The organism is Vibrio sp. sp1, assembly GCF_016920955.1.
Taxonomy (GTDB): domain Bacteria; phylum Pseudomonadota; class Gammaproteobacteria; order Enterobacterales; family Vibrionaceae; genus Vibrio; species Vibrio alginolyticus.
Map to the genome: position 1 here is coordinate 1153429 of NZ_CP060589.1, position 57671 is coordinate 1211099.

A 57671-nucleotide genomic window follows, 5' to 3' on the forward strand; every position below is an offset into this window, starting at 1 on the left:
CGCCGTAATCGCCCAGTCATGAAAACGCCCATCAAGCAACTTATCGACAATCAACGCCGTGCACATGTTGGCATCGAGATCGATGTGCGCATCCAAATTACCATGCTGAGGAATGTCGCCCGCTTTGTGATGATCGGCGTAAAAGACGTGCGCGCCTTGAGCCAAAGCTTGCTCTAGACCTGCCATGTTCTTTTCCATCGAAATGTCTAACACAGTCAGCTCATCACCCGCTTGCACGTCTACTTTTTCCACCAGCTTGATGTCGCGCTTTACACCGGTTATTAACTGGGCATCGACAGGATCAGCCAAACGCAATTGTAGAAGAGCAATGATGCCATCAGCATCACCATTAAAAATGTCGTAATTCATGGGGCGATAGTTCCTTTATCGAGAATCTTATCCCTGCAAGGGTTTTTAGCGTATGGGACTATTGTGCGTGGCATATTTGACAAGTCAACTCGAGCCACGACTCGAAAATGAGAGTGACTCTCGAAATATTAAGCAGTTTGACGTTTAACTGTGTAGATTGCTAACCGCATCTTCTAATACCAGTAGCTGCTCTAAGCCCTGCTCAGTTGCTAATGGCTTAACGACATTAAGCATCTGCAACATCCCTTGCTTCACCATTTGCTCGGTAATGTTGGTTTTTGAAGCCATCGCGGATTGATACGCCAACCAACTACACGCAATCAAATGCAATGTACATACCAATGACTTCAACTGTTGTTGATCGACATTCAACAGCTTCATCGTTACGAACTCTTGCATAATAGCAATGAGGTTCGCTTGCAGCTTCTCTTGCACATCGATGTACTGTTCGTGTAGCTGTTCATCTCGTGACAAGATTTCTGGTAAGTTTGCGTAGAAAAAGCGGTATTTCCACATCAAGGTAAAAATAGAGTCTAGGTAGCTCTTCAGCATAGTCAGGCTCTCTTGCGAACCTTGAATAGGGGTAAATCTTTCTAAAAGTTCTGCTGAATAAAGCGCAAAGATCTCACGAACGATTTCTTGCTTATTGCGGAAGTGGTAATACAGATTACCAGGGCTAATTTCGATGTGATCGGCAATGTGATTGGTGGTGATGTTGCGCTCACCATGTTGGTTGAACAACTCCAGTGCCGCGTAGACGATTTTGTCGCGCGTTTTCATTGTTATCGTGTTCCCTCTTCATTAACGAATCGAGTATAGCGACTTCACCAACCTAGGTCGATAGAGGCTCCAAATCCGGTAACATAACAGACCAGTTAAGATGCCAGTTGAGTTGGCGACAAGGTCTAACCAAGAAGTTTGTCGCCCTACATACCCTTGCAACCACTCAATAACGGCGCTGAATAGCAAAATACTAATCGCCACCGCCCAACGTTGACGCCAACGCCACACACAAAAACAACCTAAAAACGCAAAGCCGCTGTACGCCATAGCGTGCTGCATTTTGTCGAGATACGCTATATTGCCCCAGTCTTGCAGTTCACCTGAACTCAGAGATAAAAAAGCGATCAATATGGCGTAGCTAAAGATGACGAAACGTGCAGCCGTCAGGTTCATTGGACGTCCTTATGCAATTGGAAATGGAAAGGCCGTCACTTGATCAATGTGGTCACAGCCTAGCGCCAGCATGATCAAACGATCAATACCCAACGCGACCCCTGCACAATCTGGCAACCCTGCTTCCAGTGCAGAGATCAGATGATAATCGATCGGCTGTGGTTTTAAACCCATTTCGATACGCTTTGCGTTATCTTGTTCAAAGCGCGCTAATTGCTCTTTCGGGTTATCCAGTTCATGAAATCCGTTCGCCAGCTCTATCCCCTTAAAGTACACTTCAAAACGATCCGCGACGTGATGATCTTGAGGATTGATTTTCGCAAGCGCCGCCTGTGATGCAGGGAAGTCGTACACAAAAGCTGGCACGTCCTGACCAATTTTGTTTTCTACTCCCACGCTAAATAGTAGTTGCAGCAGCGTATCGCGATCTTCTTCAGGCTCAGCAATGTCACTCAAACCCAGCTTGCTTGCCGCCGCTTTCAGCTCAGTCATCGAGCCTTCCAGTGGACACACACCCAACACATCAATGAAGGCTTGCTGATACGTCATGCGCTGCGCTGCGCCACACTTCAATACCAGCTGCAACAGGTCATCCATTTCATCCATCAATTTATGATGGTCAAAGCCAACGCGATACCACTCCAACATCGTGAATTCAGGGTTGTGGTAGCGACCATTCTCTTCATTACGAAATGCTTTGTTGATTTGATAAATACAACCGCTGCCCGCAGCCAAAAGGCGCTTCATATGGAACTCTGGGCTGGTCATAAAAAACAGCTTACTGCCATCGGCATAGCCTGGGCCAACAAACTCGGTTTGGAAAGTATGCAAATGAATGTCAGTCACGGTTGCGTGACTCATGGCTGGCGTATCGACTTCCATCACCTGTCGGTCAGCGAAGAATTGTCGAATCGACGCGATTAACGTCGCACGTTGACGAAGTTGGTCAATGGAAGCAGTAGGTTGCCAGTTGGTTTGCATAACAAGTCTCTCAAACTTTAATTCAGCGAGGAAAGCCTCATTCTACATGCTTTTTACTCTTCAAGAAGAGAGGAATATCCCTTCTTCTTTTTACTAATGTGCTCGCCAATTTGAGGCAAGCATTACTCGTGCCGCAGCACAAAAAACACTCAGTTAAAAACCTATTATCCATGCGGTTAATGTCACGCAACACAGGTTTAACATCCCTAATGTGAATGCTTGAGGGCCAAAACCTCGATGCCGTGATAGCAGTCACATAACCTATAAATTCTATGCCCTTAAGTGCATTACCGAAGCAAAAACCCAATTACATCAATTTTTCTGCCATGTGGCTCATCTACACTAACCCTACTACTTTTGGGGAGTTCTTTTTAAAGAGCGCCTCGTAATGACAATAACAAGCGGATTTCCGCAATCACACACTGGAGGATAACTGTGCAAATTATCACCACAGATATCGCAGTCATCGGCGCAGGCGGCGCTGGTCTTCGTACTGCTATTGCAGCGGCTGAAGCAAACCCAGACTTAGAAGTCGCTCTGATTTCTAAAGTTTATCCAATGCGCTCCCACACGGTCGCTGCAGAGGGTGGCTCAGCAGCAGTTATCAAGGATGAAGATAGCTTAGACAACCACTTCAACGACACTGTTGGCGGTGGTGACTGGCTATGTGAACAGGATGTTGTTGAATACTTTGTAGAGAACGCGACTCGCGAAATGATCCAAATGGAGCAATGGGGTTGCCCATGGAGTCGTAAAGAGAACGGTGAAGTCAACGTACGCCGCTTTGGTGGTATGAAGGTTGAACGTACTTGGTTCGCTGCAGACAAAACTGGCTTCCACATGCTTCATACGCTATTCCAGACATCAATGAAGTACAGCAACATCAAACGTTTTGATGAGTACTTTGTGGTGGATCTGCTTGTTGATGAAGGCGAAGTTCAAGGTCTGATTGCTATTCACATGTCTGAAGGCGAGCTTGTTACTATCAAAGCAAAATCGGTTGTTCTAGCAACAGGTGGCGCGGGCCGTGTTTACCACTGTAACACCAACGGTGGTATCGTAACGGGCGATGGTATGGCAATGGCTTACCGTCACGGCGTTCCTCTACGTGATATGGAATTCGTTCAATACCACCCAACCGGTCTTCCAGGCACAGGTATCCTGATGACGGAAGGTTGTCGTGGTGAAGGCGGTATCATCGTTAACAAGAACGGCTATCGTTACCTACAAGATTACGGCATGGGCCCTGAAACTCCAGTTGGCCAACCGAAGAACAAATACATGGAACTGGGTCCTCGTGACAAAGTTTCTCAAGCTTTCTGGCACGAACAACAGAAAGGCAACACCATCAAACACCCACTGGGTGACGTGGTGCACCTAGACCTTCGCCATCTTGGTGAAGAGTACCTACAAGAGCGTCTACCGTTCATCTGTGAGCTAGCAAAAGCTTACGTAAACGTGGACCCTGCAAAAGAGCCAATTCCAATTCGTCCAACCGTTCACTACACCATGGGTGGTATTGAAACGGACGGCGGTTGTGAAACTCGCATTAAAGGCCTATTCGCGGTGGGTGAATGTGCGTCTGTTGGTCTTCACGGTGCAAACCGTCTAGGTTCTAACTCACTGGCTGAGTTCGTGGTATTTGGCCGCGTAGCGGGTGAAAATGCAGTGAAACGCGCAGCAGAATTCAAAGGCTGGAACGACGCGGCAATTGACGCGCAAGTCAAAGCCGTTGAAGAGCGCATCGCGAAACTGATGAACCAAGAAGGCGACGAAAACTGGGCAGAAATACGCACAGAAATGGGCCACACCATGGAAGCGGGCTGTGGTATATACCGCCAAGAAGATTTGATGCAAGCGACTATCGACAAAATCACTGAGTTGAAAGAACGCTACAAACGCATCAGCATCAAAGACAAAGGTAAAGTGTTCAACACAGACCTTCTATACGCAATCGAAGTGGGTTACGGCCTAGAAGTCGCAGAAGCGATGGTTCACTCTGCGATTCTACGTAAAGAGTCGCGCGGCGCGCACCAACGTCTAGACGACGGTTGTACAGAACGTGATGACGTGAATTTCCTAAAACACTCACTTGCTTTCTACAAGCCAGAGTCAGCACCAAGTATCGATTACAGCAATGTGACCATCACTAAGTCACAGCCAAAAGCTCGTCTATACGGTGAAGCAGCAGAAAAAGCAGCGGCTGAAGAGAAGAACGCAGAGGAGCAAGCATAATGTCAGCAAATCGCATTCAAAAAGTAGACATCCTGCGTTACGACCCAGAGAAAGATGCAGAACCATACAAGCAAACATTCGAAGTCCCATTCGATGAAACCATGTCTGTACTTGACGCACTTGGTTACATCAAAGACCACCTAGACAAAGATCTGTCTTACCGTTGGTCTTGCCGTATGGCGATCTGTGGTTCTTGCGGCATCATGGTGAACAACGTACCGAAACTTGCTTGTAAGAGCTTCCTACGTGACTACCCAGACGGTGTGACTATCGAGCCTCTAGCGAACTTCCCAATCGAGAAAGACTTGATTGTTGATATGACGCCATTCATCGAGCGCCTAGAAGCAATCAAACCATACATCATTGGTAACGATCGTAAACCAGAAGACGGTACGAACTTGCAAACGCCAGAACAGATGGCGAAATACAAGCAATTCGCTGGCTGTATCAACTGTGGTCTGTGCTATGCAGCATGTCCTCAGTTTGGTCTTAACCCAGAGTTCATCGGTCCTGCTGCACTAACGCTAGCCCACCGCTACAACCTAGACAGCCGTGACAACGGTAAAGATGAGCGCATGAAGCTTATCAACGGTGAAAACGGTGCTTGGGGTTGTACGTTTGTTGGTTACTGTTCTGAAGTTTGTCCGAAGAACGTTGACCCAGCAGCGGCAGTAAACCAAGGCAAAGTGGAGTCTTCTATGGACTTCGTGATTGCTATGTTGAAACCTGATGGTTCACCAAAGAAAGTGGAGGCATAAGGATGAGCAATCGTAAACCTTACGTTCGTGAAGTAAAACGCACTTGGTGGAAGAACCATCCTTTCTACCGCTTCTACATGCTACGTGAAGCTACGGTGCTTCCGTTAATCCTATTCACTCTGTTCCTAACTTTCGGTTTAGGTTGCTTGGTGAAAGGTCCTGAAGCATGGCAAGGTTGGTTAGCATTCATGGCGAACCCAATCGTAGTCGCAATCAACATCGTTGCACTACTCGGTAGCCTATTCCACGCTCAAACTTTCTTCAGCATGATGCCACAAGTAATGCCAATTCGTTTGAAAGGCAAACCAGTGGACAAGAAGATCATCGTATTGACTCAGTGGGCCGCTGTTGCGTTTATCTCACTGATCGTTCTCATCGTGGTGTAAGGAGCTGAGCAATGAAACCGAATTATAGTGTAAACACATCACCAAAACGTTCTGATGAGCCAATCTGGTGGGGTCTGTTTGGCGCAGGTGGTACTTGGTTCGCGATGATCACGCCAATCACGGTATTGGTGCTGGGCATCTTGGTCCCACTAGGCGTGATTGATGCAGAAGCGATGAGCTACGAGCGTGTCTCTGCATTCGCAACCAGCATCATCGGTGCGCTATTCATCATTGGCACGCTAGCATTGCCAATGTGGCATGCAATGCACCGTGTACACCACGGCATGCACGACCTTAAATTCCACACTGGTGTGATTGGTAAAATTGCATGCTATGCATTTGCAGGCCTCATCACTGCACTAGCAGTTATCTTTATCTTCATGATTTAAGAGACTGACCAAAAAAGAAAAAGCTGGCTAAATGCCAGCTTTTTTATTGCTTTGGGTTACCCATGATCTTTTTGCTTTTTAAGCTTTTGACCACCCATGATCTTATTGCTGTGCGACCTTCTTTGTCTGGTCCATAAGACCCAGAGCACCAAAGCCAGTAATCACATCTAGGTTTGTTTTCAAGCCCGTTTCGTCACTTCCACCAATGTAATTTTGTGGCATCTGAACTTGGAAGTTTTGCAAATTGTTGTACAGCGAGTTCGCTACGTCTCGATTCAATTCTGCCAAGTAAACTTCACGGTTTGCTCCTAACGCTGCATACTTACCTTTTAGGACTTCAGATTCTGCGCGACCTTTCGCTAATATCGCTTTCGCTTCAAACTCAGCAGAAAGTGCGTTCGCTTTTTGAATCGCTAAGTTAGCCTCTGCGATAGCTAGCTCTTTCTCCTTCTCTACTTCAGCAAGTCGTTTGGTTTTTTCCACTTCAACGATTTCACGCTCTGCAATCTGACGTGCAACTTCCACTTCTTTTTGCTGAGCAATAATTGCGAGTTCTTTACCACGCTGGGCGTCTTGCACCTCACGTGTTCGTTGAATCTCTTTGCGTAACTGCTCGGTCTCTGCCTGTGCTTTCGACGTTTCTTGTTCCTGAATCGCGCGAATACGATCCGCCACTAAACGCTTTTTATCTGCCAATAGCTGATCTAATTGCTTTTCGGGCTGTGGGTCACCAATGGTCACCTGCGTCACTTGAATACCGTATTGTTGTAACGGATTGTCTTGACGAATCGGTTGCCCGGTTTTGTCTACGACAGGTACGGTTTTCCAAACCAGTTGATTGGTGCGCTGTAATTGGTTCGGATTGGCTTGATTCGCCCCAACAGGCGCAAGATCCAACTCTTCCACTTCAACCTGACGTCGCTCTGTTAGATAAATCCCCTCTCGTAACTGATCGCCAAGTTTCGATTTGAATTGGTTCAAACCACCTTGGAAAAACTCTTCACCCGTGTATTGGGTTGCGGTAATCACCGTTACGTTACGTGCGTTCTTTACAAGCAGCGCATCGATCAAGTTACTGTTGTTGCGGAACTCTTTGTGCATCTTCTTCACCGCTTCAGGGTCATTACTGAGCTTAAAGCGGAATGTTACGGGGATCTGACCAATATAGGTGTCGGCAAATCGAACCTGAATCGCATCAAGGCGTTGATAAAAATCTTCGCCCTTGCTGTTACCGAATGACACGGTGATCACTTGGTCATACTTGGTGATTTTGGACAGAAATGGCATGCGAAAATGAATGCCAGGTTCAGTAAACACATCCAACTCACCAGTAATATTATTCTGATGCACGTAGCTGTAACCCGCATCGGTCATCAGCACCGAGCTATTAATCGTTAAGCCTATTGCCAACAGCGGTACGCCAAATACGGCTGCTTTTAATCCTTTATGTAGTAACTGACGTCTTTCTTCCACCTTTAAACCCCTTCCTAAACCTCTGCTTTCCATTTTGTTCTCCTTTTTGGATTGTTACTGAGTTAAATCGATAAAAATCAGATTGCTATGCAACTCAGCGACAAGTACTAATGTATCAAAATGTTACATTAAGGAATAATCGACAGATTCATGGAATAAATAAGATTTTTACGAATAATACAAAATCATCAAAAATTTGCGGAGGATATCGATGTTTTACGCAGAGGGATTAAAAGAGAAGAATCACAGGCAATAAAAAAGGCCGCCGAAGCGACCTTTCTAACAATCATATAAAGTGCTTACTTCACACGACCTACGTATTCAGCAGTACGAGTATCTACGCGAATCACTTCACCAATTGAGATGAACAGAGGAACACGAACAACAGCGCCAGTTGATAGCGTCGCTGGTTTACCGCCAGTACCTTGAGTATCACCTTTCAGGCCTGGGTCTGTGTCTACAACTTCTAGCTCAACGAAGTTTGGTGGAGTAACAGTAATTGGGTTACCGTTCCAAAGAGTGATCATACAAGTGTTGTTTTCTACCAACCACTTAGCGTTTTCACCTACCGCTTTTGCATCCGCTGCGATCTGTTCAAACGTTTCACTGTTCATAAAGTGGTAGAATTCGCCGTCTGAATATAGATAATCTAGGTCGATATCCATTACGTCTGCCACTTCACAAGTGTCACCAGACTTGAATGTTTTCTCTAGCACTTTACCAGAAAGAAGTTTACGAATTTTAACACGGTTGAACGCTTGGCCTTTACCTGGTTTAACGTATTCGTTTTCCAGAATTACACAAGGCTCGTTATCAAGCATTAACTTAAGACCGCCTTTAAATTCATTGGTGCTAACTGTAGCCATTTTTTCCTCTTACATTCTTAGAGCTAAATTCAATGCCGCACATAATAACCCGAAAAGTCGAATCTGTTGAGCAAAACTGGCTCAAACAGTTGGCGAATGGGATCTCTGATCCTGCAAAATTGCTCGAAATACTGGAAATTGATCCTTCACCGTGGCAAGACGGGTTTGCCGCGCGCAAGCTGTTTGCACAGCGTGTACCGCAAAGTTTTGTCGATAGGATGGAGAAAGGCAACCCTAAAGACCCTCTTTTACGTCAGGTTTTACCACTGAGCGACGAATTTGAGGTGCATCCGGGTTACTCCAATGATCCATTGGAAGAGCAGGACAATGAAGTCCCTGGCCTGCTACACAAGTATCGCAACCGCGCCCTGATGATTGTCAAAGGTGGCTGCGCGGTAAATTGCCGTTACTGTTTTCGTCGTCACTTCCCTTATCAAGAGAACAAAAGCGGGAAACAAGCCTGGACCAAGTGCTTAGAGTACATGGCACAACAACCAGAGTTGAACGAAGTCATCTTCTCAGGTGGTGATCCATTAATGGCAAAAGACGATGAGATTCATTGGCTTTTAGAGCACATTGCTCATATTCCTCACATCAAACGTCTGCGTATTCATAGCCGTTTACCTGTGGTGATTCCTGCTCGAGTCACTGATGAACTATGCCAACTGCTGCAAGCATCAAGGTTACAAATCATCCTCGTCACTCACATCAACCATGCCAACGAAATCAATGACGAATTTGCTGAACAGATGTTCAAGCTCAAAAGAGCGGGCGTTACGCTTCTAAACCAAGGCGTTCTGCTGAAAGGCGTGAATGATTCGGTAGAAGCTCAAGTGGCGTTAAGTGAGGCCTTATTTGACGCGGGCATCTTGCCTTATTACCTCCACGTTCTTGATAAGGTGCAAGGCGCAGCGCACTACTTTATTTCGGACGAAGAAGCGAAAGCTATTATGCGCGGACTCATCACGCGTGTATCGGGTTATCTGGTACCAAAACTCACACGAGAAATTGGTGGCAGGCCAAGTAAAACGCCGTTGGATTTGCATTTAGAGTAAGCTCTGACGCTCAATTAAATTTGTCGTCTAGATTGATTATTTTTGTTCGCTTTGCACGGTAAGTCTATGCATACTCCGCACTTTTGGAGGTCAAGATGCATACAGCATTCGAACAAATTTTCGATCTTGGCCCATTCAGTTGGCCTGCCCTACTATGCTGCGCCATTAATGGGCTCATGATCGGTATAGAGCGTCAAACTCGTGGTAAACCGGTTGGCATTCGCACAGCAATATTAATTATTTCAGGCACCTACCTGTTTATGTCGATGGCAGTGTCGTTATCGCCAAATACACTTGATCAAGCACGAGTGCTTGGTCAGATCATTACTGGCGTCGGCTTCTTAGGCGCTGGCGTTATGATGACACTTGATGGAAAAATCCATGGCGTAACATCCGCGGCTGTAATATGGGTGCTAGCAGGTTTAGGTTTGATGATAGGTTTGGGTTATTTAACGCAGTCGGTGGTTATTACTCTCCTGACATTAACCGTGTTGTTAGGTGTGGATAAAGCAGAAAACCACATCAAAGCATTACGCCGCGGTGTTCATCAAAGAATTCAACAACGCAAAACTTCATCACGATTAATTAAATAGTTAACGCTCCGAGAAACTCGCTTCATCTCATCAGCAATTAAAGAGCCCTCGACGAACATCGAGGGCTTTCTGTATATAAAGATTCTGACTTTCTCAGGGATTACTTAGCAAAGTTGATGAGTGGGAAACACTTGAAGAAACCGTTATCCGCACAGTTCAAAAGACCAATTTGCACACCATCGATTTGATCGGTCATGTTGAAGAAACCAAACTGGAAATTAGACTTCTTAGAGATACTCGCTAAGCCCACATCCGCCATGGTGTAGCCTTCAGAATAGTTCACCGCGCTCCAGTTCAAGCCTTTTACGTTGTTCGTAATGTTAACAGCACCCAAGTTAACACCCGTCGTCTGACCTTGGTTCCAGTTAACTAAGCCTAAAGACGCGCCTTTCATTTCTTGATTTACTTTTGCTGCGCCAAAAAACAGACCGAAGTTCACACCTGTCGTACGATCCGTTTCTGACATACCAAGCAGTGAAAAGTCGACACCTTTAACCTCATTTACCTGCCCATGCAACACAGCTAAACGAACGCCACCTACTGAAGAATTAGAGGGTGCGTTTGTGTTATCGATAGTAGAGAACATCACAGGTGTACTGTCGGCAAAAGCAACAGGTGATGCGATAGCGGCTGCAACCGCCAATGACGTCATAAGCTTTTTCATTTTCATCTCCATGATGGGAAGCAACAATTTACAACATAGTGTAATGTTCAGATTTTGCTCTGTCCCCGTTCAAAAAGTGTTAGCAATAGGTCAGATTTAACCATCTGACTCAAAAGAAAAAATATTTCTCTTCGATTTTTTGCTTCTGAAATGGCGCTTTTTACGCTCAAAAATTTCATGATAAGCCACACCAGAACGTCATGTTTCTCAGGGGACACGCATAAAAAAGTCGAGGCATCTGCCTCGACTTTTAAGGGTTTGGTCGGTTATCTTTCCGCTATAAGGTTTCCCTAGAGCGATGAGATAAGCTGGCTTACATCATGCCGCCCATACCGCCCATGCCACCCATGCCGCCCATGTCAGGCATCGCTGGCGCGTCTTTTTGCGGTAGGTCAGTAACCATCGCTTCAGTTGTGATCATCAGACCTGCAACCGATGCTGCGAATTGTAGTGCAGAACGAGTAACTTTAGTTGGATCTAGGATACCCATTTCTAGCATGTCGCCGTATTCGCCTGTTGCCGCGTTGTAGCCGTAGCTACCTTCACCCGCTTTCACGTTGTTCGCAACAACTGAGTCTTCCTCACCTGCGTTCTTCGTGATTTGACGGATTGGCGCTTCCATTGCACGTAGTGCAACGCGGATACCAACGTTTTGTTCTTCGTTGTCACCCGTTAGGTGAGCAATCTTAGATGCCGCGCGGATAAGTGCAACACCACCACCAGCAACAACACCTTCTTCAACCGCTGCGCGAGTTGCGGCTAGCGCATCTTCTACACGGTCTTTCTTCTCTTTCATTTCAACTTCAGTCGCAGCACCAACTTTGATTACTGCAACACCGCCAGCCAGTTTAGCTACGCGCTCTTGTAGTTTCTCTTTGTCGTAGTCTGAAGTTGCGTCTTCGATTTGTTGACGAATCTGAGCAACACGGCCAGAGATCATCTCTTCTTCACCGATACCATCGATGATAGTCGTGTTTTCTTTCGTGATAGAAACACGCTTCGCTTGACCTAGATCTTCTAGTGCAACTTTTTCTAGCTCTAGACCGATCTCTTCAGAAATCACAGTACCGCCAGTTAGGATAGCGATGTCTTGTAGCATTGCTTTACGGCGGTCACCGAAACCAGGTGCTTTCACAGCTGCAACTTTTACGATGCCACGCATGTTGTTCACAACCAATGTTGCTAGCGCTTCGCCTTCTACATCTTCTGCAATGATAAGCAGTGGACGAGATGCTTTCGCGACAGCTTCTAGCGTTGGAAGAAGCTCACGAATGTTTGAGATCTTCTTGTCTACTAGAAGAATGAATGGGTTTTCTAGATCAACACTGCCTGATTCTTGGTTGTTGATGAAGTAAGGAGACAGGTAACCGCGGTCGAACTGCATACCTTCTACTACGTCTAACTCGTCTTGTAGCGCCTGACCTTCTTCAACCGTGATAACGCCATCACGACCCACACGCTCCATTGCTTCTGCAATGATATTACCTACGCTTGCGTCTGAGTTTGCAGAGATAGTACCAACCTGCGCGATCGCTTTTGTGTCGTTACATTCAACAGAAAGCTCTTTTAGTTGCTCAACTGCCGCAGCAACAGCTTTGTCGATACCACGCTTAAGATCCATTGGGTTCATGCCCGCCGCGACTGCTTTTAGACCTTCGTTAACGATAGATTGCGCTAGTACCGTTGCTGTTGTTGTACCGTCACCCGCTGCGTCGTTTGCTTTAGACGCAACTTCTTTAACCATTTGTGCGCCCATGTTCTGGAATTTATCTTCCAGCTCGATTTCACGCGCTACTGATACACCATCTTTAGTGATAGTTGGTGCACCAAAAGATTTGTCTAGAACGACATTACGTCCTTTAGGACCCAGTGTTACTTTTACTGCGTCAGCCAGAACGTTTACACCTTCCAGCATTTTAACTCGTGCGTCATTACCAAATTTAACGTCTTTAGCAGCCATCTTTGATTTCCTTTCTAAAATTCTTTGTGTGTAATTTCGTAATTGAATCTGAGCAAAAAATTACTCAATGATTGCTATTATTCAACGATCGCCATGATGTCGTTTTCAGACATGACAAGCACTTCTTTACCGTCGATTTTTTCAGTTTTTGTACCGTAACCTTCAGCGAAGATAACGGTATCACCGACTTTAACGTCTAGTGGCAGTACGGTGCCGTTTTCTAGGATGCGGCCTTTACCCACAGCTAGAACAACACCGCGAGTCGATTTTTCTGCAGCAGAACCAGTCAGAACGATGCCACCAGCAGACTTAGATTCAACTTCTTTACGTTCAACGATAACTCGGTCATGTAATGGACGAATGTTCATCGGTCGTCTCTCCTGAAAATTTCCATGTTTATTTGATAATTGTCCTTAGGGACTGTAGCCCCAGACACGTGATCCCTATATAAGGGGTCGAAGCAGCGATCCCAAGGGGGTGGCACAAAATTTTTGTGACTTAGTTAAAATAACGAACAACTAGGCAACGGTTTGCGTTAGAAATGCTCACTCGCTCGACATCTCGCTTTCTTGTATCCTTGCAGTTTGCTCACCAGATAGTTGTCACACATGCAGGAAAATAACAAGCTGGAACCCCAAGCGACCGATAAGCATGGTTTGTTGACCGCACCCATTCCTGAAACGCTGCGGAAAATGACCGTACCCATGACCATGGGCATGATCGCAATTTTGATGTTTAACTTGGTGGACACGTTTTTTATCTCGTTGCTTGGCACTCAAGCGCTAGCAGCTATCAGCTATACCTTCCCTGTCACCTTTGCGGTTAACTGCATTACGATGGGGATTGGGATGGGACTATCGACCAATATTGGTCGCTTGCTTGGGCAAGGTCATGCACCACAAGCTGCTCGGTTCACCACCCACGGTTTGTTATTAGCCGTGTTACTTGTGGCTATCGCGTCTTCTATTGGCTTTACCACCATTGCGCCATTGTTTCGTTTTCTTGGTGCGTCTGATGATCTCATCCCTCTTATTGAGCAGTATATGCAGGTCTGGTATCTCACCATTCCTCTGCTAGTGATCCCAATGGCGGGCAACAGTGCTATCCGAGCTACTGGCGACACAAAAACACCAGCAAAAGTCATGATGTTGGCTGGTTTGATTAATGGCATGCTCGATCCATTGTTGATTTTCGGTTATGGCCCTTTTCCGGAACTTGGCATTCAAGGCGCAGCCATAGCAAGTGCCTTTAGCTGGTTAGGTGCTTTGTGTGGCTCATTCTATGTGCTAATTAAACGGGAAAAATTGCTTGCTCAACCCCAATGGGCTTTGCTGAAACAAGACTGGCAACAGACACTAAAAATTGGTACCCCTGCAGCGCTATCAAACGCGATGAATCCGTTGTCCGGTGCCATTCTGATGATGCTGTTATCCAACCACGGTACAGCGGCGGTTGCTGCTTACGGCGCAGCGCAGCGTATTGAGTCTATATTGATTTTAGTATTGATGTCGCTGACCTCTGCCCTCACACCGTTTATGGCACAAAATTTAGGAGCCAAACAACCGCAACGAGCCTTTTCCGGTTTATTTATTAGCATGCGTTTTGCAGTGGTATTCCAAGGGTTTATCTTCTTGATGATGGTACCGCTGAGCATTCCTCTGGCTGCGCTGTTTTCTCAGGAAGATGCGGTGAAAAACCTGCTTTGGCATTATTTACTGGTGGTGCCATTTAGTTATGGCTTCCAAGGCATCGTGATGATGTTAGTCAGTGGTTTGAATGCGATGCACAAGCCATTGCGTGCATTCCAGTGGAGCTTTATGCGGCTGTTCATTTTTACCTTGCCATCGGCGTGGGTCGGGAGCCAAATCTACAGCATTGAAGGCTTGTTTATCGGTATCGCGGTTGGGAATACGTTGGGTGGGCTACTGGGCTACTTGTTTGCGCTGCGCGAGCGCAAATTAACGCTCATAGAGCAGAGCAGCGTGTCTTAACACTCGTCTATCACTAGTTTCTTTTTGTTGATTATCAAATACAAAAAAACCGCGGAAAGCCGCGGTTTTGTTTATCTATTTCAAGCTTGCTTAGAACAACTCTTCAGCAACTTTGTATAGATCGTTGCGTACTGGACGCTTCATGTTTTCGATTGCGTCGATGATATCGTGGTGAACAAGTTGCTCTTTCACGATACCTACACAACGACCACCATGACCTTCGATCAATAGGTGAACAGCGTAGTTACCCATACGAGATGCTAGTACGCGGTCAAATGCAGTTGGACGACCACCACGTTGGATGTGACCAAGTACTGTTGCACGAGTTTCACGACCTGTCGCGGCTTCGATGTCACGTGCTAGTTCATTAGCATCCATCATTAGCTCAGTAAGCGCGATGATCGCGTGTTTCTTACCTTTAGCGATACCATCTTGGATGTTGCTGATCAGCTTGTCTTTGTCTAGACCAGTTTCCGGAGTGATGATGTATTCACAACCGCCCGCAATTGCAGACATCAGAGTCAAATCACCACAGTGACGGCCCATGATTTCTACAATTGAAATGCGTTGGTGAGATGAAGAAGTATCACGTAGACGGTCGATTGCATCGATAACGGTGTTTAGTGCACTTAGGTAGCCCACAGTGTAATCCGTACCTGCGATATCGTTGTCGATTGTGCCCGGAAGACCGATACATGGGTAACCCATTTCAGTCAGTTTCTTCGCACCCATGTACGAACCATCACCACCGATTACCACTAGTGCATCGATACCATGTTTTTTCAGGTTCTCAATCGCTTTTTCACGAACTTCCACTTGTTTAAATTCAGGGAAACGTGCAGAACCTAGGAACGTACCACCTTTGTTGATCACATCTGAAACGCTAGAACGATCTAGCTTCTCGATGCGGCCTTCGTATAGGCCTAGGTAGCCGTCGTACACACCGAATACTTCCAATCCTTCGGATAGTGCTGTACGTACTACGCCGCGTATCGCAGCGTTCATACCAGGTGCGTCACCGCCACTTGTTAAAACACCGATCTTCTTAATCATGCTCACCCTCGATCTTTGGCAATCAATTATTTAATTTTCTTTTAGGCCCCTTGTTACCAAGCAACCTGCATAATCCAGAACTGTGCGTTATGTTACATTTCCTCTACAGGATTACCAATGAAAACGCACTTTTTTATGTAACTTTTCTACTTATGTAAGAGTATTACAGTTTCTCTATGAAACTTTGTTGATTCATATCAGGATCACGAATCTTAATAAGTATTGATGGAAAGATAGTCAATAAGTACCTGTTTGTCGTCGGGCACTGATGGATTTTTCAAGCCGACCAATCTTGTGCTTTCTGCTCTTTCTCTGGTCCGAAAACGACAGACAATGGATCTTGATGGATCAATACGTCCGCATCAGGAAAAAGAGCCAATAAATTATCTTCCACTTTATCAGCGATGTAATGCGCCTCAATTAATCGTAAGTTATCGTCTAGCTCTAAATGCAACTGTATAAAGCGCGTCGGTCCGGACATTCGCGTGCGTAACTGATGCACGCCCAATACCCCTTTTACGCTCAAACAAGCTTGGTTAATTTGCTCAAGTTCTTCATCGGGCAACTTTCTATCAAGTAAGGTTTGAATCGCTTCGCTGACCATTTTGAAAGCGCTATAAAGAATGAAGACACCAATACCAATCGCAAACACAGCATCCGCTTGAGTCACTCCAAAATAACTGAGCCCCAGAGCAACCATGATCGCAGCATTCATATACAAGTCAGTCTGATAATGCAGAGAATCCGCCGCTATTGCTTGGCTCCCCGTCACGCGAACCACATGTTTTTGGAACATCACCAAGCCAAGTGTGACCACAATCGCAAACAGCGATACATACACACCTAACTCCGGTGCGTGTAAAGCATGCGGGCGGAAAAATCGGTCAATCCCGTTAAGAATCAAAAATACTGCCGAGCCCGAAATAAACATTGCTTGGGCTAGGGCCGCTAAGGACTCAGCTTTACCATGCCCAAAAGTATGTTCGCGGTCTGCAGGTTGTAAGGCGTAACGAACCACCACAAGATTCACAACCGAAGCCGCGATATCTAACATGGAGTCAATCAATGACGCCAATAAGCTCACTGAACCGGTTACCCACCACGTGATGACTTTTACTATTAGAAGAAGCGTCGCCACAATGGTTGCAGTCCAAGCGGCGGTCGTAACTAAACGTGCGTATTGCTGTTTCATAATCAAAGAGTTAACTAAAACCATACGTTGAGTATATTGAATGACCATGAAATAACCAGATCAAAAAGAGGCAACCAATGGCTGCCTCTTTATATAACATCAATTCATGACTTAATTATTGCGCGACTTTTCCATGCGCTTGTGCATTCTGTCGCCACACTCTTGCATACGTTCATTTTGTAGCTCAACAAATTTCGCTTTCTGCTCAGGTGTTAATACGCTAAGCATTTGGTGCTTTCTTTCTAGCATTTGCACGCGACGTTCCGTTTGGCGCTCAACCATCTCTTTTGCTAATTCGGTAGCTTGAGCTTCATCAAAATTATCCGCCAGCAAAAGCGATTGCACTTTTGCATGATGCGCTTGACGCTCAGCCATACGTGCTTCTTTGCCATCAGCGAATTTTGCTTTCATTTCCACTTTGTTTGCTTCACGCATTTCTTTTAGCTGATCTTTTTGTGCATCAGTCAGGTCTAGTTGACGCATGACACCTCGGTCCATACCCATGCCGCATTCGTCACGAGGACCTTTATGATGGTTTTTACCACCGTAAGCGAATGCGCTTGCGGCGCCAAGAGTAAGAGGTAGAACAACAGCAGCTAACACAAGTTTTTTTGCAGACTTCATAATACGATTCCTTACACAGGTGAGTGGTTCTTCTGAGCTGTTCTCACAGCGCTTGAGTATAGAATACGACCCGCTAGGTAAAGCGACGTATAGGGAGCGTAAAGAATCGTAAAGAGTGATTTTTCTCCTCTTCGTTGCGCATCATTCCAATGTAATATTAGGCTATCGGTAACTTACTATAGGTGCCCCCATGGCAAACATTCTTTTAATCGATGACGATATCGAGCTAACCAGCTTATTAAAAGAAGTACTCAGTTTCGAAGGGTTTGACGTCAGCGAAGCAAATGACGGTGAAGCCGGCTTAGCCGCGATCAATGATAAGATTGATTTGATTTTGTTGGATGTCATGATGCCAAAACTCAATGGCATGGAAACGCTGAAACGCTTACGTGAAAATTGGGAAACTCCCGTCTTGATGCTGACCGCTAAAGGGGAAGAAATTGATCGCGTGATCGGCTTGGAACTGGGCGCGGATGATTATTTACCAAAACCTTTTAGTGACCGAGAGCTGTTAGCGCGAATCCGCGCGATTTTACGCCGCACTAGCAGCACACAAAAAAATACCAAAAACAGCGATTGCATTGAGTATCAAGAAATCCGCCTCTATCCCGGTAAGCAAGAAGCGTATTGTGAGCAACAGTTACTCGATCTCACAGCAACCGAGTTTGCGCTACTCACCCACTTCGTACAAAACCCAGGACAAGTGCTGACCAAAGAGACACTGAGCTTAGATGTGCTTGGTAAACGACTCGCTGCTTTTGATCGCGCTATCGATATGCATGTCTCGAACTTACGTAAAAAATTACCAGATCAAAGCAATGGCAAGCCGCGAATCAAAACCCTGCGTGGTCGTGGCTACATGCTGCTTGAGGAGGATTAATGCGCCTATCACGCATCAAACTGCCAAACATCAATAGCCTGTATGGACGCATCTTTGCCATTTTTTGGTTCACCATGTTATTAGTATTGATAGCCGTGCTATCACTGCCACATTTGGACCCACGCAAAGCTCGCGATATTCCAGAAGAACACTACAAACGTATGGTAGAAACGCGTGACTCAATCCAACAAAAATACAGCCAGCAAACAGATTTAGGCCGCATACTTTTTCGTATCGAGGGCAACCGTCACGGCAAGCACGACCCTCGCCCACGAGTCTTTTTTTCTGACTACAGCGGTAATGTTCTTACGACAGAAAAACGCAGCAATTTTCAATTGCGTGCCATGCAAAACTTTGTCACCAGTATCGAAGATTACAATAATCCAAAGCAGAAGCTGTATGGTCGATACATGATTGCGGGCCCAATTCCTATTACTTTGGCAGGTTCCGATATCTTGATGTACGTGGGCTTCAAATGGAATGAGCCACCACCTCTACTCCTGCGTCTGTTTGATCACCCATTCCAGCTCTTGCTTGCGGTCATGTTGGTTAGTACACCATTGCTGTTATGGCTTGCTTGGGCTTTGAGTCAGCCTGCACGTCGTCTTGAAGCCGCTGCTCAACGTGTAGCGAAAGGTGAATTTGTCACAGACCCAAATTTAGAAAAAGGTACGGCGGAATTTCGTCAAGCAGGCAGCAGCTTCAACCAGATGGTCGAAGCGGTTAATCAAATGATTTCAGGACAACAACGTTTGCTATCCGATATCTCTCACGAGCTGCGCTCACCTTTAACTCGTCTGCGCATGGCAAGCGCATTAGCGACGCGTAAACAAGGCGAAAGCCCAGAACTGACTCGTATCGATACCGAAGCGCAGCGCTTGGAACAGATGATCAGCGAACTATTAGAGCTTTCTCGCATGCAGGCGAACAGTCATATGACTCGCGAAACACAGCCACTAGAAAGTTTATGGGAAGAAATCATTAAAGATGCGCAGTTTGAAGCAGAGCAAATGGGCAAACAGCTACACTATTCAGAATTACCTAAGCGCAATATTTCCGGTAACCCTAAACTGCTGATGAGTGCGGTGGAAAATATCGTTCGTAACGCCATTTACTACGGAAAAGATGAGGTACAAATCGACATCAAAGCCGATGACGATACGCTTCGTATCACGGTTGACGATAATGGAGAAGGTGTACCAGAAGAGGAACTGGCCGCGATTTTTCGCCCGTTCTATCGCGTTTCCACGGCACGCGATCGCCACTCTGGCGGCACAGGTCTCGGCCTAACCATTACCGAAAGTGCCATTCGCCAGCACAGTGGCACGATCGCAGCCAGCCGAAGTCCTTTAGGCGGATTGCGTATGAGTATCACCTTACCGATCAATTGTTAGTCTCAATTTGATGAACTAACAATAATTCGCACCATATTTCTAGAGTGAGTGATTAACAGCCCCACCCTCACTTTAGAAATTGGTGAGGCTTCTTAGAATACCCTTACAAAGATCAAAGTTGATAATAATTATCGTTAGCATTAAAGTGAATTTTCCAATTAAGGAGGATTTACTATGTCACATACATTTCCCGCTCTGCCTTACCCGTACGATTCACTAGAGCCGTACATCGACGCGAAAACCATGGAAGTGCATTACAGCAAACACCACAAGACGTACTTTGATAAGTTTGTAAATGCCGTTGAAGGGAGCGAGCTCGAAACTCAGTCATTAGACGAGATCTTTGACAATATCTCTAAGCTCAGTCCAGCAGTACGTAATAATGGTGGCGGCTATTACAACCACATCATTTATTGGAATTGCATGTCACCAAACGGTGGCGGAGAGCCTCAAGGCGCGCTTGCTCAAGCAATTAACGATAAATTTGGTAGCTTTGCGCAATTTAAAGAGGCGTTTGCCCAAGCTGCCATCAATACCTTTGGGTCTGGCTTTGCATGGCTGATCGTAAAAGATGGTGAGATTCACATTACGTCCACCAGTAATCAAGACAACCCTCTGATGGATGTAGTGGATGTGCGCGGTGAACCAATCCTCGCATTAGACGTGTGGGAGCACGCGTATTACATCAGCTACCAAAACCGTCGCCCAGAATATATTGATGCGTGGTGGAACGTCGTCAACTGGCGAGCAGTTGAAGAAAACTATGCTCACGCTCTCTTATAAAGAGCATCACTACTTACGGTATTAACATCCGCGCTAATGCCTGCTTTCATACCCAGGTCAATCTTGCTGAATCTCGCATATCTCGGTGACTTGGGTATATACTGCCCCTCTCTTTGACCAACTCTATTTCAATACCATGTTTGATATCGCTTTATACGAACCAGAAATCGCGCCGAACACCGGCAACATCATTCGACTATGCGCCAACTGCGGTGCAAACCTTCACTTAATTGAACCTCTGGGTTTCGATCTTGAAGAGAAAAAAGTCCGCCGCGCTGGTTTGGATTACCATGATTTAGCTCGCGTAACGCGTCATAAAAACTATCAAGCGTTCTTAGAATATTTAGAGAAAGAGAAGCAAGATAACTACCGATTGTTTGCCTGCACCACCAAAACCACAGGTCACCACGTTGATGCACAATACCAAACGGGTGATGTTTTGATGTTTGGTCCAGAAACTCGTGGTTTGCCTGCTGAAATCATCGATAGCTTGCCAATGGAGCAGCGTATTCGCATTCCAATGATGCCAGATGCGCGCAGCCTAAACCTTTCGAATGCCGTTGCGATCATTGCTTTTGAAGCATGGCGTCAAATGGGCTTTGAAGGCGCATTGTAAGCAGCACGAATTCCAAATACAGAAAAGGGCGCTTGGTGCGCCCTTTTGTTTTCTTTACTGACTAACTCAATCAGTTGAGCTTGTTGCGATCATCATCGTCTTTACGCTCGTATTCCCCTTCGAAGGTATTGCCATTATCTGACTGGGAATCAAATGGGTCACGACGGAACGGGTCTTGCTCAAATGGCCCCTGGTTAGAGAAACCACCTTGGAAGCCACCGCCATGCATGGTTTTCACCACCATTTTGCTCATCAAGTATTTAGCTATCGCGGCGCGTGGCGCAGGAAGCAACACCAACATACCAAGGGCATCGGTCATAAAGCCTGGGGTTAACAGTAGCACGCCAGCCACCGCAAGCATTACGCCTTCAAAAATTTGCTGGGCTGGAATTTCACCTTGTTCAAGACGCCCCTGTACTGACATCAGTGTTTGGATACCTTGGCTACGAACCAACGATGCACCGACAAATGCCGTGATTAAGACTAGTGCAATGGTCGGCCATAAACCTAAAAAGCCGCCCACCTGAATAAATAAGCCGATTTCAATGATCGGAACAAAAATAAACGCTAATAATAAGATAGGAAACACACGCCCTCCTTTGTTTAATTCAGTGTAATGGTAAAAGCAGACTAAGCTCAAACGAATCGTTGTAAAAAAGCGTGTTCATACTGGTCTCCTTCTCTTTTAGACAAAGTAGCGGGAGCGCGTTTCATTCAATTGCATACCGATTTTTTCGTGCTTTTAAAGTGCTAATTTCGAACTCTAAAAACTCATGTTTGTCGAGGAAAATCGAGTACCCATAAAGGGTTATTAATAACCCGTTCATACTTTGCAAATTATTGACTCATGAAAAACGAAAAAGGTGATCTAGTTACTATTTTTATGCGCTAGGTGCAGTATCATGTGCCACATAAGTCAGGACGGATTTTCCAGCCAAAAATTCTGATGAATGGATTCTAGATTGCAGAAATGGCTAATAAATAACTTTATTATCAGAATTATCATCTAAGGATCCTGCTATGGCTACCCTATCTGATGCTCCAAAAACAGCAAACCCAGCCACTCGTATTGAAGAAGATCTATTAGGTCAACGTCATGTCCCTGCAGATGCGTACTACGGTATTCATACGCTACGTGCGATCGAGAACTTCAACATCTCTAATATGACCATCTCTGACGTACCAGAATTTGTACGCGGCATGGTAATGACCAAAAAAGCAGCAGCGTTAGCAAACAAAGAACTTGGCGCTATTCCAAAAGACGTTGCAAACTACATCATCGAAGCGTGTGATTTGATCCTAGAAACTGGCAAGTGTATGGATCAGTTCCCATCAGACGTATTCCAAGGCGGTGCAGGCACTTCAGTTAACATGAACACGAACGAAGTGATCGCAAACGTTGCGCTTGAGTTGATGGGTAAAGAGAAAGGCCAATACGAATTTGTTAACCCAAATGACCATGTAAACAAGAGCCAATCAACCAACTGTGCGTACCCAACAGGTTTCCGTATTGCGGTATACAACAGCGTACACAAGCTAATGGAAGCAATTGAGTACCTAAAAGGCGCATTCGAACTTAAAGCCGTTGAGTTTAAAGATGTACTGAAAATGGGCCGTACTCAGCTTCAAGACGCAGTACCAATGACAGTCGGTCAAGAGTTCCATGCGTGGGCGGTAACACTAAACGAAGAGATTCGTGCTCTAGATTACACATCTAAACTCCTCCTAGAAATCAACCTAGGCGCAACCGCAATCGGTACTGGTCTAAATACACCAACTGGCTACCAAGCGCTTGCAGTAAAACACCTAGCGGAAGTAACAGGCCTTGACGTTGTTGCAGCAGAAGACCTTATCGAAGCAACGTCTGACTGTGGTGCATACGTAATGACTCACGGCGCGCTAAAACGCCTAGCAGTGAAATTATCGAAGATCTGTAACGACCTTCGTCTACTTTCTTCTGGTCCTCGTGCGGGTCTAAATGAATTGAACCTACCTGAAATGCAAGCAGGCTCTTCAATCATGCCAGCTAAAGTAAACCCAGTTATCCCAGAAGTAGTAAACCAAGTTTGCTTCAAAGTTCTCGGTAACGACAACACGGTTTCTTTCGCAGCAGAAGGCGGTCAGCTACAGCTAAACGTAATGGAACCAGTTATCGCACAAAGCGTGTTTGAGTCTATCTCTCTACTACACAACGCGTGTGTGAACTTACGTGATAAATGTATCGACGGCATCACAGTGAACAAAGAAGTTTGCGAAAACTACGTTTACAACTCTATCGGTATCGTCACTTACCTAAACCCATACATCGGCCACCACGAAGGTGACATCGTAGGTAAGATTTGTGCAGAAACTGGTAAGAGTGTTCGTGAAGTCGTGCTAGAGCGCGGTCTGCTTACAGCAGAGGAGCTTGATGAAATCTTGTCAGTAGAAAACTTCATGCATCCTACTTACAAAGCAAAACGTTACGAGTAATAACGAATCCGAAGGGGGCCACTCAGGCCCCTTTTTTAGGCTCTCATACGGTTAACCTCATTTTTTATATGCTTTTATTGCCGCTAAACCACTAGGTTCTCATTCTCTGAGCATTTACTCCTATTCCTGAGTGTTCAAAAAATCAGAATCAAATAAAAAACTAAAGAGGTATCAATATGGTCATGGTCGAACTCTTCGTGGTTCTGCTCTTCATCTATTTGGGGGCAAGAATCGGTGGTATCGGCATTGGTTTTGCCGGTGGTGCTGGGGTCATTGCGTTGTCTTTGATCTTGGGCGTACCAACAAGCCAAGCTTACATTCCCGTTGACGTAATTTTGATCATCATGTCTGTAATCACCGCTATCGCAGCAATGCAAGTCGCTGGTGGTTTAGACTGGATGGTGCAAGTTGCTGAAAACTTTTTGCGCAAGCATCCTGAGCGCATCACCTTTTATGCGCCTATCGTAACTTACCTAATGACATTAATGGCGGGTACTGGCCACACGGCATTCTCTACTTTGCCAGTGATTGCAGAAGTAGCGAAAGGCCAAGGCGTGCGCCCTTCTCGTCCACTGTCTATCGCGGTCGTAGCATCGCAAATCGCTATCACCGCATCACCAATCTCAGCGGCTGTTGTAGCGTTCGCGGCAATGCTGCACCCATTTGGCGTTGACTACCTAACACTACTAGCAATCTGTATTCCAACGACGTTCATCGCGTGCATGATCGGTGCGTTCGTGGCGAATTTCATGGGCTGTGAGCTAAAAGACGATGCTGAATACCAAGAGCGTCTAGAAAAAGGCTTAATCAAGCTAAATACAGAAGCAAAACGCGAAATCCTACCAACAGCGAAGAAAGCAACCTTCATCTTCCTAGGCGCAATCGCATTTGTCGTGTGTTACGCAGCAGCAATTTCTGGCTCAGTTGGCCTTATCGAGAACCCTGCTCTAGGCCGTAACGAAGCTATCATGACGGTAATGCTAGCAGCTGCGGCAGCTATCGTAATGAGCTGTAAAATCGATGCTGGCAAAATCCCAGCCGCAGCAACATTCCGCTCTGGTATGACAGCGTGTGTGTGTGTTCTTGGTGTGGCATGGCTAGGTTCTACGTTCGTTAACGCGCACGTTGACGGCATCAAAGAAGTTGCGGGTGCGCTACTAGCAGACTACCCATGGATGCTAGCACTCGTTCTATTCTTCGCTTCAATGCTGCTTTACTCACAAGGTGCAACCACTGTTGCGCTGATGCCAGCAGCACTAGCAATCGGTGTCGCACCACTTACCGCAGTTGCATCTTTCGCAGCAGTAAGTGCGCTATTCGTGCTGCCAACTTACCCAACGCTTCTAGCAGCGGTTGAGATGGACGACACGGGTTCAACTCGTATCGGTAAGTACGTATTCAACCACCCATTCTTTGTACCTGGTGTGGTAACCATCGCTTCTGCGGTAGCACTTGGCTTCGCATTCGGTGGTCTACTGATCTAGTAGAAACAGAGTCTTACTCGGGGAGCTTCGGCTCCCTTTTTTATTGCCTGTTGTCTTGATTTATGCTCAATAAATCTTCATTTTCATGAAACTTATTGACTCGCCTCCGGGTCTGATTGAGTTACACTAACGGCAATTATCTAAGATGAATTGACTCTTTTATGCGCGCATTACTTTCCGTTTTACTCTTAGGGCTCATTACCTTTTCCACTCCGTCTTTAGCTTTATTTGGCAAAGACCAGTTTAACAATAGCCAGAACAACAGTTTTGGTAGCAGCAGCGACAGCTTTGTTCCGGTTGATCAGGCGTTTCCATTTAACTTCTACCAGCAAGATGACAAATTGATGCTCGATTGGCAGGTACGTGACGGGTACTACCTATATCAAGAGCGCTTGTCTGTAGCTGGTGAGAAAGTATCGCTAGGCGAACTGCAAATGGAAGACGGCACACCGCATAAAGATGAATTCTTTGGTGACGTGCATATCTATACTCAACCTCTCTTCGTTAATGTACCAATGCATGATTGGCAAGACGGTGCGCGCGTGGTGGTGCAATACCAAGGTTGTGCGAAAGCAGGCTTCTGTTACCCGCCAGAAACTCGCGTGATTCCTATCAGCGCGTTTACTTCGTCGAACTCAGATTCAACAACGGCGACAACTGCATCAAAAGCAGAACAGGCACCAACAGCGGCGCAATCATCTACGTCTGGTGACACATCATCGGCGCCAGTAACACAGCAAGATAGCCTTGCAGCCAACCTTGCTGATAACTGGTGGACACCACTTCTGTTCTTAGCGCTTGGTGTGGGCTTGGCGTTTACACCTTGTGTGCTGCCGATGTACCCAATTCTGACCAGCATCGTGCTTGGCAGTGGCAAACTAAGCCAACGCCGTGCGCTAGGCTTGTCATTCGTCTACGTGCAAGGCATGGCGCTGACTTACACCCTACTCGGCCTTGTGGTGGCATCTGCAGGTATGCAGTTCCAAGCGGCAATGCAACACCCTTATGTGCTGATTGGCTTGAGCGTACTGTTCATCGCACTCGCTTTGTCTATGTTTGGTCTGTACTCATTACAGCTACCAAGCAGCGTTCAAACATGGTTGAATAACTTAAGTAATAAGCAACAGGGTGGCAGCAGTGCAGGCGTATTCGCCATGGGGGCGATTTCTGGACTGGTTTGTTCTCCTTGTACCACGGCACCTCTGTCTGGTGCGCTACTTTACGTGGCACAAAGCGGCGATTTGCTGACGGGTGGTATCGCGTTATACGCGCTGGCGATGGGCATGGGTATTCCGCTGATCCTTGTAGCGGTATTTGGCAACAAGTTGCTACCAAAAGCCGGCGGTTGGATGGACCGTGTGAAAACACTCTTCGGCTTTATTCTGCTTGCCGCACCTATCTTCTTACTAGAACGCATCATGCCAGAAATGTGGTCAACGATTCTGTGGTCAGCACTGGGTATTGCTGCTTTTGGTTGGCTATACCACATCAAAAACAGTCTAGAGTTTGGTGGCTGGAAACAAAGTGCCGTGGGCATAATCGCCGTCTTAGGTTTGCTAGCCTCAGCACAACCTATCTTAAATTACTGGTTTGGCAACAACACAACACAAACTCAGCAAGCCACTGTTAGCTTTACTCGCATTGCTAACGTGGCGGAGCTTGAAGAACAACTGGCACTTGCGAAAGCGGCAGGTAAACCCGTCATGCTCGATTTCTACGCCGATTGGTGTGTAGCATGTAAAGAGTTTGAAAAGTACACCTTCCATGACCCAAGCGTCGAAGCAAAACTGCAAGACTTCGTTCTTCTGCAAGCGAACGTGACCAAAAACCAAGTGCAAGACATCGAACTACTGAAGCACATGAATGTACTTGGTTTACCAACAATTGAGTTTTGGGATGCCAGTGGCGAACACGTTTCAAACGCTCGTTTGACGGGCTTTATGCAAGCTGAGCCTTTCTTAGAGCATATCAAGCAGTTCTGATAACCAGATATTCAAACGCCAGTGATGTCCACTGGCGTTTTTTATTGCTCAGATTTGAATAAGAACATTGCGTTTATATGCAATTTTCCTAATAAAAGTCGATTTGGTTCAGACTTTTAGCGAATAAATATTGTCCACTCTCTCAAAGCTGGACAATAATAAATTTAACGAAATAGTCAAAAGTGTTTAACGTCATGGATTCGACCTACACCATCATTATTGCAGATGATCACCCACTCTTCCGGAATGCCTTGTTTCAATCTATCCACATGGCTATTAGTGGTGCAAATTTGCTGGAAGCGGACTCACTCGACGCACTTCTGGCTTTGTTAGAACGAGAGGAAGAGCCAGATTTAGTGCTATTGGACCTCAAAATGCCAGGAGCAAATGGTATGTCTGGCTTGATTCATTTGCGAGCAGAGCATCCAGATTTACCTATCGTCGTCGTTTCAGCGAGTGAAGAGCCGGCGATCGTGACGCAGGTGAAAAGCCATGGTGCATTTGGTTTTATTCCCAAGTCCAGCGACATGCGCGAATTAGTGAACGCGCTCAATCAAGTGCTGAATGGCGACCCATACTTCCCTGAAGGGTTGATCACCAATAACGCGGCATGTAATGACTTAGCGGAAAAGATTGCTGCGCTAACACCGCAGCAATATAAAGTGTTGGGAATGTTGTCCGATGGCTTGCTGAACAAGCAAATCGCTTACGAATTGAATGTTTCAGAAGCCACCATAAAAGCGCACATGACAGCGATTTTCCGTAAGCTCGGTGTAAAGAACCGCACGCAAGCCGTGATTATGCTGACGGAAATGAGCGACTAGATTGACGTCTTATCGTCAGACTTACTTTTTTCGTTTGGCAATCGGATACCGACTTTAGTGACCTGCTGATCAACAACATCAGCGACGATCCAATGCAAACCTTGCCACTCGAAATGGTCTCCCAATACTGGCGTGCTACCTAATTGCTCTTCGACAAGGTTTCTCAAACTTTTATCCAGCGGTTCATCCCCCAGATTCAAACCATACATCACGGCAATATCGGCAAGCTTCACTTCAATATCGAGGAAGAAGTCACCGAAGAATCGCGCTAGCGACGCTTTCTCTGGGGCTTCACTAAACAGTAAGCTCAGTGCATCTAAATCCTTTTCTTGTGCTAATACACACAAGGTATCATCTTCCTCAAGACGCGTACTGCCGGATGGGTGCAATAGCTCTTTACTGCGAAATACAGCGGCGATACGCGTTCCTTCCGGCATCGAAAGACTACGTAATGGCTCACCAATGCACCATTTATCTGCTTTAAGTCTATAGATAAACAGCTCCCACTCACTGGTCGGGTAAATCTCTACACCCGTACGCGAAATTGGCTCAGGCTTAGAAGGTAGCTCGACCTTTGCAAGAGACATCGCCTTAGTCAACGTGCCCCCTTGTACTATCAAAGACACCATTACTACAAAGAATGCCAAATTGAAGTACAGTTGAGCATCTGGCAACCCTGCCATCATTGGAAATACCGCGAGGATGATAGGTACAGCGCCACGCAATCCTACCCAAGAGACAAACCACTTTTCACGTGGCGTGAAACTCTTGAATGGCAGTAAACCAATCCAAACTGAGATTGGTCGGGCAAACAAAATCATCCCGAAGGCAAGCGCAAGACCTGGCAACGCAATAGAGAGTAAATTAGATGGTGTAACCAACAAGCCAAGCACCAAGAACATACCAATTTGAGCTAGCCACGTCATACCATCTAAAACATGAAGAATAGAGTGGCGGCTGCGTGTTGGACGGTTACCTAATAAAAGACCAACGAGGTAAATCGACAAAATACCACTGCCACCCAAAGTGTTAGATAAAGCAAAAATAAGCAAGCCACCACTGACCGTTAAAATAGAATACAGCCCATCTGGTAATTGATTGCGATTGATAACTTTCCATAAGATCCAGCCACCAGCGAAGCCAAGTAACGCGCCGATACCAAACTGCTTAAGAAAACTGAACGCCAAAAAGCCCGCACTTAAGTCAGCGCCAGGGTTCGCTAAAATAGCAATCAGAGTTACGGTCAGAAACACCGCCATTGGGTCATTGGTGCCGGATTCAATTTCCAGCGTTGAACCAACACGTTCGTTCAGGCTACGACCTTTGAGTAGAGAGAAGACCGCGGCAGCATCGGTGGAACCAACAATCGCACCAACCAATATGCCTTGCAATAAATCTAAGTCGAATAACCACGTTGCCATCAGCCCGGTCAAAATGGTGGTGATCGCAACGCCAAATGTCGCCAAAGAGACCGAGGGCCATAACGCAACCCTAAAGCTGGCGACCCGCGTTCTCATCCCACCATCAAGCAAAATGATGGCTAATGCGAGGTTACTAACCAAATAAGCGATCGAAAAGTTATCGAATAAGATGCCGCCTAAGCCGTCTTCCCCCGCCAGCATTCCAACGGCTAAAAATACCAAAAGAATTGGGATTCCCAACTTAGAAGACACTGGGCTTAAAAGAACGCTAAGTGCGATTAACAACGCACCTATTAGAAAAAAACTGTTAATGGTGTCTGCGTCCATTCTCACCCTCCCTTAATGAAAAACGATAATAATTGTGATGAGCAAGGCTACTTCGTTAATGAGGTAATGCCCTAATCTGCCTCCCCTTTACACCGTCTCAAAATGCGAGGTTGTACGAGAATGACTCAGTTATATTACTTTATTGTGCGTTAAAACGGTGATTTGATGCGAAAACTTTATGTAAATAAATTACTTGAGAGCTTTCTTATCTACGCCTTCTCTCTTTAAGAGCCACAAGATCACCACCAATATTTACACAGCATCTCCAAGTTCAATGAAGAAAAGATTAATGGCCCGTCTTAATCATGCTTGTTTATCCAATCAACCTTTAGACCTTTGGCTAACTTAACAGTTTATTAACATAACATTTTACCCCTTTGTTCGCTGCAAAAGCCCATAGCATGGGGATTCTTCATTTTTAACACCCCGACTAAAGTTGAAAAGAGTTATTGCCAACACCTTGCTAATGTACATATTGAAACATTTCATTAACAACAATACCAATCGTAAGGAGACGGCAATGGCATTTGAAAGCGAAGAAAGAGCCAAAGCCTATTGGGACAAAAACGTGAAGCTCATGATCGGCCTAATGGTCATCTGGTTCGTCGTGTCTTTCGGCTGCGGCATTTTATTTGTCGACGTACTAAATCAATTTCAACTAGGCGGCTACAAACTCGGTTTCTGGTTTGCTCAACAAGGCTCCATCTATGCCTTCCTAGGAATTATTTTCTATTACGCATGGAAGATGCGCCAAATTGACCGTGAATTCGGCGTGGACGAATAAGGAGTCACTCAGATGGATTTGAAAACTATTACCTACCTGGTCGTTGGCGCCACGTTCATCCTGTACATCGGGATTGCTATTTGGGCTCGCGCCGGATCAACCAAAGAGTTTTATGTTGCTGGTGGCGGTGTAAACCCGATTGCAAACGGTATGGCAACCGCAGCCGATTGGATGTCCGCAGCGTCGTTTATCTCAATGGCAGGCTTAATTGCCTTCATGGGCTATGGCGGCTCAGTATTTCTAATGGGTTGGACTGGTGGCTACGTTCTGCTTGCGCTGTTGCTAGCGCCTTACCTACGCAAATTTGGTAAGTTTACGGTGCCAGAGTTTGTTGGTGAACGCTTTTACTCCAACACAGCACGTATCGTAGCGGTTGTTTGTCTTATCATCGCATCAGTGACTTATGTTATCGGTCAGATGAAAGGCGTGGGCGTTGCGTTTGGTCGCTTCTTAGAAGTGGATTACTCCACCGGCCTATTAATTGGTATGTGTATCGTTTTCATGTACGCGGTTCTTGGCGGCATGAAAGGCATCACTTACACGCAGATTGCTCAATATTGCGTACTCATTCTTGCTTACACTATCCCTGCAATCTTTATCTCTCTGCAACTCACTGGTAACCCAATCCCACAAATTGGTCTGGGGAGTACCATGGCTGGTACCGATGTCTATCTACTCGATCGGCTTGACCAAGTTGTGACCGAACTCGGATTCAGTGAATACACGACCCAAGTACGTGGCGACACACTTAATATGTTTGTCTACACCATGTCACTGATGATTGGTACTGCCGGTCTACCACACGTAATTATCCGTTTCTTTACCGTGCCGAAGGTTCGCGACGCACGTACATCAGCAGGCTGGGCTCTGATCTTCATCGCAATCCTTTACACTACTGCACCAGCGGTATCAGCGATGGCTCGCCTCAACCTAATGAATACGGTAAATCCAGCTCCGGGTCAGCACCTAGCGTATGACGAGCGTCCTGCGTGGTTCAAAAACTGGGAAACAACTGGACTACTCGGTTTTGACGATAAAAATGGCGATGGCAATATCCAATACACTTCAGATGCGTCCACCAACGAACTGCGCGTTGATAACGACATCATGGTATTGGCTAACCCAGAGATCGCTAAACTACCAAACTGGGTGATCGCACTTGTGGCAGCAGGTGGTCTTGCAGCTGCACTATCTACCGCAGCAGGTTTACTACTCGCCATTTCTTCAGCTATTTCCCATGACTTAATCAAAGGGGTTATCAATCCGAACATATCCGAGAAAAAAGAGCTACTTGCTAGTCGAATATCAATGGCAGTAGCGATAGCAGCCGCAGGCTATCTCGGTTTAAATCCGCCTGGATTTGCCGCAGGTACGGTAGCACTCGCCTTTGGTCTTGCCGCTTCATCCATCTTCCCTGCATTGATGATGGGCATCTTCAGCAAGAGCATCAACAAAGAAGGCGCAATCGCCGGTATGATTGCAGGTATCAGTATTACGCTGTTCTACGTATTCCAACACAAAGGCATCCTTTTCGTTGCTGATTGGAAATATCTAGAAAGCTGGGGAACAAACTGGTTCCTGGGTATTGAGCCAAACGCGTTTGGTGCTATTGGCGCACTATTTAACTTCATCGTCGCATTCGCTGTCTCCAAAGTAACAGCAGAAACGCCACAAGAAGTAAAAGACCTAGTCGAACACGTTCGCGTGCCAGTAGGTGCTGGTAGTGCAGTGGATCACTAAAAACTAATCAAAACCACAAAAGCCCCGCTTGGAACCAGCCGTCCGGGGCTTTTTTATTCTCACTTTTCAGTTACCATATTCGCAGTATGTCGTTGCAAGGAAGCCAAGATGTTCAAAAACAAGCACTTTATTCTCGCTCTACTGATTGCGCCAGTTCTCTCTTTGATCGCTTACTTCGGTACCGATATGGCCCTCAGCGAGAAACCCCACGCGGCGCAAGAAGGGGAAACTTACAAACTCGCGAGTAAGTCTAATTGTCGTTACACCAGTGGTCTGTGTGATATGGAAAATGGCGATTTTAAAGTGAAATTTCGCTCTGAAAAACTCACTAAAAATAACTTAGAATTGTCACTCAACGCCGCTTACCCACTTGAAGGGGTTAAAGTTTCTATTGTGAGTGACAAAGAGAAAAACGCTCAACCGATTGATATGAAGCCCGCCGATCAAGCAGGCCAAAGCTGGTACATCACCTTACCAAAGCCTGCATCTGCAGAAAGCTGGTTAAGAGTCGTCATTCAATCAGGCGGCACACTATATTATGGTGAAACACAAACCGCATTTGTGAAGTACGAAACCTTATTTACTGAATAACGCTGACAAGCTAATTCACCGGTCTTCAAACGACAGTGACTTAGTTTCACTCAGCATAAATGAATTCCTACTCAGCCGACGCCTTTGCGTCGGCTTTTGTTTCCGTAAGTCTTTCTTCAACAACCTCTTACTCTAAAAAGGGTTGCCAACCCACAAGTTAATTGATAATAATTATCATTACATTCAATGAGAGGTGGTTATGGACAACAAACGGGACATCTTTAACGCATTTTTTAAAGCCCAAGATAGATTCCTTCTCGCCGCACCACATGGCTTTGAGCCAGACGTGATTCATGACTATATTCATTGGGGAATGGTGTTGTCTTCCTGTTATGAACACGATGCCGATGAAGAAAATCTATTGTTGTGTGAGCTGTTTTTACGTCAGGTTTATTTCCATTTACTAGACGCAATTCAAGACTCAACTCGCAGTCGTATCTTCCGTCGTGTCTGTCTCGATTCTATCCATACGCCATTATTCTGCCTCAAACGCTATTACTACCAGTTTGAACAAGGCGACGTGAAATTTCTCGCACTACAACAACAATTACGCCTGATTCAAATCTCACTCGATTAACCAAAAGGATCCCTACCATGAGCACCGAATTCCGCATAGAAACTGACAGTATGGGCGAAGTTACTGTCCCTGCAGATGCTCTCTACCAAGCCCAGACTCAACGCGCCGTCGATAACTTCTCATTCAGTCAACATAAAATGCCATCTGGTTTTATCAAAGCGTTAGCACACATCAAGCAGACTGCGGCACTCACCAACGCACAGCTAGGGCTGCTTGAGGGAGATATTGCCAACGCGATTGCTGACGCAGCTCAAGCAATTATCGAAGGCAATCATATTGAGCAATTCCCAATTGACGTGTTCCAAACGGGATCAGGCACTAGCTCAAATATGAATGCGAATGAAGTAATTGCAACACTGGCCTCCCAGCATCTAGGCGGCACTGTCAGCCCTAATGATCACGTCAACATGGGGCAAAGCAGCAACGATGTGGTACCAACGGCCATTCAAGTTAGCGCAGCATTAGCCATCGAAAAACAGCTCTTCCCGGCCCTGTCACACCTAAGCCAAACACTAGAGTCTAAGCAACAAGCATTGAAAGATGTTGTAAAAACCGGTCGCACCCACTTAATGGATGCGATGCCAATTACCTTTGCTCAAGAACTTGGCGGTTGGCAGTTCCAAATCGAGCATGCAAAACAAGCGATTGAACAAACACTTCCTGCTGTAAAAGCCTTAGCCCAAGGTGGTACGGCGGTTGGAACGGGGATCAATGCCGATCCACGCTTTGCAGACTTATTCGCTAGCAACCTAACCCAGTCAACTCGTATTCAGTTCACGGCCAGTGATAACTTCTTTTTCAATTTAAGCAGTCAAGATGCGATCGTCGCTCTGTCGGGACAGCTCAAAACAGCAGCAGTTGCGATCATGAAGATCGCAAACGATCTTCGTTGGATGAATTCAGGCCCATTGGCTGGTTTAGGTGAGATAGAATTACAAGGCTTGCAACCGGGTTCTTCCATCATGCCTGGCAAAGTAAATCCTGTGATCCCAGAAGCCGCAGCTATGGCATCAGCGCAAGTCATTGGTAATGACACCACCATTACCGTCGCAGGCCAAGCGGGCAACTTCCAGCTTAACGTCATGCTGCCAGTTATTGCTCATAACGTATTGGAGAGCATCGAGTTACTCTCTAACAGCACAACCGCTTTAGCTGACAAAGCCATTGCGACGTTTGAAGTTCGCCAAGATAACTTGGATGTAGCACTCGCCAAAAACCCAATTTTGGTCACGGCTCTCAACCCGGTCATTGGTTACCTAAAAGCGGCAGAAGTCGCGAAAAAAGCCTACAAACAGGGACGCGCGATTATTGATGTCGCGGAAGAAGAAACTGATTTGGATAGAGCCACACTAGAGCGATTGCTTAATCCAGCCAAACTGACCCAAGGCGGCGTCGCAGAATAAGCGGCAAACTCAGCCTATCAACTAAGATTACAAACATCGAGACCTCCATTCGGAGGTCTCTTTTTATAGCTATTTTTCAAACACTCCAATCCTAAGCGACTCGATTGAGCACCGAACGCAGCTTAAGCGGCTTAACTGGCTTAGCAATAAAGCTGAACCCATTTGCTTTGATGCCATCAAGCATATCATCGGTACGATCTGCACTGATGATGACGCCTTCAAAGCTGTGGCCTAATCTCAGACGGCATTGCTGTAGCACTTCTAAACCAGTACGACCATCATCAAGTCGGTAATCGGAGAAAATTACATCCGGAATCCAACCATCCTCAAGCGCTTGTAGACTTTCAACTAAATCAATCGCAACTCGTGTATCGCAGCCCCATCGGGAAAGTAAGTTTTCCATGCCGACTAGAATGTCAGGCTCATTATCGACACATAGGATTCTCAGATGACCAAGTTCAGATTGCTTACTCATTGCCACGTGAACTGGATGAGGCTGAACATGATCAGCTTTATCTAGGGTGATGGAAAAAACACTGCCTTTTCCAACCCAAGAGCGCATCGAAATTTCATGCCCAAGTACCTGAGCAATTCCTTTCGAAATCGCCAAACCAAGTCCGAGGCCTTGGTCGGAACGAACTTGAGTTCCGCGATTAAACTCTTCAAAAATCTCTTGCTGCTTCTCTTCTTCAATCCCCACTCCATTATCCCATACATCAATACGCACTCGCCCTTTCACGCGGCGAACACCGAGTGCGACTTTGCCATTCGGGTTATAACGAAACGCATTGGTCAGGAAGTTTTGCACCACACGGCGCAGCAGTTTGGGATCCGACTTAACCATGAGTGAGGACGGAATCATGGTGAACTCTATACCTTGCTGTTTGGCTAACGCACTAAACTCAGCATTCAAATTCGATAACACATCATTTAACGCAAAGCCATGCACGTTGACTTCCAACTTGCCCGATTCCAAACGCGAGATATCCAGCAAATCTCCAATTAAGTCTTCGGCAGCCTCTAAAGCACTTTCAATGTGTGCTGACAGCTTTTTGGCTTCGCTGTCTTTGGCGACTTCCGATAGTGAAGATGCGAATAGACGCGCCGCGTTGAGCGGTTGCATCAAGTCATGGCTTACTGCCGCCAAGAACCGTGATTTGGACTTCGATTCCAAATCCGAGCGCTGCGTCGCTTCCACCAGCTGCTTGTTAAGTTGTTCTAATTCTCGAGTCCGCAGACGTACTCTTTCTTCCAATGTCTCGTTGGCGTCTTTCAGTGCTTGCTCTGCATCACGGAATACGGTGATGTCGGTAAAGCTCATCACAAAGCCACCACCTGGCATTGGGTTACCTTGCACCTCTATCACGCGACCATCGGGACGAACCCGAGAAGAGGTGTGCCGAGTCCCTTGCTCAAGGTGATAAACACGGCGACGGACGTGGTCATCAGGGTCACCAGGGCCACACAACCCCTGCTCTGCATTGTGCCGAATCACATCCGCAATCGGTCGACCTACTTGAATCAGGCCTGGCGGAAATTCAAAGAGTTCTAAATAGCGTTGGTTCCACGCTACCAAGCGTAGTTGCTTATCGACGACCGCAATACCTTGTCCAATATGCTCAATCGCGCCTTGGAGTAAACCCCGACTAAAATCGTACAGTTCAGAGGCTTCATCGACGATAGTCGCCACCTCTTCAAGCTGCATGTTTCTTCCTTGCAGAGCGGAAGTAAGTACTAACTTAGCAGAAGATGCACCAAATACCCCTGCTAGCACACGCTCCGTATGCCGAATCAGAGAAGATGGCGCTTGTTGATTCGGCATCAACTCTTCTCGTTGCTGGCTCCAGTAGGCTTGAAACGCCGCTTTAACTCGCGTTCGTCCTACAAATCTGGACGCTAGCATTTCCAGTTCTGCAACCGTAACGCGGCTCTGGTACAGACTCATATTTTCGCTTTCAGGCAACGGTGTACCAACGAATGATGCCGATTGTAAGCGCTCACTTAGGCTTGGTCGGGTAGCCATAGAAACCACAACAAAACACACTGCATTAGCGACCACGCTGAGGATCATCCCCCAATCTGAAATCGCGATATCAAAACTAGCCAATACCTCTGGTGGTGTAATCAACCAGATCAGGAAGTTATTACTGGCGTCTCCGGCAAGCATGTCTGTTTGGCTCATTAACGTAATCAACCAGGTAGCAAAACCCACCGCGAGGCCAACATACACACCTTTCTTATTCCCTTGACGCCAATACATACCGCCAACCAGCGCAGGAGCGAATTGCGTGATAGCCGCGAACGAGAGAAAGCCGATAGCAGAAAGTGAATGAATGGTGTCCAACGCTTGATAGAAACACCACGCGCCAATCAACAAAACTAAAATCAAACCACGGCGGATCCGCAGTAATAATTCAGAAAAATGGTGGTGGTTACGCTGCGTCAGTCGCATGCGACGCAATAGCAATGGCATAACCAAGTCATTCGAGACCATGATCGCTAAGGCAATCGTCGATACGATAACCATGCCGCTTGCCGCTGAAGTACCGCCTAGAAACGCAAGCAAGGCGATTTCACTCGCCCCGACCGACATCGGCACACTGATGACATAAGTATCAGGCGAAGCGCCACTCAAGAGGCCTTGCCCTACCCACGCAATAGGTAAAACAAAAATCCCCATTAAGATCAGATAAATGGGGAACAACCAACGAGCCACGTGCAAATCTTGAGCACGTTCATTTTCCACCACCATCGTATGGAATTGTCGCGGAAGGCAAACGATCGCCAGCATGGTCAGTACAGTATGAATCAATATAGTCGGGATATTTGGTGACTGATACGTCTGCGCGGCAACATCAAGTAAGCTCAAACTCTCGGTGTTCATCGCCAACCAAACAATGAAGACACCGACCACTAAAAAAGCCAGCAGTTTGATAATGGATTCGAAGGCAATTGCCATCATCATCCCACGATGGTGTTCCGTGTTATCAATGTGGCGGGTACCGAATAGCATCGTAAAAATCGCCAATGCGACCACAACAAACCACGACACGCTATCGTTTTGATAACCAAAATCAGTAGCCAGCTCTGGTGCAATAATTTCAAGCCCCATAGTGATACCACGCAGCTGTAAAGCGATGTACGGCAAAATTCCCGCAACCGCTATGAGCGTAACAACCACGGCCAAACCTTGGGATTTACCGTAGCGTGCTCCGATAAAGTCAGCAATCGACGTGATGTGTTCCCGTTTAGCAATCAAAATAAGCCGAGCTAAAACGCGCCATCCGATGGTAAACACTAAAATGGGAGCAATATAGATGGGCAAGAAAGACCAAGGATTACTGCTGGCCTGCCCGACCGTGCCGTAGAAGGTCCATGATGTACAGTACACCGCAATGGAAAGGCTATAAATCCAAGGCCGCCAGCGCGCTAGCCACCTTTTCTGAATGTCGCCGTACCACGCGATGATAAATAAAGCTCCCAAATACGCTAAAGAAACGGGAACCACCAGCCATCCTTGCATCCGATATCCTTTCTTGCCTTTCTTGCTACTTTTAAAGCAAGAGAATAAAAAAACCTCTCCATGAGGGAGAGGTTTCATTTAACACTGCTTTGATAACGGAGACAAAGCTTAGTTTTTAACCTTTGTTACATAAGTCTAATTCTGTGTTTCAAGTGGCTTGTCTGATACATCAACCACCTGATGTGGGTCTTGCGAATCAAGCTTGATGAACAGAGCCAATAACCCCATCGCGGCCATGCCCCAGAACACAAGCGGTCCCCAGTGCTCATAACCCCAGCCACTCAATACGGTCATTAACGCGATAAATGCGCCCAACGGAATCGCGTTATACAACGCTTGCAACGCTACGATCTTATTTTCTTCGGAGTTTTGGATATACTGGATCGCGGCAATGTGTGCGGTAGCGAAAGTCACACCATGCAATAGTTGAACAATCACCAAAGCAATAATTGATGTTGTCGACGCCGTAATACCCCAACGCATCATTACACCAACGGCAGCAGCAATAAACAGCGCGCGTATTGACCAACCTACGAATAAACGCTTACTCAGTGCAAACACTGCCACTTCTGCGGCCACCCCCAAGCTCCATAAGTAGCCAATGACATCTTCCGAGTGACCAGCGGCCTTCCAGTGAATCGCACTAAAGCCGTAGTAAGCCGCATGACTGCCCTGAATTAGTGACACCAACACTAAGAATTTTAGTATCGGCTTGTCGGTCAAAAGAGCGGTCAGCTTTGGACGTTCTGCGCTTTGCCCACCGTGCGTTACAGGCATTGGGTTAGTCGGTCGCATAGCAAACAGCAACGAGATAAACACGCCGAACATCGCAGTGTACAAGATCATATCGGAGCCAAATTCAGCCACCAGGTAGCCCACTGCCGTCGAGCCTGCGATAAAGGCGATCGAACCCCATAGCCGCGTGCGGCCATAATCGAGCATTTTCAGGCGAGCGTAGTAATTTGCCATCGCGTCCGACAACGGAATAATCGGTCCACAACAAAGATTGAACAACACTGTCGCTAGTGCCATTAACCAAAAGCTACCACCCGTAAAAAAGTGAAATCCAACAAAAAGGAGGGCAGCGAAACTCAACCAACGTAAAGCAGGCATAAGGTGTTCGACTTTGTGTACTCGTGGGGTGATCACGATATTGGCAACACAACGTGTCGCAAGGCCTAACCCGACCAGCAAACCGATATCTGTCGAAGATACGCCCTGATCCTTAAACCAAAGTGACCAAAATGGCAGATACACGCCATACGCAAAGAAGAATCCGAGAAAGTACTGGGAAATCCAGCCATACGGAGAAGGTTTCAACATTACTAATATCCTAAAACGGGAACACCAACGTTCGAGCCGGGAATTATGGATCGCCATGCGTATTATAAAAAGGGAAGAATAAGAAACTTATCGTTTCCTCGATGGAATACTAACTTTGCGACATTTGGCATCTTCAAGCGAAAACATCGTAATTTAGACCAAAGTCGTCTGGCTTCCGGTAAGAAATTTGTCAGACTTAGAGAGTGTTCCTTCCATCATTATTGGGTGTTCTCATGCCTGACAAATTTAACATGCAATCTCCACCGTTCGATCGCTTAACTGAAGCACAACAAACGCGACTGCGATCGTCTCTGGACGTCGCCTACTATCGAGCTCGAGATGTTATTTTATCCTGCGGACAGAAGAACCCCCACTTACATATTCTGATCAAAGGCGCGGTAGAAGAGCGCTCCAACGATCAACAGGAAGTGTTCGCACATTATGCCAACGACGATATGTTCGATGTACGCTCGTTACTTGAAGACAAGGTACGTCATCACTACATCGCGCTTGAGGACACGCTCTCTTACCTACTGCCGAAAGAAATTTTCCTTGCCCTTTACAACGAAAATGGCCAGTTTGCAGCCTATTTCGATAACAATTTATCGAAACGGCAAGAGCTCATCGAAGCGGCCCATCAACAGCAAAACTTAGCGGAGTTTATTCTCACTAAAGTTGACCGCAGCATTTATCACCCACCGATGATCCTTGAACCAAATACACCAATTAACGAGGTAACACGTTCCTTAAAAGAAAGTGGGATTGACGCTGCATTGGTTCAACTCCATGGCGATGATCCACGATTGGAAAAATGGCCATCAGCCCACCCGTACGCAATAGTGACTCGTACTAATATGCTGCATTCTGTGATGATAGATGGTTGCGCGCTCGACACACCAGTGGGTGAGATCGCGAGCTTTCCTGTTTATCACGTTGATGATGGTGACTTTCTATTCAACGCCATGATCACAATGACCAGAAATAGAATGAAACGCCTCATGGTATGTGAAGGCAACCGAGCCGTCGGCATGCTGGATATGACCCAAATTCTCAGCGCGTTCTCAACCCACTCTCACGTGTTAACGCTCAGTATTGCTCGAGCAAGCAGCGTGGAAGAGCTCGCTTTGGCCTCAAACCGCCAACGTCAATTGGTCGAGAGCTTATTGAAAAACGGCATCCGCACTCGCTTCATCATGGAGCTTATCTCAGCCGTAAACGAACAAATTATCGAGAAAGCGTTCGAGTTAGTGATACCACCAGCCTTGCACGACCATTGTTGCTTGATCGTACTCGGCTCTGAAGGCCGAGGAGAGCAAATTCTCAAAACCGATCAAGACAATGCCCTGATTATTCAAGATGGTTTGGAATGGCCTCATTGCGAACAAGTGATGCGATCCTTCACACACACCCTACAACAGCTCGGTTATCCACTTTGCCCTGGTAAAGTGATGGTTAACAACCCGAAATGGGTCAAAACACAGCAAGAATGGATAAGTACCCTAAACCACTGGATAGCTAAAGCCGAACCAGAACAAATCATGGACTTAGCTATTTTCAGTGACGCCCATGCTGTTGCTGGGAATTGCGAGCTGCTGGCTCCAATTGCGGCGCATCTTCGTGACACAATGAAAGATCGCATGTTGATATTGTCTGACTTTACTCGCCCTGCCTTGCAGTTTTCGGTGCCCCTAACTCTATTTGGCAACGTAAAAAGTGCTAAAGACGGATTGGACATTAAACGCGGCGGTATTTTCCCAATTGTACACGGCATTCGCACCTTGTCTTTGGAATATGCCATTGAGGAGAAGAACACGTTTGAGCGCATTGAAGCTCTGAGAAATAAGCGCATCTTAGAATCCGAAACGGCAGATAATCTCAACGAAGCACTGAAATTGTTCTTTAAACTTCGCCTTAATCAGCAACTCAAAAAGCAAGAAGCGTTGAATAACATTGATATTAAACAACTGGATAGAACTGAGCGTGATTTGCTTCGCCACAGCTTACATGTGGTGAAGAAATTTAAGCAATTTTTAGGCTTCCATTATCAAATTCGTGATTAACCCTGATTTTCATAAATCACAGAGGCGTAGGCAATGAACTGGTTACAACGCAAATACTGGCACTACAAACTGAAAGGTTCGCCTTATCAGTCGCTGTTTTGCACGCCAGATAAAACAGAATACGTCTCTCTTGACTGCGAAACCACCAGCCTTGACCCAAATCGCGCCGAGCTGGTGACTATTGCAGCCACCAAGATCATCGACAACCGCATCATCACCAGTCAACCATTTGAAGTCCGCTTACGCGCGCCGCAATCGCTCGACTCAGGCTCGGTCAAGATCCATCGAATTCGCCACCAAGACTTAGTCGATGGCATCAGTGAAAAAGAGGCGCTGCTCGAGCTGCTCGACTTTATCGGCAACCGACCACTTGTGGGCTATCACATTCGTTACGATAAAAAGATCTTAGACCTTGCTTGTCTGCGGCAACTTGGCTTCCCACTTCCTAACCCACTGATCGAAGTCAGTCAGATTTACCACGATAAGTTGGAACGACATTTGCCGAATGCCTATTTCGACTTAAGTCTGGATGCCATTTGTAAACACCTCGAACTTCCTATCCAAGACAAACACGACGCCTTGCAAGACGCGATTTCTGCCGCTTTGGTCTTTGTCCGCTTAACGAAAGGCGATTTACCCAACCTAACCGCGCCGTATACATAAAAATCAGTTGACCTAGCTCCCAGAAATGCTTTTGTTTCAGCGATTTCCCGGCGCTTCCATCACTCTCATCCTAAAGTCTAATTGTGGAAATACGCGCGGTGACTGACAGTTATAAGCACAACGTCGTCATTACCACGACCAAGTTATTTAGAACCAAAAAACAGCCCTACAAAAATATATTCAAAATCTTATCTAGATTGGTGTAAGGCCGAGAAATAAGGCACAAGGAGAGAAGCCATGAGCGAAGCCCACGTTTATCCGGTAAAAGAAAATATTAAAACTCATACACACGCGGATAATGATACTTACTTAGCCATGTATCAGCAGTCGGTAACCGATCCAGAGGGCTTCTGGAACGAACACGGCAAAATCGTTGATTGGATCAAACCTTTCACCAAAGTAAAAAGCACTTCTTTCGACACTGGCCATGTTGATATTCGCTGGTTTGAAGATGGCACACTGAACGTCTCGGCTAACTGTATTGACCGTCATCTTGCAGAACACGGGGACGACGTCGCCATCATTTGGGAAGGCGATGATCCAGCCGACGACAAAACACTCACTTTCAACGAACTGCACAAAGAAGTGTGTAAATTCTCCAACGCATTGAAAGAGCAAGGCGTACGCAAGGGAGACGTGGTGTGTCTATACATGCCAATGGTGCCAGAAGCCGCTGTGGCTATGCTCGCTTGTACCCGTATTGGTGCGGTTCACACCGTAGTATTTGGCGGTTTCTCACCAGAAGCACTATCCGGCCGTATCATCGACTCTGACGCTAAAGTCGTGATCACCGCAGACGAAGGCGTACGTGGCGGACGCGCTGTTCCACTGAAAAAGAACGTGGATGAAGCACTAACCAACCCAGACGTAAAAACCATCAATAAAGTCGTCGTGCTTAAACGTACAGGTGGTGATGTTGAATGGCATGAACACCGTGATGTTTGGTGGCACGAAGCAACAGCCAACGTTTCTGACGTTTGCCCACCAGAAGAGATGAAAGCCGAAGACCCGCTGTTCATCCTCTACACATCTGGCTCGACAGGTAAACCTAAAGGCGTACTACATACTACAGGCGGTTACCTCGTCTACGCGGCAATGACCTTTAAATATGTCTTCGATTATCAACCAGGTGAAACCTTCTGGTGTACCGCGGATGTGGGCTGGATTACAGGCCATACTTACCTAATTTATGGTCCACTAGCGAACGGGGCCAAAACCATTCTGTTTGAAGGTGTTCCAAACTACCCAAGCACGGCTCGTATGAGTGAAGTGGTTGATAAGCACCAAGTGAACATTCTCTACACTGCGCCAACCGCTATTCGTGCACTAATGGCAAAAGGTAACGAAGCGGTAGCAGGGACATCTCGTTCAAGCTTACGTGTGATGGGTTCAGTAGGTGAGCCTATCAACCCTGAAGCGTGGGAGTGGTACTACAAAACGATTGGTAACGAAAGCTCGCCTATCGTTGATACTTGGTGGCAAACAGAGACCGGCGGTATCTTAATTGCACCACTACCAGGTGCAACAGACTTAAAACCAGGCTCAGCAACTCGACCATTCTTCGGAGTCCAACCTGCACTGGTTGATAACATGGGCAACATCATTGAAGAAACCGCAGCAGAAGGTAACTTGGTGATCCTTGATTCATGGCCAGGTCAGATGCGTACTGTTTATGGCGACCACGAGCGCTTTGAACAGACCTACTTCTCAACCTTCAAGGGAATGTACTTTACTAGTGATGGGGCTCGTCGTGACGAAGACGGTTACTACTGGATCACGGGCCGTGTTGATGACGTACTAAACGTGTCGGGTCACCGCATGGGTACCGCTGAAATAGAATCGGCTCTTGTCGCACATCATAAAATTGCTGAGGCCGCTATTGTGGGCATTCCGCATGATATCAAAGGCCAAGCTATCTACGCTTACATTACCTTGAACGATGGTGAATTCCCGTCAGCAGAGCTACACAAAGAAGTGAAAGATTGGGTGCGTAAAGAAATTGGTCCAATTGCAACACCAGATGTACTGCACTGGACGGATTCCCTACCGAAGACTCGTTCTGGTAAGATCATGCGTCGAATCCTGCGTAAAATTGCAACGGGTGATACTAGCAACCTCGGAGACACATCAACGCTTGCCGATCCGAGCGTTGTAGATAAACTTATCGCAGAGAAAGCAGAATTGGCATAAATTCAACCAACTGTTTTAAAAGCACTTTAAAAACCGCCATCACTCATGGCGGTTTTTTGCTTTAGTGCACAAATTGGCCACACAAAAAATATGGCAATTATGTTGTTTTTGTTAACTTGGTTACAGAAACGAGAGTGGCTATTAGGAGATTAGACCAGTAAATTGCTGCTAATTGCTATGAATTAGCTATAATCTTGGTCGATTTTTTAAAATTTGCTCGGTTTTAACAAAAAAATCGTGCTGAACTATCGTATATTTGGGAATATAAACGTTCCACTCACGATAAGGGAAGATAGCAACACAATGTCTGCAAAGTCACGGATTCTTGTTCTAAACGGACCAAATCTTAATCTATTGGGTCTGCGCGAACCGACACACTATGGTCACAGTACCTTAGCTCAAGTTGTGGATACTCTTACAGAGCAAGCCCATAACGCTGGGGTAGAACTGAAACACCTACAATCAAATCGTGAGTACGAACTGATTGAAGCCATTCACGCTGCCTATGGCAAGATTGACTTCATCATCATCAATCCAGCGGCTTTCACTCATACTAGTGTGGCGCTGCGAGATGCATTACTTGGCGTCGCCATCCCATTTATTGAGGTGCACTTATCAAATGTGCACGCACGTGAACCATTCCGTCATCACTCTTATCTGTCAGATAAAGCAGAGGGTGTGATTTGCGGTTTAGGCGCACAAGGTTATGAATTTGCTCTGTCTGCAGCGATCAATAAGCTACAGGCAAAGTAACCCTAACACTCTGCAACCCTACGAGGGTTGTCTTAATCACAAGATAAAAGAGAAAGAAAAGATGGATATTCGTAAAATCAAGAAGCTAATTGAGTTAGTTGAAGAGTCTGGCATTGCTGAGCTAGAGATCTCTGAAGGTGAAGAGTCAGTGCGCATCAGCCGTCATGGCACTGCAGCCCCTCAAGCACCAATTCAATACGCAGCAGCTCCAGCGGCGGCACCTGCTCCAGTAGCAGCGGCACCAGTAGCGGAAGCGCCAGCAGCAGAAGCTCCAGCAGCAACACCTGCAGGTCACCAAGTTCTTTCTCCAATGGTTGGTACTTTCTACCGCTCTCCAAGCCCAGACTCTAAAGCATTCGTAGAAGTGGGTCAGAAAGTAAATGCTGGCGATACTCTATGTATTGTTGAAGCAATGAAAATGATGAACCAAATCGAAGCGGACAAATCTGGCGTTGTTACAGCAATCCTAGCTGAAGACGGCCAACCAGTTGAATTCGACCAACCTCTTGTTGTAATCGAATAAGCGGGGCTTGCCTTATGCTAGACAAAGTAGTCATCGCGAACCGAGGTGAAATTGCACTTCGTATTCTTCGCGCTTGTAAAGAATTAGGTATTAAGACCGTCGCTGTTCACTCGACAGCTGACCGCGATCTTAAGCACGTACTACTCGCAGACGAAACCGTATGTATCGGCCCTGCTCGTGGTATCGACAGCTACCTAAACATTCCACGCATCATTTCTGCAGCAGAAGTGACTGGCGCTGTGGCTATCCACCCAGGTTACGGCTTCCTGTCTGAGAACGCAGACTTCGCAGAGCAAGTTGAGCGCAGTGGTTTCATCTTCGTTGGTCCAAAGGCAGACACTATCCGCCTAATGGGCGATAAAGTATCTGCTATCAATGCAATGAAGAAAGCAGGCGTTCCTTGTGTACCGGGTTCTGACGGCCCTCTAGACAATGACGAAGAGAAAAACAAAGCATTTGCTAAGCGCATTGGTTACCCAGTAATCATCAAAGCATCTGGCGGCGGCGGCGGTCGTGGTATGCGTGTTGTTCGCGCAGAGAAAGACCTTATCCAAGCCATTGCAATGACACGTGCTGAAGCAAAAGCGGCGTTCAACAATGACATGGTTTACATGGAGAAATTCCTAGAAAACCCTCGTCACGTTGAAGTTCAGGTTATTGCTGACGGTCAAGGCGGCGCAATCCACCTTGGTGAGCGTGACTGTTCAATGCAACGTCGTCACCAAAAAGTAGTGGAAGAAGCTCCAGCACCTGGTATCACAGAAGAAATGCGTAAGTACATCGGTGAACGCTGTACTCGTGCATGTATCGAGATCGGTTACCGCGGCGCAGGTACGTTTGAATTCCTATACGAGAACGGTGAGTTCTACTTCATCGAAATGAACACTCGTATTCAGGTAGAGCACCCAGTAACAGAGATGGTTACTGGCATCGACCTAATCAAAGAACAGCTTCGTGTTGCAGCGGGTCAGCCTCTGTCATTCACTCAAGATGATATTAAGATCCGTGGCCATGCGATTGAGTGTCGTATCAACGCAGAAGATCCTGAGCGCTTCCTACCATCTCCGGGTAAGATCGAGCGTTTCCACGCTCCTGGCGGTATGGGTGTACGTTGGGAATCTCATATCTACACAGGCTACACAGTACCACCTCATTACGATTCAATGATTGGTAAACTGATCACTTACGGTGAGAACCGTGATGTAGCGATTGCACGTATGAAAAACGCACTGGGTGAGATGATCATCGAAGGCATCAAAACTAACGTGCCACTGCAATTCTCCATTATGAATGACGAAAACTTCCAACACGGTGGTGCAAACATCCACTACCTAGAGAAGAAGCTTGGCTTACAATAAGCCTAAGCAAACGTCTTAAAAAATGCCCACTCCCGTGGGCATTTTTGTTTTATATGTACGCAAAGGGCTCAACATATAAATCGGCTTATTTGGGTATATACTCAAACAAATCGTAGAGTTCTGGTAAACTCTGCGCCACTTCATTCACTTTAAGAGCAAAAACCAATGCCTTGGATTCAAATCAAACTCAACGCGACCAATGAAAACGCTGAGCAAATCGGCAATATGCTAATGGAAGAGACTGGCGCGCTGTCTGTTACATTCTTAGACGCGCAGGATACACCTGTATTCGAACCTCTACCTGGCGAAACTCGCTTATGGGGCGATACTGATATTCTGGCACTGTATGATGCAGAAGCAGACACTAACTTCATCATCGACCAAATTAAAGCGAGCAATATGCTGGCTGACAATTTTGCTTACAAAGTAGAACAGCTTGAAGATAAAGACTGGGAACGCGAATGGATGGAAAACTTCCACCCAATGAAATTTGGTGAACGCTTATGGATTTGTCCAAGCTGGCGCGACATCCCAGATCCTGACGCTGTTAATGTTATGTTGGATCCAGGCCTTGCATTCGGTACGGGTACTCACCCTACAACAGCACTTTGTCTTGAGTGGCTAGAAAGCATGGACTTAAGCGGTAAGACCGTTATCGACTTCGGTTGTGGCTCAGGTATTCTTGCGATCGCAGCGATCAAACTGGGCGCTGAAAAAGTGATAGGGATCGACATTGATCCTCAAGCCCTGCTTGCTTCAAAAGACAATGCTGAGCGTAATGGCGTTGCAGACAAACTAGAAGTTTACTTACCGCAAAATCAACCAGAAGGTCTCGTCGCTGACGTCGTTGTGGCCAACATCCTTGCGGGACCTTTACGTGAACTTGCACCTATCATCAAAGGACTAGTTAAGCCAAATGGCGACCTCGCTATGTCCGGCGTATTAGACACTCAAGCTGAAGATGTTGCGAACTATTACCGTGACGAGCTTCACATTGACCCGATTGTTGAGCAAAGTGAATGGTGTCGCATCTCTGGTCGTAAGCAAGGCTAGACAAGGTTTTCAGAGCTAATTGTTTGAAATTCATACAATTTACAAAAACAATTTGTAAATGCTCAAATATTAGTCTTTTCACGCAGTGAAAAAATGCGTAAAATGCGCGCCCTTGCTGGTACAGAACTGTGATGACGTTTTGAAAATCGGAAACTATCAACTTAAGAACAATCTAATCGTAGCCCCTATGGCTGGTGTAACGGATAGACCGTTTCGCGAGTTGTGTCTTCGCTATGGTGCGGGAATGGCCGTCAGTGAAATGATGTCTGCTAACCCAAAACTATGGGGAACGTCAAAGTCGAAACAGCGCATGGTACACGAGGGCGAATCGGGCATTCGCTCTGTACAGATTGCGGGTTCCGATCCACAGCTTATGGCGGACGCAGCTCAATTCAGTGTTGAGAACGGTGCACAAATCATCGACATCAACATGGGCTGCCCGGCAAAAAAAGTGAATAAGAAGCTAGCGGGCTCTGCTCTGCTTCAATACCCAAACATTATCGAAGAGATTTTGAAAGCGGTCGTGAATGCAGTGGACGTTCCTGTAACGTTAAAGACTCGAACTGGCTGGGATACAGACAACAAGAACTGTGTCCAGATCGCTAAATTAGCCGAAAACTGCGGCATACAAGCCCTTGCTCTGCATGGCAGAACGAAAGCATGTATGTACAAAGGTGAGGCCGAATATGACAGCATTAAAGCGGTAAAAGAGGCGATTTCAATTCCGGTTATCGCGAACGGTGATATCGATAGCCCGGAGAAAGCCAAATTTGTACTGGAGTACACCGGTGCGGACGCTTTAATGATTGGACGCCCTGCCCAGGGTCGTCCTTGGATTTTCCAGGAAATCCATCACTATTTGGAAAACGGCACCACAATGGAGGAACTTCCAACTGAGGAAGTGAAAACCATTATGCTTGGTCATGTAAATGCTCTGCATGAATTTTATGGGGAGTTCTTAGGTCCACGTATCGCGCGCAAGCACGTTGGGTGGTACCTGAAAGAGCATGAACAGGCAAGTGAGTTTCGCCGTACCTTCAACGCTATCGACGCAGCTCCGCTGCAAATTGAGGCGTTAGAAGGTTATTTTGATAACGTTGCATCATAATTAAGAGAAGAGCTAGACCGAATATGTTCGAACAAAATCTGACTTCAGAAGCATTAACAGTAACTACAGTAACGTCACAAGACCAGATTACTCAGAAGCCTTTACGTGACTCTGTTAAAGCGTCTCTTAAAAACTACCTTGCTCAACTAAACGGCCAGGAAGTAACAGAACTATACGAATTAGTTCTAGCTGAAGTTGAACAGCCACTATTAGATACTATCATGCAGTACACTCGCGGTAACCAAACTCGCGCAGCAACTATGATGGGTATCAACCGCGGTACTCTTCGCAAGAAACTTAAGAAATACGGCATGAACTAAGACCGGCTTTCAAAAAGTATTTGGAACAAGCCGTTACCTTTTTAGATAACGGCTTTTCTTTATCTACTAAAACACTACGAATAACGCTCACTTTGTTCAGCATTACCAACTGGCTTTAATATAACTACCGCTGAGCCAAACAATAACAAAGCCACGACAGCGACCCATTCACTACCTACAGAATAAGCAAAGCCCGCCAAGGCAGACCAAATCGCGACACCAAAGTGCATCATACTCATTCCAGAAGACATCAGCACACCTCGATGTTCATCAGATAAGCTTGCTATATGTGCTTGTAACGCCGGAGAGCCTACCCCTCCAGCAAGAGACCAGAGCACTAGAGCTGGAAGATAAGCGGTCACCGTACTCATCTCATTTGAGAACACCCATGCACTGCAAGGTATGCACACCATTAAAGCCACTCGCATAACGGCTCGAGAGCTACCAAGCCAGCGAGAAGCTCTCGCCACGCACATATTTCCAACCACACTCACGATCCCTAGAGCTGCATAAGTAGCGCCCACCCAACCGAGCGCCAAATCACTGGTATCTCGAATATGAAGGCCTATCAGGTTAAATACACCAATACCTCCCCCTAGGCCTAAACACATCGCTAGAATCGCCCTCAACGCGCCTGGAAGATGAATGACGTCTGTGATAGGTGGCAGAGTATCTGACTTCTTGGACTCATTATGCTTGTTGTTCATGGACACTACGCTCATGGCACCGACAAAAAGAGCCGCAACGCCCAAAATAATAAAAGCGGCACGCCATGATAAAAGCTGGGTCAACAATGCTCCGATCGCCGGGCTAGTTATCATACCTAGCGTTAATCCCGCCTGAACCATCACAATTTGACGCATCGCTCTATTACCCTTCGCGTCTCCCGCTAACGCGAATGCAATTGGTAACATGCCTGCACTTGCAATACCAGTGATCACTCGAGTTGCAATAGCAAGTTCAAAATCATGAACTATGCCCGTCGTAATAGACGCAACCCCAAATACAAAGCAAGCAGGCACCATGATACGAATACGCCCAACTCGGTCTGATAAACGGCCCAAGTAAGGAGCGCAAATTGCTATGGCTAAACTATATGCTGTAATAAATAAGGTCACCTGACTCGGTTGAACACTTAAATCATTTCCGATAGGTTCAAGAATAGATCCAAGCATCAACTCATCAGCACCAACAAGAAAAGCAACGAGAAATAGGATCATGGACTGCATCATAGCTCCACCTCCTGTTCTGTTTCCGATTCAGCACAAGTGAGCAACGAAATATCTAAAACTCTATCAGGCCAAGATTGCAAAAATGCCTTCTCATGAGATACTACAATCACGCTACCGGAAAAGCGCTGGAGAGCCTCTTTAAGCGCATTTTTACTGCTGCTATCCAAATGTGTTGTTGGTTCGTCCAACAGCAAAACATTGCATTTCTGAACCGATAAACAACACAGTTTCACCCGAGTTTGCTCACCACCGCTCAATGTATCTAAGTGGCGCTGCGTCTTATCCCCCGTGATCCCAAAGCGAGCTAATAGCTTGCGTGACTCTTTGCTTGAGATTGTTGGCGCACAAGAGCACAGCTCCTGTTCAGGCGTGTTCTGAGGATGGCGCCAAGACAAATCTTGAGAAAAATAACCAATCATTGCACCTTTTGCCAATACCACCTCACCAGAGAGTGGCTCGATCTTCCCCATCAGGGTTTTAAGTAAGGTCGACTTACCCACGCCGTTAAAGCCAGCAACAACCAACTTTTCCCCGCGCGCTAACGTGATATCAAATACTGGAAGCAGAGGCTGCTGATAACCGATCATCAACGCTTTTGCGTCAATCACATTCGGTTGCCCAATGGGCTGGTAAGCAAAGTCAAACATCGATACTTTCTCTACATTATTCAGTTGAATACGTTCGATTTTATCCAGTTTTTTCTTACGCCCTTTAGCAAGACTCGCGTTAACTCCAGCGCCATTTTTGGCAATAAATTGCTCTAACTTTCGAATTTCATTTTGCTGAGCCTTATATTGCTTTTCTATCAAAGCACCATCGTGATGCTTTTGCTGCATTGCTTTGACATAAGTGCCGCTGTATTTTCGAACCGTTTGATAATCAATATCACAAATACTGGTCGCTACTTGATTAAGGAAATCAACATCATGAGAAACCAGTAAAACTGTGCCAATGTAATCATTGAGAAACGTGACTAGCCATTCAATGTGCGGAGCATCAAGATAGTTTGTCGGCTCATCAAGAATTAACACATCGGGGTTGCGAAGTAACAACCTGCCTAAAAGGACTTTGTGCCTTTGACCGCCACTTAGCGAGATAAGCGGTGTATCTAAGCCAAATTGATAAATACCAAGACCTACAGCAACTCGTTCAATTTTGGTATTAATTGCATAGAAGTCTTCATCTTCTAAATATGCCTGTAGCCGAGCGACTTGGCTTAAAAGAGATGTAGAGTGAGACTCGGTCATCGCATGATACAAAGTCCAAAGCTTTTGCTCTGCAGCGTATAAACTCTCAAAAGAGCCCTTTAAACACTCATGAACTGTCAGCACATTATCGATCTTAAAATGTTGTTCTAAATACCCCACCTCAAGGTTTGGTAACCATTCAATGCAGCCCTTATCTGCAGATAATTCACCGAAAAGCAGTTTCAATAAGGTGCTTTTTCCAACACCATTCGCTCCGGTGATACCTATTTTCTCTCCCACGTTAATACGAAAGGTCACGTTGTTGTATAACGTCTTATCAGCTATCTGATAAGACAAATTTTTAACTTGTAAAATACTCATGTTTTCAACCAAATAAAAAAGGGCCGGTGATCAATACCGGCCCTTATTTCAATACTGGGTAATGCTTTGTAGCTGCTTAACAGATACAAAAAGGCCGATGATGAAATATCACCGGCCATCTCTTCTCTTTTATCAGGTGTACAAGCTCCTGCGTATAACTTCAGCGAAGCTACCCACACATAAAACACCTGATGAAGATTAATTTAAGACTCCGAGCAACACTTCATCGCATTTTTTGCATGGAGTTCAGCCTTCTTACAAAGCTTTTAAACAAGAGATATAACATGATTTACTGTCGAAAAAATATTCGATGTGAAGCGTACACCTTTAGAATAAAAAGTACCAGATAATTATTAAAACTATCGTGACTTACACGAAGGTCCACTGAAAGAAGACTTTTCCTCAGTCAATGTGCTAGGTGAACGACTTACTCAGCAAACACAGCTATGAGAGCACCTATACCGCTCACGTTATACGAATGTAGTGGTGGCTTTGTAGGTTGGAGAGGGTTAGAGGGAAGAAGTAGCGAATACACTTTAAGACACTGGCTTAAATAGATCGACAAAACAAAATCCATGTTTGGAAAGTTTTAAATGCGCTGAGTTTATATTAATAAGCGCCTATGGCTAAATCAAAACATCTAAAGCAGAGAAATCTCCCCCGAAAATAACATAACCTAGTGAATAAATTCTCCAGGTAATAATAAAGGAAGCTTTGGTAAGTTAAGCACAGGGGCTCAAAACTAGCGCTCGAGACTGCAGAAACCACACAAAACTGAGTTCCACTTCACTCATAACAGGGCTTAGAAAGCATCGCCAGAGGGAAGCCGGCCTCTCGATGCAAGGTTTCAATATGAAAGTGGGTTTAAGGTAAGTCGGGTAACCAAAACGAAAAAAGCCTCAGTCTTTCGACTGAGGCTTAATATAAGTGGCGGAGTAGACGGGACTCGAACCCGCGACCCCGGCGTGACAGGCCGGTATTCTAACCAACTGAACTACCACTCCGCAGTGGTATCACTCGCTTTAATAAGCAAGTGTCCGCTTTTGTCTTCACTTTTCGAAAAAGTGAAAATAAAACTAAAGCCTGGCGATGTCCTACTCTCACATAGGGAAACCCCACACTACCATCGGCGCTATTTCGTTTCACTTCTGAGTTCGGCATGGAAATCAGGTGGGTCCAAAACGCTATGGTCGCCAAGCAAATTCTTTAATTCGGAAAGCTGTTTTTTTAATTCTCGTTCTTACACATTCAATGTTCTTTCATTGAGTCCATCAAAACCCCTTGGGTGTTGTATGGTTAAGCCTCACGGGCAATTAGTACAGGTTAGCTCAACGCCTCACAACGCTTACACACCCTGCCTATCAACGTCGTAGTCTACGACAACCCTTTAGGATACTTAAAGTATCAGGGAGAACTCATCTCAAGGCTCGCTTCCCGCTTAGATGCTTTCAGCGGTTATCGATCCCGAACTTAGCTACCGGGCAATGCGTCTGGCGACACAACCCGAACACCAGAGGTTCGTCCACTCCGGTCCTCTCGTACTAGGAGCAGCCCCTTTCAATTCTCCAACGCCCACGGCAGATAGGGACCGAACTGTCTCACGACGTTCTAAACCCAGCTCGCGTACCACTTTAAATGGCGAACAGCCATACCCTTGGGACCGACTTCAGCCCCAGGATGTGATGAGCCGACATCGAGGTGCCAAACACCGCCGTCGATATGAACTCTTGGGCGGTATCAGCCTGTTATCCCCGGAGTACCTTTTATCCGTTGAGCGATGGCCCTTCCATTCAGAACCACCGGATCACTATGACCTGCTTTCGCACCTGCTCGAATTGTCATTCTCGCAGTCAAGCGGGCTTATGCCATTGCACTAACCTCACGATGTCCAACCGTGATTAGCCCACCTTCGTGCTCCTCCGTTACGCTTTGGGAGGAGACCGCCCCAGTCAAACTACCCACCAGGCACTGTCCGCAACCCCGATAAGGGGTCGACGTTAGAACATCAACACTACAAGGGTGGTATTTCAAGGACGGCTCCACGCAATCTAGCGACTGCGCTTCAAAGCCTCCCACCTATCCTACACATGTAGGGTCAATGTTCAGTGCCAAGCTGTAGTAAAGGTTCACGGGGTCTTTCCGTCTAGCCGCGGGTACACTGCATCTTCACAGCGATTTCAATTTCACTGAGTCTCGGGTGGAGACAGCGTGGCCATCATTACGCCATTCGTGCAGGTCGGAACTTACCCGACAAGGAATTTCGCTACCTTAGGACCGTTATAGTTACGGCCGCCGTTTACCGGGGCTTCGATCAAGAGCTTCGACCGAAGTCTAACCCCATCAATTAACCTTCCGGCACCGGGCAGGCGTCACACCGTATACGTCATCTTGCGATTTTGCACAGTGCTGTGTTTTTAATAAACAGTTGCAGCCACCTGGTATCTGCGACTCTCAATAGCTCCATCCGCGAGGGACTTCACCGTCGAGAGCGTACCTTCTCCCGAAGTTACGGTACCATTTTGCCTAGTTCCTTCACCCGAGTTCTCTCAAGCGCCTTGGTATTCTCTACCCGACCACCTGTGTCGGTTTGGGGTACGATTCCTTACAATCTGAAGCTTAGAGGCTTTTCCTGGAAGCATGGCATCAATGACTTCACTACCGTAGTAGCTCGACGTCGTGTCTCAGCCTTAGAAAGAGCCGGATTTACCTAACTCTTCAGCCTACGCACTTGAACCTGGACAACCGTCGCCAGGCCCACCTAGCCTTCTCCGTCCCCCATCGCAATTGTAAGAAGTACGGGAATATTAACCCGTTTCCCATCGACTACGCCTTTCGGCCTCGCCTTAGGGGTCGACTTACCCTGCCCCGATTAACGTTGGACAGGAACCCTTGGTCTTCCGGCGAGGAGGTTTTTCACCCCCTTTATCGTTACTCATGTCAGCATTCGCACTTCTGATACGTCCAGCATGCGTTACCACACACCTTCAACCGCTTACAGAACGCTCCCCTACCCAATATACAAAAGTATATTGCCGCAGCTTCGGTTTACTACTTAGCCCCGTTACATCTTCCGCGCAGGCCGACTCGACCAGTGAGCTATTACGCTTTCTTTAAATGATGGCTGCTTCTAAGCCAACATCCTGGCTGTCTGAGCCTTCCCACATCGTTTCCCACTTAGTAGTAATTTGGGACCTTAGCTGGCGGTCTGGGTTGTTTCCCTCTCCACGACGGACGTTAGCACCCGCCGTGTGTCTCCCGGATAGTACTTACTGGTATTCGGAGTTTGCAAAGGGTTGGTAAGTCGGGATGACCCCCTAGCCTTAACAGTGCTCTACCCCCAGTAGTATTCGTCCGAGGCGCTACCTAAATAGCTTTCGGGGAGAACCAGCTATCTCCAGGTTTGATTGGCCTTTCACCCCTAGCCACAAGTCATCCGCTAATTTTTCAACATTAGTCGGTTCGGTCCTCCAGTTGATGTTACTCAACCTTCAACCTGCCCATGGCTAGATCACCTGGTTTCGGGTCTATATCCAGAGACTGAACGCCCAGTTAAGACTCGGTTTCCCTACGGCTCCCCTAGATGGTTAACCTTGCCACTGAATATAAGTCGCTGACCCATTATACAAAAGGTACGCAGTCACAGGACAAAGCCTGCTCCTACTGCTTGTACGTACACGGTTTCAGGTTCTATTTCACTCCCCTCACAGGGGTTCTTTTCGCCTTTCCCTCACGGTACTGGTTCACTATCGGTCAGTCAGTAGTATTTAGCCTTGGAGGATGGTCCCCCATATTCAGACAGGATATCACGTGTCCCGCCCTACTCGATTTCACTGAACACACGTCGTCAACTACGGGACTATCACCCTGTATCGTCGGCCTTTCCAGGCTGTTCGTCTAACGCGTGTAAAGCTTAAGGGCTAGTCCAATTTCGCTCGCCGCTACTTTCGGAATCTCGGTTGATTTCTTTTCCTCGGGGTACTTAGATGTTTCAGTTCCCCCGGTTCGCCCTGTTGAGCTATGTATTCACTCAACAGTAATACCTTATGGTATTGGGTTTCCCCATTCGGAAATCCCAGACTCAAATGGTTTTTACTACCTAATCTGGGCTTATCGCAAGTTAATACGTCCTTCATCGCCTCTGACTGCCAAGGCATCCACCGTGTACGCTTAGTCACTTAACCATACAACCCGAAGGAGTTTCGAGTTGATAATCAAATCACCAAAGTTGTCTCTCATTATTTGAATGAGCGAGAGACATATCGATTTTGCCGGACTCATCTCTTTACCTTCATTTTTAGAAAAAATGAAAACAAAAAGCCAAGAACACTTGAATGTGTTTTTTGGTGTTTGTCTTAAAGACAAACATTGAGAACTTTACAAACAACAATAAATTGTTGTTTTGTCAGCTTTCCAAATTGTTAAAGAGCTAGATTTTCTGATGAAAACCATTTTTAAATATTCTTTTTTAAGAACACTTAAAGATGGTGGAGCTATGCGGGATCGAACCGCAGACCTCCTGCGTGCAAGGCAGGCGCTCTCCCAGCTGAGCTATAGCCCCATCAAGGTGTCGATACTGTCGCCAATTCCTTGGGAAAGAAATTGGTGGGTCTGAGTGGACTCGAACCACCGACCTCTCGCTTATCAGGCGAACGCTCTAACCACCTGAGCTACAGACCCAGTATCGTCTCTTTACTTTATAAACCGTATCAATCTGTGTGAACACTCATCGCAATAATCATCGTATAAGGAGGTGATCCAGCGCCAGGTTCCCCTAGCGCTACCTTGTTACGACTTCACCCCAGTCATGAACCACAAAGTGGTAAGCGTCCCCCCGAAGGTTAAACTACCTACTTCTTTTGCAGCCCACTCCCATGGTGTGACGGGCGGTGTGTACAAGGCCCGGGAACGTATTCACCGTGGCATTCTGATCCACGATTACTAGCGATTCCGACTT

47 protein-coding genes, 3 tRNA genes and 3 rRNA genes (2 of these 53 only partly in view) are annotated in these 57671 nt (G+C 46.4%); 29 read left to right on the plus strand and 24 right to left on the minus strand.

Going from position 1 to position 57671, the window contains the following annotated elements; genetic code table 11:
* From H9L11_RS05450 to epmA, 4 genes are all read right to left on the minus strand, one after another.
* Positions 1-369 carry the start of an acetyltransferase gene (locus H9L11_RS05450; RefSeq protein WP_017635569.1) on the minus strand. The gene continues 588 nt to the left of window position 1, outside the view, so only the first 369 of its 957 coding nucleotides appear in the window; it begins with the start codon at positions 367-369; the stop codon falls past the left edge of the window.
* 144 nt (positions 370-513) lie between these two features.
* Positions 514-1149, minus strand: a complete 636-nt coding sequence (locus H9L11_RS05455; protein ID WP_017635568.1) for a TetR/AcrR family transcriptional regulator — start codon at positions 1147-1149, stop codon at positions 514-516.
* A 21-nt stretch (positions 1150-1170) separates the two neighbouring features.
* Complete coding sequence (locus tag H9L11_RS05460) at positions 1171-1545, minus strand: VanZ family protein (protein WP_017635567.1); 375 nt, start codon at positions 1543-1545, stop codon at positions 1171-1173.
* A 9-nt stretch (positions 1546-1554) separates the two neighbouring features.
* Positions 1555-2526 (minus strand): elongation factor P--(R)-beta-lysine ligase, encoded by a 972-nt coding sequence (gene epmA, locus H9L11_RS05465; protein WP_205391026.1) that lies wholly within the window; start codon positions 2524-2526, stop codon positions 1555-1557.
* A 435-nt stretch (positions 2527-2961) separates the two neighbouring features.
* Here epmA and frdA point away from each other — a divergent pair, with 435 nt between their 5' ends.
* From frdA to frdD, 4 genes are read left to right on the plus strand one after another with little or no spacing between them, the layout of a single operon-like run.
* Positions 2962-4761, plus strand: a complete 1800-nt coding sequence (frdA, locus tag H9L11_RS05470) for a fumarate reductase (quinol) flavoprotein subunit (RefSeq protein WP_005381487.1) — start codon at positions 2962-2964, stop codon at positions 4759-4761.
* Complete coding sequence (locus H9L11_RS05475) at positions 4761-5519, plus strand: succinate dehydrogenase/fumarate reductase iron-sulfur subunit (protein WP_005381489.1); 759 nt, start codon at positions 4761-4763, stop codon at positions 5517-5519. The genes frdA and H9L11_RS05475 overlap by 1 nt, the downstream gene beginning before the upstream one ends.
* A gap of 2 nt (positions 5520-5521) precedes the next feature.
* Complete coding sequence (gene frdC, locus H9L11_RS05480; RefSeq protein WP_005381491.1) at positions 5522-5905, plus strand: fumarate reductase subunit FrdC; 384 nt, start codon at positions 5522-5524, stop codon at positions 5903-5905.
* 11 nt (positions 5906-5916) lie between these two features.
* Positions 5917-6294, plus strand: a complete 378-nt coding sequence (gene frdD, locus H9L11_RS05485; protein ID WP_005381493.1) for a fumarate reductase subunit FrdD — start codon at positions 5917-5919, stop codon at positions 6292-6294.
* Positions 6295-6396: 102 nt separating this feature from the next.
* Here frdD and H9L11_RS05490 read toward each other — a convergent pair whose 3' ends face one another.
* On the minus strand, positions 6397-7800 hold the full coding sequence (locus H9L11_RS05490) for an SPFH domain-containing protein (protein ID WP_005386397.1): 1404 nt from the start codon (positions 7798-7800) through the stop codon (positions 6397-6399).
* 266 nt (positions 7801-8066) lie between these two features.
* Complete coding sequence (gene efp, locus H9L11_RS05495; protein ID WP_005381500.1) at positions 8067-8633, minus strand: elongation factor P; 567 nt, start codon at positions 8631-8633, stop codon at positions 8067-8069.
* Between the two features lie 32 nt (positions 8634-8665).
* Between efp and epmB the strand changes: the two genes are divergently transcribed.
* Together epmB and H9L11_RS05505 are read left to right on the plus strand one after the other, a co-directional pair.
* Positions 8666-9688 carry an EF-P beta-lysylation protein EpmB gene (gene epmB / locus H9L11_RS05500; RefSeq protein WP_005381502.1) on the plus strand — a complete coding sequence of 341 codons (1023 nt, stop codon included), beginning with the start codon at positions 8666-8668 and terminating at the stop codon, positions 9686-9688.
* Positions 9689-9783: 95 nt separating this feature from the next.
* Positions 9784-10281 carry an MgtC/SapB family protein gene (locus tag H9L11_RS05505; RefSeq protein ID WP_005381504.1) on the plus strand — a complete coding sequence of 166 codons (498 nt, stop codon included), beginning with the start codon at positions 9784-9786 and terminating at the stop codon, positions 10279-10281.
* 100 nt (positions 10282-10381) lie between these two features.
* Here the strand turns inward: H9L11_RS05505 and H9L11_RS05510 are convergent, their stop codons facing one another.
* The 3 genes from H9L11_RS05510 to H9L11_RS05520 all read right to left on the minus strand — a co-directional run bounded on the left by H9L11_RS05510 (position 10382) and on the right by H9L11_RS05520 (position 13273).
* Positions 10382-10945: a hypothetical protein gene (locus H9L11_RS05510; RefSeq protein ID WP_005381507.1), complete on the minus strand. Its 564-nt coding sequence runs from the start codon at positions 10943-10945 to the stop codon at positions 10382-10384.
* Between the two features lie 313 nt (positions 10946-11258).
* Positions 11259-12905: a chaperonin GroEL gene (groL, locus tag H9L11_RS05515; protein WP_005381509.1), complete on the minus strand. Its 1647-nt coding sequence runs from the start codon at positions 12903-12905 to the stop codon at positions 11259-11261.
* Between the two features lie 77 nt (positions 12906-12982).
* On the minus strand, positions 12983-13273 hold the full coding sequence (locus H9L11_RS05520; RefSeq protein ID WP_005381516.1) for a co-chaperone GroES: 291 nt from the start codon (positions 13271-13273) through the stop codon (positions 12983-12985).
* Positions 13274-13513: 240 nt separating this feature from the next.
* Between H9L11_RS05520 and H9L11_RS05525 the strand changes: the two genes are divergently transcribed.
* Positions 13514-14896 carry an MATE family efflux transporter gene (locus tag H9L11_RS05525; protein ID WP_017635565.1) on the plus strand — a complete coding sequence of 461 codons (1383 nt, stop codon included), beginning with the start codon at positions 13514-13516 and terminating at the stop codon, positions 14894-14896.
* Between the two features lie 90 nt (positions 14897-14986).
* Here H9L11_RS05525 and pfkA read toward each other — a convergent pair whose 3' ends face one another.
* The 3 genes from pfkA to H9L11_RS05540 form a co-directional block, all read right to left on the minus strand.
* Complete coding sequence (gene pfkA, locus H9L11_RS05530) at positions 14987-15949, minus strand: 6-phosphofructokinase (protein ID WP_005381521.1); 963 nt, start codon at positions 15947-15949, stop codon at positions 14987-14989.
* Between the two features lie 277 nt (positions 15950-16226).
* The gene (fieF, locus tag H9L11_RS05535) at positions 16227-17141 is read right to left on the minus strand and encodes a CDF family cation-efflux transporter FieF (RefSeq protein ID WP_025998696.1); all 915 of its coding nucleotides are present in this window, start codon (positions 17139-17141) and stop codon (positions 16227-16229) included.
* A gap of 111 nt (positions 17142-17252) precedes the next feature.
* Positions 17253-17765, minus strand: a complete 513-nt coding sequence (locus tag H9L11_RS05540; RefSeq protein ID WP_138940508.1) for a CpxP family protein — start codon at positions 17763-17765, stop codon at positions 17253-17255.
* A 190-nt stretch (positions 17766-17955) separates the two neighbouring features.
* On the opposite strand from H9L11_RS05540, the gene H9L11_RS05545 reads away from it, so the two are divergent.
* The 4 genes from H9L11_RS05545 (at position 17956) to trmL (ending at position 21438) form a co-directional block, all read left to right on the plus strand.
* Positions 17956-18645 carry a response regulator gene (locus H9L11_RS05545; RefSeq protein ID WP_005382384.1) on the plus strand — a complete coding sequence of 230 codons (690 nt, stop codon included), beginning with the start codon at positions 17956-17958 and terminating at the stop codon, positions 18643-18645.
* Complete coding sequence (cpxA, locus tag H9L11_RS05550) at positions 18645-20039, plus strand: envelope stress sensor histidine kinase CpxA (protein WP_005382383.1); 1395 nt, start codon at positions 18645-18647, stop codon at positions 20037-20039. Before H9L11_RS05545 ends, cpxA begins: the two co-directional genes overlap by 1 nt.
* A gap of 174 nt (positions 20040-20213) precedes the next feature.
* Positions 20214-20822 carry a superoxide dismutase gene (locus H9L11_RS05555; RefSeq protein WP_005382382.1) on the plus strand — a complete coding sequence of 203 codons (609 nt, stop codon included), beginning with the start codon at positions 20214-20216 and terminating at the stop codon, positions 20820-20822.
* A 136-nt stretch (positions 20823-20958) separates the two neighbouring features.
* Positions 20959-21438, plus strand: coding sequence for a tRNA (uridine(34)/cytosine(34)/5-carboxymethylaminomethyluridine(34)-2'-O)-methyltransferase TrmL (trmL, locus tag H9L11_RS05560; RefSeq protein ID WP_205391091.1), 480 nt, complete (start codon positions 20959-20961; stop codon positions 21436-21438).
* Positions 21439-21508: 70 nt separating this feature from the next.
* Here trmL and H9L11_RS05565 read toward each other — a convergent pair whose 3' ends face one another.
* Positions 21509-22027 carry an FxsA family protein gene (locus H9L11_RS05565; protein ID WP_033907286.1) on the minus strand — a complete coding sequence of 173 codons (519 nt, stop codon included), beginning with the start codon at positions 22025-22027 and terminating at the stop codon, positions 21509-21511.
* A gap of 431 nt (positions 22028-22458) precedes the next feature.
* Here H9L11_RS05565 and aspA point away from each other — a divergent pair, with 431 nt between their 5' ends.
* The 4 genes from aspA (at position 22459) to H9L11_RS05585 (ending at position 28200) form a co-directional block, all read left to right on the plus strand.
* Complete coding sequence (aspA, locus tag H9L11_RS05570) at positions 22459-23910, plus strand: aspartate ammonia-lyase (protein ID WP_005382379.1); 1452 nt, start codon at positions 22459-22461, stop codon at positions 23908-23910.
* A gap of 176 nt (positions 23911-24086) precedes the next feature.
* Complete coding sequence (locus H9L11_RS05575) at positions 24087-25394, plus strand: anaerobic C4-dicarboxylate transporter (protein ID WP_005382378.1); 1308 nt, start codon at positions 24087-24089, stop codon at positions 25392-25394.
* A gap of 161 nt (positions 25395-25555) precedes the next feature.
* Positions 25556-27376, plus strand: a complete 1821-nt coding sequence (locus tag H9L11_RS05580; protein WP_064376991.1) for a protein-disulfide reductase DsbD — start codon at positions 25556-25558, stop codon at positions 27374-27376.
* Between the two features lie 194 nt (positions 27377-27570).
* Positions 27571-28200, plus strand: a complete 630-nt coding sequence (locus H9L11_RS05585; protein WP_005382375.1) for a response regulator transcription factor — start codon at positions 27571-27573, stop codon at positions 28198-28200.
* On the opposite strand, the gene H9L11_RS05590 is transcribed toward H9L11_RS05585, so the two are convergent.
* Positions 28197-29948, minus strand: a complete 1752-nt coding sequence (locus tag H9L11_RS05590) for a potassium/proton antiporter (RefSeq protein WP_005382374.1) — start codon at positions 29946-29948, stop codon at positions 28197-28199. The genes H9L11_RS05585 and H9L11_RS05590 overlap by 4 nt on opposite strands.
* A 520-nt stretch (positions 29949-30468) precedes the next feature.
* Between H9L11_RS05590 and H9L11_RS05595 the strand changes: the two genes are divergently transcribed.
* From H9L11_RS05595 to H9L11_RS05615, 5 genes are all read left to right on the plus strand, one after another.
* On the plus strand, positions 30469-30732 hold the full coding sequence (locus H9L11_RS05595; protein ID WP_005382373.1) for a DUF4212 domain-containing protein: 264 nt from the start codon (positions 30469-30471) through the stop codon (positions 30730-30732).
* Between the two features lie 12 nt (positions 30733-30744).
* Positions 30745-32472 carry a sodium:solute symporter family protein gene (locus H9L11_RS05600; RefSeq protein WP_005382372.1) on the plus strand — a complete coding sequence of 576 codons (1728 nt, stop codon included), beginning with the start codon at positions 30745-30747 and terminating at the stop codon, positions 32470-32472.
* Positions 32473-32580: 108 nt separating this feature from the next.
* Positions 32581-33063, plus strand: coding sequence for a hypothetical protein (locus tag H9L11_RS05605; RefSeq protein ID WP_005382371.1), 483 nt, complete (start codon positions 32581-32583; stop codon positions 33061-33063).
* 199 nt (positions 33064-33262) lie between these two features.
* The gene (locus H9L11_RS05610; protein ID WP_005382370.1) at positions 33263-33640 is read left to right on the plus strand and encodes a hypothetical protein; all 378 of its coding nucleotides are present in this window, start codon (positions 33263-33265) and stop codon (positions 33638-33640) included.
* A gap of 17 nt (positions 33641-33657) precedes the next feature.
* Positions 33658-35043: a class II fumarate hydratase gene (locus tag H9L11_RS05615; RefSeq protein ID WP_064376990.1), complete on the plus strand. Its 1386-nt coding sequence runs from the start codon at positions 33658-33660 to the stop codon at positions 35041-35043.
* Between the two features lie 91 nt (positions 35044-35134).
* On the opposite strand, the gene H9L11_RS05620 is transcribed toward H9L11_RS05615, so the two are convergent.
* The gene (locus tag H9L11_RS05620) at positions 35135-38566 is read right to left on the minus strand and encodes a PAS-domain containing protein (RefSeq protein WP_033907290.1); all 3432 of its coding nucleotides are present in this window, start codon (positions 38564-38566) and stop codon (positions 35135-35137) included.
* A 135-nt stretch (positions 38567-38701) separates the two neighbouring features.
* Entirely contained in the window at positions 38702-39889 is a 1188-nt protein-coding gene (locus H9L11_RS05625; RefSeq protein ID WP_005382367.1) for a 3-phenylpropionate MFS transporter, read from the minus strand.
* 233 nt (positions 39890-40122) lie between these two features.
* On the opposite strand from H9L11_RS05625, the gene H9L11_RS05630 reads away from it, so the two are divergent.
* From H9L11_RS05630 to fis, 9 genes are all read left to right on the plus strand, one after another.
* On the plus strand, positions 40123-41949 hold the full coding sequence (locus tag H9L11_RS05630; protein WP_205391027.1) for a DUF294 nucleotidyltransferase-like domain-containing protein: 1827 nt from the start codon (positions 40123-40125) through the stop codon (positions 41947-41949).
* Positions 41950-41982: 33 nt separating this feature from the next.
* A complete protein-coding gene (locus tag H9L11_RS05635) occupies positions 41983-42612 on the plus strand; it encodes a 3'-5' exonuclease (protein WP_005382363.1) in 630 nt (209 codons plus the stop codon).
* Between the two features lie 237 nt (positions 42613-42849).
* Complete coding sequence (acs, locus tag H9L11_RS05640) at positions 42850-44802, plus strand: acetate--CoA ligase (protein ID WP_005386359.1); 1953 nt, start codon at positions 42850-42852, stop codon at positions 44800-44802.
* A 303-nt stretch (positions 44803-45105) separates the two neighbouring features.
* Positions 45106-45555 carry a type II 3-dehydroquinate dehydratase gene (gene aroQ, locus H9L11_RS05645; protein WP_033907294.1) on the plus strand — a complete coding sequence of 150 codons (450 nt, stop codon included), beginning with the start codon at positions 45106-45108 and terminating at the stop codon, positions 45553-45555.
* A gap of 61 nt (positions 45556-45616) precedes the next feature.
* Positions 45617-46078, plus strand: coding sequence for an acetyl-CoA carboxylase biotin carboxyl carrier protein (gene accB / locus H9L11_RS05650; protein ID WP_033907295.1), 462 nt, complete (start codon positions 45617-45619; stop codon positions 46076-46078).
* 14 nt (positions 46079-46092) lie between these two features.
* Positions 46093-47436 (plus strand): acetyl-CoA carboxylase biotin carboxylase subunit, encoded by a 1344-nt coding sequence (gene accC / locus H9L11_RS05655; protein ID WP_005382509.1) that lies wholly within the window; start codon positions 46093-46095, stop codon positions 47434-47436.
* A 165-nt stretch (positions 47437-47601) separates the two neighbouring features.
* Complete coding sequence (gene prmA / locus H9L11_RS05660) at positions 47602-48489, plus strand: 50S ribosomal protein L11 methyltransferase (protein ID WP_033907297.1); 888 nt, start codon at positions 47602-47604, stop codon at positions 48487-48489.
* Between the two features lie 139 nt (positions 48490-48628).
* On the plus strand, positions 48629-49597 hold the full coding sequence (dusB, locus tag H9L11_RS05665; protein ID WP_005382505.1) for a tRNA dihydrouridine synthase DusB: 969 nt from the start codon (positions 48629-48631) through the stop codon (positions 49595-49597).
* Between the two features lie 23 nt (positions 49598-49620).
* Complete coding sequence (fis, locus tag H9L11_RS05670; protein WP_000462885.1) at positions 49621-49917, plus strand: DNA-binding transcriptional regulator Fis; 297 nt, start codon at positions 49621-49623, stop codon at positions 49915-49917.
* A 74-nt stretch (positions 49918-49991) separates the two neighbouring features.
* Here fis and H9L11_RS05675 read toward each other — a convergent pair whose 3' ends face one another.
* From H9L11_RS05675 to H9L11_RS05710, 8 genes are all read right to left on the minus strand, one after another.
* Positions 49992-51149, minus strand: a complete 1158-nt coding sequence (locus H9L11_RS05675) for an MFS transporter (protein WP_205391028.1) — start codon at positions 51147-51149, stop codon at positions 49992-49994.
* On the minus strand, positions 51146-52717 hold the full coding sequence (locus H9L11_RS05680; protein WP_205391029.1) for an ABC-F family ATP-binding cassette domain-containing protein: 1572 nt from the start codon (positions 52715-52717) through the stop codon (positions 51146-51148). Before H9L11_RS05680 ends, H9L11_RS05675 begins: the two co-directional genes overlap by 4 nt.
* Positions 52718-53645: 928 nt before the next feature.
* Positions 53646-53721, minus strand: a tRNA-Asp gene (locus H9L11_RS05685).
* Positions 53722-53798: 77 nt separating this feature from the next.
* Positions 53799-53915: ribosomal RNA gene (rrf, locus tag H9L11_RS05690) — 5S ribosomal RNA — on the minus strand.
* Positions 53916-54009: 94 nt separating this feature from the next.
* Positions 54010-56898: ribosomal RNA gene (locus H9L11_RS05695) — 23S ribosomal RNA — on the minus strand.
* A gap of 301 nt (positions 56899-57199) precedes the next feature.
* Positions 57200-57275, minus strand: a tRNA-Ala gene (locus tag H9L11_RS05700).
* Between the two features lie 42 nt (positions 57276-57317).
* Positions 57318-57394 (minus strand) — tRNA-Ile (locus H9L11_RS05705).
* A 66-nt stretch (positions 57395-57460) separates the two neighbouring features.
* Positions 57461-57671: ribosomal RNA gene (locus H9L11_RS05710) — 16S ribosomal RNA — on the minus strand; it runs 1342 nt beyond the window's last position.
* The 16S, 23S and 5S rRNA genes sit together here with 3 tRNA genes alongside, the layout of an rRNA operon.

Coding starts and splice junctions, on each gene's coding strand:
- H9L11_RS05455 (WP_017635568.1), bottom strand. CDS start 1,149: ATGAAAACGCGCGACAAAATCGTCTACGCGGCACTGGAGTTGTTCAAC.
- H9L11_RS05460 (WP_017635567.1), bottom strand. CDS start 1,545: ATGAACCTGACGGCTGCACGTTTCGTCATCTTTAGCTACGCCATATTG.
- epmA (WP_205391026.1), bottom strand. CDS start 2,526: ATGCAAACCAACTGGCAACCTACTGCTTCCATTGACCAACTTCGTCAA.
- H9L11_RS05475 (WP_005381489.1), top strand. CDS start 4,761: ATGTCAGCAAATCGCATTCAAAAAGTAGACATCCTGCGTTACGACCCA.
- frdC (WP_005381491.1), top strand. CDS start 5,522: ATGAGCAATCGTAAACCTTACGTTCGTGAAGTAAAACGCACTTGGTGG.
- frdD (WP_005381493.1), top strand. CDS start 5,917: ATGAAACCGAATTATAGTGTAAACACATCACCAAAACGTTCTGATGAG.
- H9L11_RS05490 (WP_005386397.1), bottom strand. CDS start 7,800: ATGGAAAGCAGAGGTTTAGGAAGGGGTTTAAAGGTGGAAGAAAGACGT.
- efp (WP_005381500.1), bottom strand. CDS start 8,633: ATGGCTACAGTTAGCACCAATGAATTTAAAGGCGGTCTTAAGTTAATG.
- epmB (WP_005381502.1), top strand. CDS start 8,666: ATGCCGCACATAATAACCCGAAAAGTCGAATCTGTTGAGCAAAACTGG.
- H9L11_RS05505 (WP_005381504.1), top strand. CDS start 9,784: ATGCATACAGCATTCGAACAAATTTTCGATCTTGGCCCATTCAGTTGG.
- H9L11_RS05510 (WP_005381507.1), bottom strand. CDS start 10,945: ATGAAAAAGCTTATGACGTCATTGGCGGTTGCAGCCGCTATCGCATCA.
- groL (WP_005381509.1), bottom strand. CDS start 12,905: ATGGCTGCTAAAGACGTTAAATTTGGTAATGACGCACGAGTTAAAATG.
- H9L11_RS05520 (WP_005381516.1), bottom strand. CDS start 13,273: ATGAACATTCGTCCATTACATGACCGAGTTATCGTTGAACGTAAAGAA.
- H9L11_RS05525 (WP_017635565.1), top strand. CDS start 13,514: ATGCAGGAAAATAACAAGCTGGAACCCCAAGCGACCGATAAGCATGGT.
- pfkA (WP_005381521.1), bottom strand. CDS start 15,949: ATGATTAAGAAGATCGGTGTTTTAACAAGTGGCGGTGACGCACCTGGT.
- fieF (WP_025998696.1), bottom strand. CDS start 17,141: ATGAAACAGCAATACGCACGTTTAGTTACGACCGCCGCTTGGACTGCA.
- H9L11_RS05540 (WP_138940508.1), bottom strand. CDS start 17,765: ATGAAGTCTGCAAAAAAACTTGTGTTAGCTGCTGTTGTTCTACCTCTT.
- H9L11_RS05545 (WP_005382384.1), top strand. CDS start 17,956: ATGGCAAACATTCTTTTAATCGATGACGATATCGAGCTAACCAGCTTA.
- cpxA (WP_005382383.1), top strand. CDS start 18,645: ATGCGCCTATCACGCATCAAACTGCCAAACATCAATAGCCTGTATGGA.
- H9L11_RS05555 (WP_005382382.1), top strand. CDS start 20,214: ATGTCACATACATTTCCCGCTCTGCCTTACCCGTACGATTCACTAGAG.
- trmL (WP_205391091.1), top strand. CDS start 20,959: ATGTTTGATATCGCTTTATACGAACCAGAAATCGCGCCGAACACCGGC.
- aspA (WP_005382379.1), top strand. CDS start 22,459: ATGGCTACCCTATCTGATGCTCCAAAAACAGCAAACCCAGCCACTCGT.
- H9L11_RS05575 (WP_005382378.1), top strand. CDS start 24,087: ATGGTCATGGTCGAACTCTTCGTGGTTCTGCTCTTCATCTATTTGGGG.
- H9L11_RS05580 (WP_064376991.1), top strand. CDS start 25,556: ATGCGCGCATTACTTTCCGTTTTACTCTTAGGGCTCATTACCTTTTCC.
- H9L11_RS05585 (WP_005382375.1), top strand. CDS start 27,571: ATGGATTCGACCTACACCATCATTATTGCAGATGATCACCCACTCTTC.
- H9L11_RS05590 (WP_005382374.1), bottom strand. CDS start 29,948: ATGGACGCAGACACCATTAACAGTTTTTTTCTAATAGGTGCGTTGTTA.
- H9L11_RS05595 (WP_005382373.1), top strand. CDS start 30,469: ATGGCATTTGAAAGCGAAGAAAGAGCCAAAGCCTATTGGGACAAAAAC.
- H9L11_RS05600 (WP_005382372.1), top strand. CDS start 30,745: ATGGATTTGAAAACTATTACCTACCTGGTCGTTGGCGCCACGTTCATC.
- H9L11_RS05605 (WP_005382371.1), top strand. CDS start 32,581: ATGTTCAAAAACAAGCACTTTATTCTCGCTCTACTGATTGCGCCAGTT.
- H9L11_RS05610 (WP_005382370.1), top strand. CDS start 33,263: ATGGACAACAAACGGGACATCTTTAACGCATTTTTTAAAGCCCAAGAT.
- H9L11_RS05615 (WP_064376990.1), top strand. CDS start 33,658: ATGAGCACCGAATTCCGCATAGAAACTGACAGTATGGGCGAAGTTACT.
- H9L11_RS05620 (WP_033907290.1), bottom strand. CDS start 38,566: ATGCAAGGATGGCTGGTGGTTCCCGTTTCTTTAGCGTATTTGGGAGCT.
- H9L11_RS05625 (WP_005382367.1), bottom strand. CDS start 39,889: ATGTTGAAACCTTCTCCGTATGGCTGGATTTCCCAGTACTTTCTCGGA.
- H9L11_RS05630 (WP_205391027.1), top strand. CDS start 40,123: ATGCCTGACAAATTTAACATGCAATCTCCACCGTTCGATCGCTTAACT.
- H9L11_RS05635 (WP_005382363.1), top strand. CDS start 41,983: ATGAACTGGTTACAACGCAAATACTGGCACTACAAACTGAAAGGTTCG.
- acs (WP_005386359.1), top strand. CDS start 42,850: ATGAGCGAAGCCCACGTTTATCCGGTAAAAGAAAATATTAAAACTCAT.
- aroQ (WP_033907294.1), top strand. CDS start 45,106: ATGTCTGCAAAGTCACGGATTCTTGTTCTAAACGGACCAAATCTTAAT.
- accB (WP_033907295.1), top strand. CDS start 45,617: ATGGATATTCGTAAAATCAAGAAGCTAATTGAGTTAGTTGAAGAGTCT.
- accC (WP_005382509.1), top strand. CDS start 46,093: ATGCTAGACAAAGTAGTCATCGCGAACCGAGGTGAAATTGCACTTCGT.
- prmA (WP_033907297.1), top strand. CDS start 47,602: ATGCCTTGGATTCAAATCAAACTCAACGCGACCAATGAAAACGCTGAG.
- fis (WP_000462885.1), top strand. CDS start 49,621: ATGTTCGAACAAAATCTGACTTCAGAAGCATTAACAGTAACTACAGTA.
- H9L11_RS05675 (WP_205391028.1), bottom strand. CDS start 51,149: ATGATGCAGTCCATGATCCTATTTCTCGTTGCTTTTCTTGTTGGTGCT.
- H9L11_RS05680 (WP_205391029.1), bottom strand. CDS start 52,717: ATGAGTATTTTACAAGTTAAAAATTTGTCTTATCAGATAGCTGATAAG.